We start from the raw sequence: 57,671 nt of genomic DNA, 5'->3' as shown, positions 1-57,671 counted from the left end.
CGCAACACGTCCAGTGCCTCGTCGAGTTGTTCCTCCGTCAGCAGCCCCCGCTCGACATAGCCGCCCTCGATGACCACCTCGCGGATCGTCTTCCGCTCCGCCAGCGACCGCTTGGCCACCTTCGCGGCCTCCTCGTACCCCAGGTACCTGTTCAGCGGCGTCACCACCGACGGCGACGACTCGGCGTACTCCCGGGCCCGTTCCACGTTCGCCGTGATGCCGTCCACCGTCCGGTCCGCCAGCAGCCGCGAGACGTTCGCGAGCAGCCGGATCGACTCCAGCACGTTCCGCGCGATGACCGGCAGCATCACGTTCAGCTCGAAGTTGCCGGCCGCCCCGGCCGCCGCCACCGTCGCGTCATTGCCGGTGACCTGCGCGGCGACCATCAGCACCGCCTCCGGAATAACGGGATTGACCTTCCCCGGCATGATCGACGACCCCGGCTGGAGGTCCGGCAGACCGATCTCCGCGAGCCCGGTGCGCGGCCCCGACGCCATCCACCGCAGATCGTTCGCGATCTTCGTCAGCCCGACCGCGATCGTCCGCAGTTGCCCGCTCGTCTCCACGATCCCGTCCCGCGCCCCCTGCGCCTCGAAGTGGTTGCGCGCCTCCGTCAGCGGCAGCCCCGTCGCCCGCGCCACCTCCGCGATCACCGCGGCCGAGAACCCCGGCGGAGTGTTGATCCCGGTCCCCACCGCCGTGCCCCCGAGCGGCAGTTCGGCCAGCCGCGGCAGCGACACTCGCAGCCGCTCGACGCCGTACCGCACCTGCGCGGCGTACCCCCCGAACTCCTGCCCCAGCGTCACCGGCGTCGCATCCATCAGATGCGTCCGCCCCGACTTCACCACCGCGGCGAACTCCTCCGCCTTCCGCTCCAGCGCCGCCGCCAGATGCTCCAGCCCCGGAATCAGATCGTTCAGCACCGCCGACGTCGCCGCGATGTGAATCGACGACGGGAACACGTCGTTCGACGACTGGCTCGCGTTGACATGGTCATTGGGGTGCACGTCCTTCCCCAGCCGCTCACTCGCCAGCGTCGCGATGACCTCATTGGCATTCATGTTCGACGACGTCCCCGACCCGGTCTGGAACACGTCGATCGGGAAGTCCTCGTCCCAGCGCCCCTCGGCCACCTCCGCTGCGGCCTCCGCGATCGCCCCCGCGACCTCCTTGCCCAGCACCCCCAGCTCGGCGTTGACGACCGCCGCCGCCCCCTTGATCCGCGCCAGCGCCTCGATGTGCGCCCGCTCCAGCCGCTGCCCGGAAATCGGGAAGTTCTCCACGGCACGCTGCGTCTGCGCCCGCCACTTGGCATGCGCGGGCACCCGCACCTCACCCATCGAGTCGTGCTCGATCCTGTACGCGCTGTTTTCACTCATGCCTATGACAGTGCCCGAGATCGCCGATCTGTTCCCGGGCCTGGTGCTTTGTCACCTGCCTGCGGGGTGCGGCCCGGGGGGCGTCAGCCCTTCAGGGTGCGTATGAAGGCGGTCCAGGAGCCGGTGGGGAAGATCAGGGCGGGACCCTGCGGGGCCTTCGAGTCACGGACGGGAACCATACCGGCGCTGCCGTCCGCCACCTCGACGCAGTTGCCACCGGCCTGATTGCTGTAGCTGGACCTGCGCCACGCGGCGGCGCTCAGATCGGGACGGGACGCGCTCACCACGATAGGTGCCCTCCATTGCGGATCGGATTACGTCGAGCGACATATTCGGCGGCAGGGCCAGTACTCCGAGTCGGTCGTAGGCCACACGGTACGTCTTCACTTCCTCTGGTTCCTCGATGAGTTGGCCGTAGTCGGCGCCTTCGAGATAGGCCGCATCGCAGCCGTCCGGCATGGACAGCACCGTGAGCGATCCGCCCATCGCCTCGTGCTTGCCGCTGCTGAACGGCAGGACCTGCACCGTGATGCACGGATTGTCCGCCGTCTCCAGCAGGCGCGCGAACTGCGCCCGCATCACGGCCGGCTTTCCGACCGGACGCACCAGCACGGCCTCGTCAAGGACGACCGAAAGCTCAGGGCAGTCGGGCGGTTCCAAACGAGCCTGTCTCCCTAGCCGAGCGGCTACTCGCTCCTCCAACTGCTCCTCCGAGGGAAGTGTGCGGTCGAGGCTCAGCAAGTCCCGTGCGTATTCCTCGGTCTGCAAGAGGCCGGGGACCACGGCAGCCGCGTACTCACGAATGACCACCGCCCGCTCCGCCAGCGCCATGAACTTCCGCGACCAGTCTGGAAACATCTCCCGGTACACATACGGCCACAGGTCGACGAGCAATCCATCCGCCCCCACCGCCGCATCCAGCGCCCGCGCCAGCTCCAGCGTCGGCTTGGCGCCCGTGCACCGCTCGACCTGATTGATGCGCGTGCTGTGCGTCCGCACCGCCTCGCCGAGCGCGGTCTGCGTCAGCCCGGCGGCGAGCCGCAGCTTCCGCAGCCGTGTCCCGAACAACGCGGCCATGGATGACGCCGGATCAATCTCCCTGCGCACGGCCTCACTTCCTTCCCCTTCCCGCGGCTTACGGCTGAAGGAATCAGTTCTCACTCCCTTCCCAAGGTTACGTCGCAGGGTGACGATGGGAACACGGAACGTAGCAATCCGCTGGAAGTTGAGGGGATCCCACGACGGATCCCGGCAGTCGCCCTCGTGACTACCGGGAGCGTCAACTCCCCACCGAGCACCACAGGAGCGTCTCTCATGGATTTGAGCGCCGGCCACACATCGCCCGGCCCGCGATCCCGGCATTCGCTGATGACCTTGCGCGTCTACAAGACGACCCGCGACGGCGTCGTCATCCAGGAACGCGCCCAGATCCACGTCGTGGCCAGCGACCGCCTCGACCTCTACGGCCTCTCCCACGCGTGGCCGCCGTGCGCTTGTCCTCGCCACAAGGGGTGTTAGAGCCGAGGTGGCGGAGCCGGCGGAGGCACCGGGAACCGGGCCGTCTGCTGCCGCCGGAAGTCCTCCAACAAGCGCAGATTCTTCTCGTGTACGCGTCGTGTGCAGCGGGGAGTGAGCGCGGCCATCGCCAGCCACAGGAGGCCGACGACAGAGGGGACGGCACTGCCCGCTGCCGTTCGAGCGCTCCCCGCCATCGCGAAGCACGCGAGGGCCACCAGGACGAACACCGCTGCTGCCAGGCCCGGGGACGCCGTTTCGCATGCCTTGGCGGTCCGTGCCGCCCGCGCCGCCCGCAACGGTGTCATCAGGGACGGGCTCAGGGGCTGCGCCGTCGGCCAGGGCTGCGCGGTCACGGCACCCCAACTGCCCGCGGCCCGCACCCGGTCCAGGGCTGCCTGGGCACGTTGACGGGCCGGCGGGCTGTCGTCGCGGACGTACCGCAGACGAATCTGTCCGCGCCCGTACGGTTCCTCCGCGCCGAGTGTGTAGCCCAGTTCCGTGGCGACCCAGGTGATGCGGTCGGCCCGGTGCGTTGTCAGACCGGTGAGGATGAACTCGACGGATGCCCGCCCGTCGAAACACGCTGCTGTCGCATCCGCGCCGTTCGGCGTCCTCACGTGGGAAGTTCCTTATCCGAACGCGGATGGGCCCTTGTGATTCTCATGTGCTGCATCGGCAGGGCTCCCCGCTCCTCCATCGTCTTCGCGAGCGCGAGCTCTGCCCTCCTGAGGGCACTTCCCCCGGGATCCGGAGAGCCGGCGTCTGCCCCTGGCTGGTTTTCCAGCCGTGCGGAAAGGTGCTTCATGGCGCGTATTCCAGCCCGCGGCAGGCAGGAAACCGAGTTCCGCGAGAATGTGACGAAACGTTGACGGCCGCCACCCGCGCGCTGCGGGTGGCGGCCGTGAACCGTACCGTCCGGAACGTTACTTGGGATTCCGGGAGGCTATGCCGGGGCCTTACGCGCCATGCCGTACCGGAATGCTGGTGAACGTCGGGGCCGGGGCCGGGTCCTGGAAGAAGTCGTGGCCCTTGTCGTCGACGACGATGAAGGCGGGGAAGTCTTCCACCTCGATCTTCCAGACGGCTTCCATGCCGAGTTCTTCGTATTCGAGGACCTCGACCTTCTTGATGCAGTCCTGGGCCAGGCGGGCCGCCGGGCCGCCGATGGAGCCGAGGTAGAAGCCGCCGTGCGCGGCGCAGGCGTCGGTGACCTGCTGGGAGCGGTTGCCCTTGGCGAGCATGATCTTGGAGCCGCCGGCGGCCTGGAACTGCTCGACGTACGCGTCCATCCGGCCGGCGGTGGTCGGGCCGAAGGAGCCGGAGGCGTAGCCCTCGGGGGTCTTGGCCGGGCCGGCGTAGTAGACCGGGTGGTCCTTGAGGTACTGCGGCATCTCCTCGCCCGCGTCCAGCCGTTCCTTGATCTTGGCGTGGGCGATGTCGCGGGCGACGACCAGGGTGCCGGTGAGGGAGAGGCGGGTCTTGACCGGGTGCCTGGTCAGCTCGGCGAGCATGTCGGCCATGGGCTGGTCGAGGTCGATGGCGACCGCGTCGAGGTCCGGGCCGGCGCCCTCGGTCAGCTCCTCCTCGGTGGTCTCGGGGAGGAAGCGCGCCGGGTCGGTCTCCAGCTGCTCCAGGAAGACGCCCTCGGCGGTGATCTTCGCGACGGCCTGGCGGTCGGCGGAGCAGGAGACCGCGATGGCGACCGGGCAGGACGCGCCGTGGCGCGGCAGCCGGACGACGCGGACGTCGTGGCAGAAGTACTTGCCGCCGAACTGGGCGCCGATGCCGATCTTCTGGGTCAGCTCGAAGACCTTCTCCTCCAGCTCCGTGTCGCGGAAGCCGTGGCCGGTCGGCGAGCCCTCGGTGGGCAGCTCGTCCAGGTAGTGCGCGGAGGCGTACTTGGCGGTCTTGAGGGCGTACTCGGCCGACGTGCCGCCGACGACGATCGCGAGGTGGTACGGCGGGCAGGCGGCCGTGCCGAGCGAACGGATCTTCTGCTCCAGGAACTTCATCATGGACGCCTCGTTGAGGACGGCCTTGGTCTCCTGGAAGAGGAAGGACTTGTTGGCCGAGCCGCCGCCCTTGGCCATGAAGAGGAACTTGTACGCGCCGCCGTCGGTCGCGTACAGCTCGATCTGCGCCGGCAGGTTGGTGCCGGTGTTCTTCTCGTCCCACATGGTCAGCGGGGCCATCTGGGAGTAACGCAGGTTCAGCTGGGTGTACGCGTCGTGGATGCCGCGGGAGAGCGCCTCCTCGTCGCCGCCCTCGGTCAGCACATTCTGGCCGCGCTTGCCCATGACGATCGCGGTGCCGGTGTCCTGGCACATGGGCAGCACGCCCGCGGCGGCGATGTTGGCGTTCTTGAGGAGGTCCAGGGCGACGAACCGGTCGTTGGCCGATGCCTCGGGGTCGTCCAGGATCTTGCGGAGCTGGGCGAGGTGGGCCGGGCGCAGGTAGTGCGCGATGTCGTGCATCGCCTCGGCCGCGAGCTTGCGCAACGCCTCCGGCTCGACCTTGAGGAACGTCCGGCCGTCGGCCTCGAAGGTGCTCACCCCCTCCGAGGTGACCAGGCGGTAGGGGGTGGTGTCCTCCCCGGTGGGGAGCAGGTCGGTGTAGGCAAATGCCGGGCGGGCCGGGTGGGAGGAGGCAGGCATTTGAGGGTGATTCCTAACTCGGAGGGGTGTGGCTGACGTCTACGGCAGCGCCAGAACAGCGTAGAACCCCGGCCGGCGGGCACTGCTGTGAGGTAGGGCTCAGTAGGTGGAGGTGCAGGGTCGCGAGTTCCTCTAGTCGCGATCTATCGCGTTTCGGTACGCTGTGGTCGTGGACGCTTCAGACAACGGGGGACGACCGGGCCCCGAGACCCCGCCCGGAACGCTTCAGAAGCAGCAGACGCAGGAGGAGCAGCCGGTGCGGCTGACCAAGGACGCCGCCCGGCCGCAGGACAAACCGGTCGCCGAGGCCGACCTGCGCGCCTCGGACGCCGACCGCGACCGGATCGCCGACATCCTGCGCGAGGCGCTCGCCGAGGGCCGGCTGGACGCCGAGGAGCACGCCGAGCGGATCGACGCGGTCTACCGCGCCAAGACCGTCGGCGAACTGGAGCCCGTCGTACGGGACTTGCCCGTGGCGGGCGAGCGCGGCCGGCAGTCCGGCCCGGCGTACGACACCGAGCCGGCCGGCCAGCTCCCCGACCAGAACCTCATCGCGATCTTCAGCGCCGCCGCCCGCAAGGGCCGCTGGCGGGTCCCGGCGCGGATCAACGCGGTCGCGGTCTTCGGCAGCGTGGAGATCGATCTGACCGAGGCGGTCTTCCCCCAGCAGCAGATCCAGATCAACGTCACCTCGATCTTCGGCAGCGTCGAGATCCGGGTGCCGGAGAACATCACGCTGCGCAGCAGTGGCTCCGGCATCCTGGGCAGCTTCGAGGTCGAGACGAACGACGCCGAGGACTCCGACGCCCCGGTCGTGCACGTCAACGGCTTCGCGCTGCTGGGCAGTGTGGAGGCCAGGCCGAAGCGCGGCGCCTGGATCCACGATCTGCACGACCGGCTGCGCGACCAGCACCGGGAGCGCCACGAGCGACTCGACCGGCTGCGCGCCGAGCGCCACGAGCGGATGGACCGCCGGCGGGCCGAGCGGCATGAGCTGATGGACCGGCGGCGGGCCGAGCGCCGGGAGTGGCGGGACCGCTACCGCGGCTGACCGGCCGGCCGCGCGGGCCGGCGGCTCCGCCGGCGATACGGCGGCTGAAGGGCGGCGATCCGGTCGGCTGACGGGGGAGCCGTCCGCCGCGCCCCGCGCTCCCGATCGCCACGGTGTGCATAAGCGTGCGTACAGCGGGTAGGGCTGGTGCATCGTCTCTCGTACGGCTGCGGGGTGCGAAAAAGGCCGTGCGCAGCGAGACGGGCAAGGGTGATTTCTCTCGCCGAAGCCGTCGTCAGGAGTAGACCGTGCTGCTACCGCATCAGCCCCTGCAGGATGCCGCTGTCGTACCGTCCGCGCGGGTGCCCGCTCGCGATGAGGCCGGCCCCTGGCATTCGGAGGCGGTGTGCCGCCGGGACGAAGCCGGGCTGTTCTTCGCCCCGTCCAAGGAGCCGACCGCCGCACGGCTGGCAAGGGAGGAGGCCGCGAAGCGGGTCTGTGCCCGCTGCCCCGTGATGGTCGAGTGCCGGGAGCACGCGCTGCTCCAGCCGGAGCCGTACGGCGTCTGGGGCGGCCTGACCGCGGCCGAGCGCCGGGTCGTGCTGACCCGGCGACGGCGCCGCGAGACGGAGCTCCAGCGCGCCGCCCATATGCCCGCGGCCGGCTGACCGCCGGATCGTCGGGCCGTATGGACCGTTTCGCCCCCGCCGGAGAGTCTCCGACGGGGGCGAAGTGTCTGTGCGGGGAGTGGAGTTGAGCGGTGTGCGCGGGCCTCAGCTCGGGCGCTCGAAGTCGACCGAGCTGTACGCGCGCAGCTTGGAGAGGCGGTGCTGGGAGTCGATCTGGCGGATGGTGCCCGACTTGGAGCGCATGACCAGGGACTGGGTGTAGGCCGTCTCGGCGCGGTAGCGGACGCCGCGCAGCAGGTCGCCGTCGGTGATGCCGGTGGCGACGAAGAAGACGTTGTCGCCGCTGACCAGGTCGTCGATCTGGAGGACCTTGTCCAGGTCGTGGCCTGCGTCGAGGGCGCGCTGGCGCTCCTCGTCGTCCTTGGGCCACAGCTTGCCCTGGAAGGTGCCGCCCAGGCACTTCAGCGCACAGGCCGCGATGATGCCCTCGGGCGTACCGCCAATGCCCAGCAGCAGGTCGACGCCGGTGCCCTCGCGGGCCGCCATGATGGCGCCGGCGACATCGCCGTCGGCGATGAACTTGATCCGGGCGCCGGCCTCCCGGACCTCCTTGACCAGGCCCTCGTGGCGCGGCCGGTCCAGGATGACGACGGTGACGTCCTCGACCGCGGACTTCTTCGCCTTGGCGATCCGCTTGATGTTCACCGCCACCGGGGCCGTGATGTCGACGAAGTCCGCCGCCTCCGGGCCGGTCGCCAGCTTGTCCATGTAGAAGACCGCGGACGGGTCGAACATCGAGCCGCGCTCGGCGACCGCCATCACGGACACCGCGTTGGCCATGCCCTTGGCCGTCAGCGTCGTGCCGTCCACCGGGTCCACGGCCACGTCGCACTCGGGGCCGGTGCCGTCGCCGACCCGCTCGCCGTTGTAGAGCATCGGGGCGTTGTCCTTCTCGCCCTCCCCGATGACCACGACGCCGTTCATCGAGACGGTGTGGATCAGGGCGCGCATGGCCCGGACCGCAGCGCCGTCCGCGCCGTTCTTGTCACCACGGCCCACCCAGCGGCCCGATGCCATGGCACCGGCCTCGGTCACCCGGACCAGTTCCAGGGCGAGGTTGCGGTCCGGCGCCTCCGGGCTGACTTCGAGTTGGGACGGGAGATGATGCTCGGTCATCGAGCGCACCTTTCTGTACGGCGACGGCCGGATTGACGAGGGTGAGCACGACTTTATCGGTAGGCCGCGAAAATGAGCAGGGGGGGCTTCGCATGAGCAAGCCATCGGCCAGGTGGCAGCGGGGCCGGCCGGATACCTGCCGGCGGGCCGTTTGCGCAGGTGAGTGACGTCCCAGGGGGGCGTGTCCGGGTCCCGGTGGGCATGGGGGACCATAGGGGACGTGGCTGGTATGCGAGGCAGGCAAAGGGTGCAGGACATGGTCCTGTCACTGGCGGTGATCGGCGTCCTGGTCGGGGCGATCTACTTCTTCATCCCGCACGACGACAGCGCGGGCGCCGAGAAGAACGCGGTCCAGACCGTCGACTACCGCGTCGAGATCACCACGGCCCGGCGCGCGGCCCCCTATCCGGTAGCCGGTCCCGAGGGCCTGCCCACGACCTGGCGGGCCACCTCCGTCTCGTACAAGGCGAGCGACGACGGCAAGGGCGGCGCCTGGCACCTGGGCATGCTCGACCCGGAGCAGGAGTACGCGGCCATCGAGCAGAGCGACGCGCCCGCGAAGAAGTTCATCCAGGACGTCACGCTGGGCGCCGCGAAGGTCGACGGCGAGCAGGCCGTCGGCAGCAAGAAGTGGGACCGCTACCAGGGCGACAAGTACAAGGCGCTGGTCCATGAGGAGCCCGGAGTGACCACGGTCGTGACCGGCACCGCCCCCTACGGGCGGCTTGCGGAGCTGGCCGCGGCCCTGGTGGCGAAGAAGGGCTGACGGGCGCGGGGTGCCGACGGCCGGGCTCACGCGGCTCCGGCCGGGGGACGTACGACGAGGCCGCCGCACCCGGGAAGGGTGCGGCGGCCTCGTCGTACGTCTCGTCCGTCCACCGGCCGTCCGCCGCGGAGCGGATCAGACGGTGGCGACGGCCTCGTCGAAGGCCAGGCGCGGGGAGCGCGGGAAGAAGGCGTCGGCGCCCGGCTTGCCGATGTTGATGACCAGGAAGGACTTCTGCTTGCCGTCGCCGAAGAACTCCTTGTCGACGGCGGTGAAGTTGAAGCCGGTCATCGGGCCGGCGGCCAGGCCGGCGGCGCGGATGCCGAGGATGAAGTAACCGGCCTGGAGGGTGGCGTTCTGCGTGCCGGCGGCCTCGCGGGCGGCGGCCTCGGAGAAGAAGGCGTCCTTGACGCCCGGGGCGTGCGGGAAGAGCTGCGGCAGCTTCTCGTGGAAGTCCAGGTCCACGGAGAGGATCACGGTCAGCGGCGCGGTCAGCGTCTTCGGGCCGTTGGCTCCCATGGCGTGCTCGACCAGGCGCTTACGGGCATCCTCGGAACGGACCATGGTGATCCGCAGCGGCGACTGGTTGAAGGCGGTCGGGGCGAACTTCACCAGGTCGTAGATGGCCTGGACCTGCGCGTCCGTCACCGGCTCGTCCGTGAACGTGTTGGCGGTCTGGGCCTCGCGGAACAGCAGGTCCTGAGCGGCGGCGTCAAGGGCGAGAGACATGGGGGCACCTCGGAGGTCGGGTGGGGTACGGATCTGTGGCGACTGCGGCGTCCACGAGAACCACTGTAGCCGAGATAGATTAAAGTTCAACTAACGGCTGACAGCTGTGAGTGGGCTCACAGGGGGCTCACAGGATGGCGGCGGTCTTTCGGATCCCGGAAGGTCGCGGTCTCTGTAGACCGGTGGACCCGTAGACCTCAAGACCCCTAGCTCGATGGCTCGGCGGCTCCGTCGGCCGGCCGGCCGTGCGCGCCGCGTCCTGGTCGTCCTCGTCGTCCTCTTTGCGCTACTCGTCCTCGTCGTCCCGGGCGTCCGCCTCGGACGGCTCCGCCAGTGCCGCGTCCAGCCGGGCCCGTGCGCCGTCCAGCCAACGGCGGCAGACCTTCGCCAACTCCTCGCCGCGCTCCCAGAGGGCGAGCGACTCCTCCAGCGTCGTGCCGCCGGCCTCCAGGCGGCGGACGACCTCGATCAGCTCGTCGCGCGCCTGCTCGTAGCCGAGCGTGGAGTCCACCGGCGCCACCCCGGCCGGGGCCTCCACCACGTCATCCGTCTTTGCCATGTCTTCCACCCTATGAGTGCCTGTGCGTCTGATCTGCGTGTGCCGGAGCCGGTCCGGCGGTCACGGCGCGGCGTCCGGGGAGCCGGCCACCCGCACCCGGAACTCGCCCTCGGCCACCCTGGCCCGCAACTCCTCGTCCGCGCCCACCTCTTGGGGCGAGCGCACCGCCGCCCCGTCCGGCTTCTGGAGCACCGCATAGCCGCGCTCCAGCGTCGCCTTGGGGGAGAGCGCGACCACCCGCGCCAAGGTGTGCACCAGCTCGGAGTCGGCGCGGTCCAGCAGATGCCCCAGCGTCCGCCGGCCGCGCTCCAGCAGGGCGGTGACCTGCTCCTCGCGGTCCGCCACCATGCGGTGCGGGTGCTGTATCGACGGGCGGTGCAGGGTGGCCGTGAGCCCCCGCACCTCGCGGTCCAGGAAGCCGCCGAGCGCGCGCCGGGCCCGCTCCCGCAGCTGCTCGACCCGGGCCAGCTCCTCGCCGACGTCCGGCACCACCTTCTTCGCCGCGTCCGTGGGCGTCGAGGCGCGCAGGTCGGCGACCAGATCGAGCAGCGGGCTGTCCGGTTCATGGCCGATGGCCGAGACCACCGGCGTACGGGCCGCGCCGACCGCCCGCACCAGCTGCTCGTCGGAGAACGGCAGCAGATCCTCCACGCTGCCGCCGCCGCGCGCCACGATGATCACGTCCACCTCGGGCAGCGCGTCCAGCTCCTGCACCGCCTCGATCACCCGGGGCACCGCGTGCACCCCCTGCACCGGCACGTTGCGCACCTCGAAGCGGACGGCCGGCCAGCGGTGCCGGGCGTTCTCCAGCACATCGCGCTCGGCGGCGCTGGCCCGGCCGCAGACCAGCCCGATCAGCTGCGGCAGGAACGGCAGCGGCCTCTTGCGGTCCGCCGCGAACAGCCCCTCCGCCGCCAGCGTCTTCTTCAACTGCTCCAGCCGCGCGAGGAGTTCACCGACCCCCACCGGCCGGATCTCGGCGGCCCGCAGCGACAGCTGGCCGCGCGGCGCGTACCACTCCGGCTTGGCGTGCACGACCACCCGGGCGCCCTCGCTCACCACCTCGGAGACCTTGTCGAAGACCTGGCGGTAGCACGTCACGCTCACCGAGATGTCGTACGACGGATCGCGCAGCGTCAGGAACACCACGCCCGCACCCGGCCGCCGGGAGAGCTGGGTGATCTGCCCCTCGACCCACACCGCGCCGAGCCGGTCGATCCACCCGCCGATGAGCCGGGACACCTCGCCGACCGGGATCGGCGCTTCCGGAGACGTAGAGACAGCCATACGAGCGAGAGTAGCGGCGGCCACTGACAGTGCCGGCCCGGCGGCGCTGCGGGACCGGCCGGCGGCGGCCGCCCCGGCAGCGGATGCCGGCGTCAGCCCCCCGCAGCGCCCGCCCGCGCCCGGCGCGCGTACTGCACCGCCAGCACCCCGAGCCCGACCGCCAGCCACACCGCGCCCACGGCCTGCGCGGTCCCCGACGCCTCGACGACCACCGCGACCACCACCGCCAGCCCCGCCAGCGGCACCACCACGTGCCGCAGCACGCCCGACGCCCCCTCCCGCCGGCGGATCCGGAACCACCCGATCACCGACGCGTGCAGCAGCGCGAAGGCGGTCAGCGCACCGACGTTCACGATCGACGACAGCCGGTCCAGCCCGTCGTCCCGGGTGGCCGCCCAGACCGCCGCCACCAGCGTCACCAGCGCCGCCCCCAGCAGCGCCCGGCGCGGCACCCCGCTGCCCGCGTCCACCTTGGCCATCGCCCCCGGCAGCCGCCGGTCCCGGGCCATCGCGAACAGCAGCCGGCCGGCCGCCGCCTGCCCGGCCAGCGCCGCGAACGCCGCCCCGATCGCCTTGCTCACCGCGACCAGGTCGTGCAGCCAGCCGCCCACCGCGGCGTCCACCGTCGTATAGAAGGCGGCCCCCTGCTCACCCGGTTTCGCGGCCAGCTCCGCGGCGCTCATGGGGGCCAGCAGAGCCGCAAGATACGTCTGCACGGCGAACAGCACCCCGGCCACCACCAGGCACGTCACCACGGCCCGCGCCACCCGCCGCGACCCTCCGGAAGCCTCCTCCGCGAACGACGCGATCGCGTCGAAGCCCAGATACGACAGCACCGCCACCGACACCGCCGCCAGCACCGCGTCGAGCGAGAAGCCGCCCTCCCCGGTCAGCGGCACCGCCCAGCCGCGCTGCGCCCCGTGCGCCACCAGCGCCCACACCGCCGCGACCACGAAGACCACCAGCACCGCGATCTCCAGCGCCAGCACCGCGACCCCGACCACCGCCGCGGTCCGCACCCCCCACAGGTTCAGCAGTGTCGTGACCACCACCGCGACCGCCGTCCACACCCACTGGTGCACCTGCGGCACCAGCGCGTGCAGCGCGATCCCGGAGAACAGATACGCCACCGCCGGGATCAGCAGGTAGTCCAGCATCGCCATCCATCCGGCGACGAACCCCGCGCCCTCGCCCAGGCCGGCCCGCGCGTACGCGTAGACCGACCCGGCCTTCGGGGCGACCCGCACCATCTGGGCGTACGAATACGCCGTGAACGCCATCGCGACCGTCGCGACCGCGTACACCGCCGTGATCGCACCGTGCGACGTGGCCTGGAGGGTGCCGAAGATCCCGACCGGCGCCATCGGGGCGATGAACAGCAGCCCGTAGACCACCAGGTCCCGGAACGACAGCGTCCGCCGCAGCGATCCGGCGCCGCCGGGCGCCTCGTCGTCCGTGGTCACGCCGACCGTGTCCGCCATCCCGCCTCCTTCGTCCGCACGTCGACAGTCTGCGGTAACCACCGGATCGGCCGCCCCCGGGCACGGCCTTACGATGGGACGCATGACTGCAACTCCCGGCCCGCAGCACACCCGCAAGGTCCTCCTCGCCGCGCCCCGCGGATACTGCGCGGGCGTGGACCGCGCCGTGATCGCCGTCGAGAAGGCCCTGGAGCAGTACGGCGCGCCCGTCTACGTACGCCACGAGATCGTCCACAACAAGTACGTCGTCAAGACCCTGGAGAAGAAGGGCGCCATCTTCGTCGACGAGACGGAGGAGGTGCCCGAGGGCAACATCGTCATCTTCTCCGCGCACGGCGTCGCCCCCGTCGTCCACGAAGAGGCCAAGCGCGGCAAGCTCGCCACCATCGACGCGACCTGCCCGCTGGTCACCAAGGTCCACAAGGAAGCCGTCCGGTTCGCCAAGGAGGACTACGACATCCTCCTGATCGGCCACGAGGGCCACGAAGAGGTCATCGGGACGAGCGGCGAGGCGCCCGAGCACATCACCCTGGTCGACGGTCCCGAGGACGTCGCCAACGTCGAGGTCCGCGACCCCGACAAGGTCGTCTGGCTCTCCCAGACCACGCTCTCGGTCGACGAGACCATGGAGACCGTCGACGCCCTCAAGGGCCGCTACCCCAACCTCCTCTCGCCGCCCAGCGACGACATCTGCTACGCCACCCAGAACCGCCAGATCGCGGTCAAGCAGATGGGCGCCGAGGCCGACCTGGTCATCGTCGTCGGCTCCAAGAACTCCTCGAACTCGGTCCGCCTGGTCGAGGTCGCGCTCGGCGCCGGCGCCCGCGACGCCCACCTGGTCGACTACGCCGAGGAGATCGACGAGAGCTGGCTCGCGGACGTGCGCACGGTCGGTGTCACCTCCGGCGCCTCGGTCCCGGAGATCCTGGTCGAGGGTGTCCTCGAATGGCTCGCCGCCCGCGGCTACGACGACGTCGAGACCGTCACCGCCGCCAAGGAGTCCATCGCCTTCTCGCTCCCCAAGGAGCTCCGCCGCGACCTGCGCGCCGAGGCCAGGGCGGCGACCGAGGACTGACCGCCGGCCGCTTCGGCCATCCCGGGGGCGGTCCGCCCGCTCCGCGCCTAGCCTTTTCCCATGAGGGTCTTCGGTGTGGACATCGGCGGAACGGGCATCAAAGGCGCCCCGGTGGATCTGGAGCGCGGCGACCTGGCGGACGAGCGCCACAAGGTCCTGACCCCGCATCCGGCCACCCCCGAGGGGGTCGCGGACTGCGTCAAGCAGGTCGTGGACCACTTCGGCTGGTCGGGCCCGGTCGGCGCGACCTTCCCCGGCGTGGTCACCGGCGGCACGACCCGTACGGCCGCCAATGTCGACAAGGGCTGGATCGACCTGGACGCCGCCGCGCTGCTCACCGAGCGGCTCGGCGGCGAGGCCGGCGGCAGTCCGGTCACGCTCCTCAACGACGCGGACGCGGCGGGCCTGGCCGAGATGCAGTTCGGCGCCGGCCGCGGGCGGGGCGGCACGGTCATCGTCCTCACGTTCGGCACCGGCATCGGCAGCGCCGTCTTCACCGACGGCCGCCTGGTCCCCAACACCGAACTCGGCCACCTGGAACTCCACGGCCACGACGCCGAGAAGCGCGCCTCCGGCAAGGTCAAGGAGGACGAGGAGCTGAGCTGGCAGCAGTGGGCGCACCGGGTCCAGAAGTACCTCGCGCATGTGGAGGCACTGTTCTCGCCCGGACTGTTCGTGATCGGCGGCGGGGTGAGCCGCAAGGCGGAGAAGTTTTTGCCGCTGATCGAGGGGATCAGGGCCGAGATCGTACCGGCGCAGCTTCAGAACAACGCGGGGATCGTGGGTGCCGCGATGGCGGCGCATGCCGCTCGGGCTGGCGGGCCACCTGCGAGGGGCGGTTCCCCGGCCGGTTCCGCGGCGCCGGCTCGTCCTGCCACGGGCCGTCCGGCCGCTGCCCGGTCCGCTGTCGCGTCACCGGTCGGCTGGCCCGACGCCGGGCGCTGAGCCGCGCCCTGCGGACGAGCACCACCAGCCCGCAGGCCAGGGTGCCCCCGTAGAGCCAGCCCGCGTTCAGCGCGAGGACGGTGAAGATGCCCATCAGCAGCCCGGGGAACCCCGCCGGGCCGTGCTGGATCGGCAGCGCGCCGGCCGTGAACGCGATCGGCAGCGCCACCGGCGCGGCGACCAGGTCGTACGGCCGCACCCACGCCCCCGCGCACACGCTCACCAGCAGGAAGAACACCCCGTACGCGGTCTGCGTCCCGTGGAAGAGCAGCTGGTCCAGGTACGCGAACGACAGCAGCGCGAGCGTGGCCAGCAGCCCGCAGCCGAGTCCGGTGAGCTTGGCGGCCGGCATCCGGCCCAGCAGACCGGTGACCGGGGCGGGGGCGGGCCGCTGCGGCCGGGCCTGGTAGACGGTCGCGGTCTCGTCGCCGTCCGTGGTGGACGGGCCCACCGGCTCGGGCAGCGGCGACGGGCGGACCGGGTTGCGGTACTCGTCGACCGTCGGCGCGTAGCCACGAGCCGTGACCGTGGTGCCCGAGGGGACCGACGCGTACCCGGAGGCCCGCATCGCGGAGAGGAAGTCGTCGTCGGGGTCGGGGACCACCGCCTCGGCAGGGCGCGGGAGCCGGGCATCCTGGCCCGTCGCCGGACCGCCGCTCAGCGGAGGGCTGTAAGGGGTCGTGTGCGCTTCGTGTTGCTCCACTCGCCAACGGTAGGCCGCTAAGTGGGATTAATAGGTCGCAGGACACGCACTTTGACCTGTCTTGGGGGCTTCGTTCGATGCAGTGCGCCCCCATGGGGGGCCGCGCCCCGGGCCCCCGGCCAGGTGCGCCGGGCCCAGTAGACTGGTGGATCGGCCGCCCCGGCCCCGCTCGGTCCCGACCGGCCGGGCCCCCGGAGCCGGCCGCCCGTCACCCACCTCCACGCCCCGGGAAGTCGCCACCGTGTCGCTCACGATCGGAATCGTCGGTCTGCCGAATGTCGGCAAGTCGACCATGTTCAACGCCCTGACCAAGAACGACGTGCTGGCGGCCAACTACCCGTTCGCCACCATCGAGCCGAACGTCGGCGTGGTCGGCGTCCCCGACCCCCGCCTGACCAAGCTCGCGGAGATCTTCTCCTCCCAGAAGATCCTCCCCGCCACGGTCGACTTCGTCGACATCGCGGGCATCGTCCGCGGCGCCTCCGAGGGCGAGGGCCTGGGCAACAAGTTCCTCGCGAACATCCGCGAGTCCGACGCGATCTGCCAGGTCATCCGCGCCTTCAAGGACGAGAACGTCGTCCACGTCGACGGCAAGGTCTCGCCCAAGGGCGACATCGAGACCATCAACACCGAGCTGATCCTCGCCGACCTCCAGACCATCGAGAAGGTGCTGCCGCGTCTCCAGAAGGAGTCGCGCATCAAGAAGGACGTCGCCCCGAAGGTCAAGGCCGTCGAGGAGGCCAAGGCCATCCTGGAGGAGGGCCGCACGCTCTTCGCCGCCGGCTATGTCCAGGGCACGGAGAAGACCGAGCTGCTGCACGACCTCCACCTCCTCACCACCAAGCCCTTCCTCTACGTCTTCAACGTCGACGAGGAAGAGCTCTCCGACGAGGACTTCAAGAACGAGCAGCGCGCCCTGGTCGCCCCCGCCGAGGCCATCTTCCTCAACGCCAAGCTGGAGGCCGACCTCGCCGAGCTCGACGACGACGAGGCTCTCGAACTCCTCCAGTCCGTCGGCCAGGAGGAGCCCGGCCTGGCCACCCTCGCCCACGTCGGCTTCGACACCCTCGGCCTGCAGACCTACCTGACGGCCGGCCCCAAGGAAACCCGCGCCTGGACCATCAAGAAGGGCGCCACCGCCCCCGAGGCCGCCGGTGTCATCCACACCGACTTCCAGAAGGGCTTCATCAAGGCCGAGGTCATCTCCTTCGCCGACCTCGTCGAAACCGGCTCCGTGGCCGAGGCCCGCGCCGCCGGCAAGGCCCGCATGGAGGGCAAGGACTACGTGATGCAGGACGGGGACGTGGTGGAGTTCCGGTTCAACGTGTGACGCCCGCCGTAGCATCGACCTAGCGATCCAGTAAACGCGCAGGCCAAACGGGGTCGGCTCCATCCGGGGCCGACCCCGTTGTCGTGCCGGTTGCTGGTTCCGTGCGGGATCTTCTGATGGGTCGTCACCTGTCGTCGTCCCTGGCCGTCCCTACCGTTGCCGGATCGGTGCTGAGCCGGGTTGCCACCCAGGTCGGGCGTCCCCGCGCGGGCGGGGCGTCCTGGGCGCAAGCCGCCCGGCCGGGGGCGGACTTCGGGGCTGTGGCCCTGGGCGCTGGTCCCCAGGAACAGGGCTCCAGGCCCTCGCGGCCCACGGCGCAGACCCTCGGTGGTCTGGTGGCCGCCGCAGCAGTCCGGCAGTTGGTCCTGAAGAACCTGCCGCTGCTCGATTGGCGGCGCCGGGCGGTGTTCCTGGCCGCGCGGTTCAGTGAGCGATGCGGTAGCGGTGTTCGGGACGGCCGTTGGTGCCATAGCGGAGTTCCAGGCGGACCATGCCTTCCTTGACGAGGTAGGAGAGGTAGCGCTGGGCCGTGGCGCGGGAGACGCCGGTCGCCTCGGCGGCTTCGGCGGCCGACAGGGCACTGCGGGCGGAGCGCAGGGCTTGGTGGATCGCGCTGAGCGTGGGCGCGGAGTGGCCCTTGGCGGGGATCCGGGGGACGGCGGGCGGGCGGGCCGCGCTGAACAGGGCGTCCACGTCGGCCTGGTCGGCCGTGGTGGTCCGGCTGAGCGCGTCCACGCGGTCGCGGAGCTGGTGGTAGGCGTCGAGCCGTTCGGCGAGGTCGGCGGAGCCGAACGGCTTGACCAGGTAGCCGACGGCGCCGAGTTTCATCGCGGCGCGGACGGAGGAGATGTCGTGGTCGGCGGTGATCACGAGGGCGTCGGGGCGCTTGTCGCCCTGGTCCTGGCTGAGCCGGCGCAGGACGTCGAGGCCGCTGCCGTCGGGCAGGAAGATGTCGAGCAGCAGCAGGTCCGGGTGCAAGGTACGGACCGCGGCCAACGTCTCGGCCACGGTCGCCGCCTCGCCGACCACTTCGAAGCCCGGGACCCGGCACACGTAGTCGCTGTGGATCTGCCCGACCCGGAAGTCGTCGTCCACCACGAGGGTCCGGATCATCACAGGTCACCTCCCATCGGCAACGCCGTCGTGAACAACGCATCCTGCTGTGCCGGTGTCGGCGCCGTGTCCGGCTGCGGCAGGACGACCGTGAACCACGCGCCCGGGCCTTCGCTGACCGTGATGGTGCCGCCGTGCCGCTGCACCAGCCGGTGCACCAGGGCCAGCCCCAGGCCGCGGTGAGCGGTGCCCCGTTCGGGGCGGGTGGACCAGCCGTCCTCGAAGATCGACCGGGAGGAGCCGGGGGCGATGCCCGGACCGCTGTCCGCCACCCGCACGAAGATCAACTCGTCGCTCTCGGCCAGCGTCAGCCGGATGCTGCGGCCGCCGTCGGCGGACGGTGCCTCGGCGGTCGCGTCGATGGCGTTGTCGAGCAGGTTGCCGACGATGGTCAGCAGTCGCCGCAGGTGCGGTGGGTCGTCGCCGAGCGCGGAGTCGTCGGTGAGGACGATCCGCACCCCGCGTTCGGCGGCGACGGTGGTCTTGGCCACGATGAGCCCGACCATCAGCGGGTTTCCGATGTGTCGGCGCACGGCCTCGGTCAGGGCCTGCCCGGAACGGGCCGTCTCGATGGCGTACTCGTACGCGGACTCGTGCTCGCCGATGTCCAGCAGACCGGCCAGGGTGTGCATCCGGTTGGTGAACTCGTGCTGCTGGGCCCGCAGGGCGTCGGTCAGTCCGCGTACGGAGTCCAGTTCGCGCAGCAGGCCGATCAGCTCGGTGCGGTCGCGTACGGTGACCACGGCGCCCAGTTCGCGGCCGTGCAGGGTGACCGGCATACGGTTCACGACGAGACAGTGGTCGTCCGTCAGGACGCTGACGTCGGTGCCGGCCAGGGTGCCGTCCAGCGCGCGGCGCAGCCGCCCGTCGGGCAGCACATCCTCCAGCCTGTGGCCGAGCGCGGTGCCGAGGCCGAGCAGCCGCCGGGCCTCGTCGTTCACGACGGTGATCCTTGCGTCGGGGTCGAAGGCGACCACGCCTTCCCGGATGCCGTGCAACATCGCCTCGCGGTCCTGCAGCAGACCGGCGATCTCCTCAAGTTCCAGGCCGAACGTGGTCCGCTTCAGCCGGCGTGCCAGCAGATAGGCCGCCGTCGCGCCGATCGCGGTGGCGATCGTGGCGTACAGCCCGAAGGTGGGCAGCTCGTGCCACAGCTCGCCGAGCACGTCGTGTTCCGGCATGCCCACCGACACCTCGCCGACCAGTGCGCCGGATGGCCCGTACAAGGGGGCCTTGGCGTTGGCGGACCGCCCGGTCGCGCCCTGGTCGGTGCCGACGTGCGCGCGGCCGTCCTTGGCCACGACCGGCTCGGCCACCGGCCCGCCGATCAGGGCCGGGAGGGGATGCGAGTGCCGGATGCCGTGCAGGTCGATCACGACCACGTACGACGCCCCGGAGGCCCGGCGGATCCGTTCGGCGACCGTCTGCACCACGTCGCCGCCGCCCCGATGCTCCATGACCTGCTTTATCTGCGGCTCCGCGGCCGTGGTCCGGGCGATCGCCAGGGCCCGCTGCTCGTAGGAGCGGTCGAGTTCGGCCCGCTGCGCGAACGCGAACAGGCCGAAGCCGATCAGGCCGGTGAGCGCGAGGATGACCAGCTGGTTGGCGAGGATCCGCGTGGAAAGCCTCCGCTTCCCGCCGCGGCCTGCCCGGAAACGGATGGGTGCCACGAGTGCCTCTTCGCTCCGGTGGTGCGATGTGCCGGGACGGCCTGTATGGGGTGCCCGGGTGGCGCGATTGTGCCCCAGAGCCGGGACGCTGCCCACCCTCCGTCCACTGAGCAAAACGAGCAGAAGCCCGCTTTACGCAGCTATCGCGAGATAGCTCGGAAACAGCGACGTCATACGCGGCTGCCTCTAGCGTCTGCCTTCCTCGGCCTGACAGGAACCCCCGAGGGATGCCACCAGGCAATCCCCGAGGGATGCCACCAGGCAATCCCCGAGGAATTCGACCAGGCAATCCCAGAGGAATTCCCGAGGAACTCCGAAAGAAGGAAGGAAGCGGTCCCATATGGCTTCGCGAAACGATGTCGCGACGAGCCCGGGCGCCGGTGCGGCGGACCTTGCGGACGCGCGCATCGAGATCTCCGGGCTCACCAAGCGATTCCTGACCCCTGCCGGTGAGGTGTTCACGGCGCTGCAAGGCGTTTCGTTCACCGTGGAGCCGGGCCAGTTCTGCGCCGTGGTGGGCCCCACGGGCTGCGGCAAGTCGACGACCCTGAGCATGGTGTCCGGGCTCGACCGGCCCAGCGAGGGCTCGGTCAAGGTCGGCGGCCGTGAGGTGGACGGCATCACCGACGGTGTCAGCTTCATGTTCCAGGCCGACGCCCTGTTGCCCTGGAAGACCGTTCTCGGCAACGTGCTGATGGGCCCCGTGTTCCGTGGGGTGCCCAAGCAGCAGGCCCAGACTTCGGCGCGTGACTGGCTGCGCCGAGTAGGTCTGTCCGGGTTCGAGGACCGCTATCCGCACCAGTTGTCCGGCGGCATGCGCAAGCGCGTGGCGATGGCCGCGGCGCTGATCAACGAACCCAAGATCCTGATCATGGACGAGCCGTTCGGCGCCCTGGACGTGCAGACCAAGGCGATCATGTCGACCGAACTGCTGACCCTCTGGGAGCAAATCCGCCCGTCCGTCATCTTCATCACCCACGACCTGGACGAAGCGGTCGCACTCGCCGACCGGGTGGTCGTGATGACGTCCAACCCCGGCTCGGTCAAGGCGGTCTTCGACATCGACCTGCCCCGTCCGCGCGGCTCGGTCCAGGAGATCCGCTTCCAGCCCCGCTTCATCGAACTCCAGCACCAGATCTGGGACACGCTGCGCGAAGAGGTGGAGCGCGCGTACGCACTCACCGCAGGAGGCAAGGAATGAGCACGACGTCCACCGTTTCCGCGCTCCCCGTCGCCGACGGCGGCAAGGGCCCGGCCGCGAGCGCCGCGCGACGTGCCGCCCGACGCCGTGTCGCCCGGGTGTGGGCGGGCCGTATCGGCCTCGCGGTCTTCGTGATCGGCGGCTGGCAGGCGTTCACCACCTGGGGCATCGTCGACCCGTTCTTCTTCGGGCAGCCGTCAGGCATCGGGCAGCGGCTGAGCGACCTCTTCCAGCACGGCACGCAGTTCGGCTCCTTCTACTCCAACATCTGGACAACCATCCAGGAGGCGCTCGTCGGCTTCGTCGTGGGCTCCCTCACCGGGATCGTCTTCGGCGTCGCGCTCGGGCAGAGCCGCTATCTGTCCGACGTGCTCGGTCCCTACATCAAGATGGTCAACGCGATCCCGCGCATCGTCCTCGGCTCGATCTTCATCGTCGCCTTCGGTATCGGTGTGACCCCGAAGATCCTGCTGGCCGCGGTGCTGGTGTTCTTCATCGTCTTCTTCAACGCTTTCCAGGGCGTGCGCGAGGTCGACCCCAATGTCCTCGCCAACGTCAGGGTGCTCGGCGCCTCCCGGATGCAGATCACCCGGCATGTCATCGTGCCCTCCGCGCTGACCTGGATCATCGCCAGCCTGCACAGCGCCTTCGGCTTCGCCATCGTCGGCGCGCTCGTCGGCGAGGTGCTCGGCGCGCAGAGCGGACTGGGTCTGGTCATCAAGACCGCGCAGAACAACTTCGACCCCAACGGCGTGTTCGCCACGATGCTCGTCATCGCGCTGATCGTCCTCGGCGCGGAGTGGCTGATCGGCAAGCTCGAACACCGGCTGCTCGCCTGGCGCCCGCCGGCTCCCTCCGAGGCGAACGCTCTCTGACTCCCGTTTCCCCTCTGTTCGTAGCCCTTCCCGGGCCCCCGCATCCCCGAAAGCACTCACTCCCCGCATTCCCGAAAGGTGTAGGCCCCGCCATGCTCAAGAGAACCCTCACCGCATCGATCATCACCGTCCTCGCCCTCGGCGCCGCCACCGCGTGTTCCAGCAACTCCGGCGGCTCCGCGTCGTCCGGCTCCGGCGGTACCCCGACCGTCAAGCTCATGGCCGGCGGCCTCGACAAGCAGATCTACCTGCCCTACCAGCTCGCCGAGAACCTCGGCTTCTACAAGAAGTACGGCGTCAAGGTCGAGCTGAGCACCGAACAGAACGGCGGCGTCGGCGCCGAGGACGCCATGGCCTCCGGCCAGGTGGACATGGCCGGCGCCTGGTACAACCACACGATCGAGTTCCAGGCGAAGGGGAAGGCGGTCGAGGACGTCGTCCAGTTGTCCGGCGCGCCCGGCGAGCGGGAGATGTGCACCAAGAAGAGCGGTGTGACATCGGCCGCCGACTTCAAGGGCAAAACACTCGGCGTCACCGACCTGGGCTCGGGCACCGACACCCTCACCCAGTTCATGGCGGCGAAGAAGGGCGTCAAGACCAACCAGTTCCACCGGCTCGCGGTCGGCGCGGGCTCCACCGCCGTCGCGGCGCTGCAGAACGGCAAGGCCGACTGCGTCATGACCACGCAGCCGACGGTCGCCGCGGTCGAGAAGAAGGGCGTCGGGACCTCCGCGGTCGACCTGGCCACCACCGACGGCGCCAAGGCGGCGCTGGGCGGCGCGTTCCCGGGTGCGAGCGTCCTCGCCCGCACCGACTGGGTCAACTCGCACAAGGACGCGGTGCAGAAGGTCGTCGACGCGCTCGTGGCCACCATGCACTGGATCAACACGCACAGCGCAGCCGACATAGCGAACAAGCTGCCGGCGTCGTTCGTGCAGAACCAGCTGGTCACCAAGACCGATTACATCAAGGCGCTGACCGAGGACAAGGGCCAGTTCCTGCCGGACGGAATCATGCCGGCCAGCGGTCCGAAGACCGCACTGGCCACCGAGCAGTCGGTCGGGAGCGTGACCTCGTCGGTGGACCTCGGCAAGACGTTCACCAATGAGTTCGCCCTCAACGCCAACAAGAAGGAAGGCTTCACCACCACCACAACACCGGCCGGTGCGGACGGCTGAGTCCCCTGCGCTCACGGGGCCGCCCGGGCGACCGTCGCCCGGGCGGCCCCGTGAGCGGTGGACACTCCGGACCACCCGGTCGACACCGCCTGGGGCAGGAACGGTGTGGGGCCGGTCCCGGAGGCCGTCGGTGGCGGGCTGGCCCGGCTGCTGGAGAAGCACCTGCATCCCGGTCAGTGGGCAGGCCATTACGGCCCGGAGCGCTGCGCGCGGTACGGACTTCCTTGGACCGCCGGGTCGGACTCACGGTCACTCATATCCTGGCGGCCGTGACGGACAGCACCAGGGGCAGGGCGAAAGAGACCATGCGCGACTTCACCGAGGCGAGTCTCAAGACGTTGGCCGGCGCCCGTTCCTTCGAGCGCGGGCGCGGATACCTGGATGCGGTGTCCGGGGTCGAGGTCGGTGACGGATGGATCACCGCGAGCGTCCACGGCACGGAACGGTACGAGGTGGAGCTGACCCTGGGCGGGCCCGGCGGGCTGTCCGGCGACTGTGACTGCCCGTACGGCCTTGAGGGCAACTTCTGCAAGCACCTGGTCGCCCTCGGTCTGACGGTGCTCGCCCGGCCCGAGAGCCTGCCGCGGCAGCGGAAGGCGGCGCGGGGCCGGGCGCAGGACCTCGACGGGTGGCTGTCCGCCCGGTCCAAGGACGAGTTGCTCACTCTGGTGCGGGAACTGATCGGCGAGGACCGGCAGTTGCGCCGCCGCCTGGAGCTGCGGGCCGCGAGCGCCCGCGGGGATCTGGCCGCGGTGCGGGCCCGTATCCGTGAACTGCTCGACATCGGCCCGTTCGCACAGTACGGGTACGTCGAGTACGCCGATGCCCGCGCCTATGCGGACCAGGCCGGGCAGGCGGTGTCCGCGATCGGTGCGCTCACCGGCTCCGGACGGGCAGCCGACGCGATCATCCTGGCGGCGGAGGCGATGAAGCTGCTGGCCCAGGCGGTGGAGAGCGTCGACGACTCCGACGGATGGCTCGGCCAGGTGGGCGCCGTCCTCGCCGACGCCCATCTCGACGCGTGCCGTGCGGCGCGTCCCGACCCGGGGGAGCTCGCGCGCTGGCTGGTCGGCCATGCGCTCGGCGAGGTGGACGACGGCCTCACCGACGTCGATCCGCTCGACTACGAGGATGTTCTCGGCGACGAGGGGATGGCCCTCCTGCGGAAGCTGGCGGTTGAGGCGTGGCAGGGCAACCGCCGCGGCTGGGCGGAGAAGGACCTGATGGAGCGTCTGGCCAAGGCGGGAGGCGACGTCGACGCGGTGATCGCCGTGCATGCGGCCGACCTTGCACCTGACGGCCACACGCACCTGGTCATCGCCCGCGAGTTGGACACCGCCCGGCGCCCCGACGAGGCGTTGAGCTGGGCGGAACGCGGTGTTCGGGAGGCCCGGGACCTCGCTGCCGTCGACACCGCCCTCGTCGACCACCTCTGCGACCGCTACGCGCAGGCGGATCGGCCCGCCGACGTCGTCGCCCTGCGCCGCGACCACTTCGGCGCCCGCCGCACCCTGCTCACGTACCAGCAACTGCGTGCCGCCGCCCGGGCCGCGGACTGCTGGCCGGCCGAGCGCGAGGGCGCGCTGGCCCTGCTGCGGGCCGACGCGGGTCAGCGGAAACAGGGTTGGTACGGCGGTCCCGTCCTGGTCGATGCCCTGCTCGACGACAAGGACGTCGACGCCGCCTGGCAGGCCGCCACCGAGACCGGTGCCCATGACCGGCAGTGGCTCACCCTCTCCGACCAGGCCCGCGCCACCCGCCCCGCCGACGCACTCGGCGTCTACCTGCGCCTGGTGGAGCCGCTGACCAAGCAGACCGGCAACGCGATCTACGAGCAGCTCGTCAGCCTGCTGCTGAGCATTCGCGACTGCCACCGCCGCCTGGGATCGCCGGAGGAGTTCACCGGGTATGTCACCGCCCTGCGTTCCGCCCAGCAACGCAAGCGGAACCTGATGCGCTTGATGGACGAGCACCGTCTGTGAGCCGGGCGACGCCTTGGGGCCCACTTTCCTGCACGGCTCTGCCGCCGGATGTCGCTCCGTGAGCGGCGCGACCGCGGCGATCGCCGACCGCTGGATACGTGCTGGATCGGGCGCTACGAGGGGACGTTCGCGCAGGTCACTGGCGAGGTGCCGGCATTTCAGTTCAATGTTTAATTGATAATTCAATTACCTTTACGGGATCTGGCGAACCGGTTCCCTCTACAGCTGGCGCTTCGAGAAGGCGTGCGTATCGGTCGGCCTGGTCGATGTGATTGGCTACGGAACGGCGTACCGCTCTGCGGCGCGTGGCCGACTCAGGGAGTCACATGGCCGCGACGCTCGAGGCCGTGCCAGTCAGGGCGCGGAGCCTTTGGCGTGTTTCCGCATCGGTCGAGTACACCATCGTGCCGATCATTCCTCGCGTCAGCAGCACCTTGTACGTGTTGCGTATCAGCCGGTCCACATCGGCGTCCGGGGTGGACTTCTTGAAGACCGGGTCCTTGGACGCTGAACGATCGGTGACCCAGCGGTTGCCGCGCCACACCAGGTCGGGACCTATGATGACGCCACTCCAGTCGTACTCGAAGCCCTGCGCCGTGTACACGCAGCCCACTTGCTCGAAACCGGCCGGATCGGTTGCCCACAGCGCGGCCGGAGGCGCGCCCCCGACGGAGCGGTCACCGAAGACGTTCCAGGGCCGTTCCCACTCCCCGATGACGACGTCCGCGGGCAGTACCTGCCCGGGTGGCACCTTCTTCGTCCACTTCCAGCAGTAACCCGCGGACATGCGTGCGCTGTACCCCTGCGAGCGGCGGACGTCGAGGAATGCCTCCAACTCCTGTGGGCTGTCCGCGACCATGAGTTGCATTGTGTCGGCGGGTTCCCACGCCACGGGTCCGCCCGGCTCAAGCTCCAACAGTCGCACCACCCACCGCAGATATGCATCGCTGCCACCACACCGGAACTGGCTGTCCAGCGGCACCACCCGACAGTGGAGCCCCTTCTTCGCGGCGGCTGCCTTGATCTCCGCAACCGTGCCCATTTCGCCGGGCCGGACGACCTGGTGCTCGTCGAGCAGGAAGACCGGGACGCGTGCCGCGTCGATGAGTTCCTCGATCTGGGCTTTGCCGGTGCGGTTGGACGCCGGCGTGTAGCGGTTGGCCGATGTCTCCCGGATGCGGTGAGCTTCGTCGCAGATCAGGACATCGAGACTGTTGTGCTCGGCGGTCATGAAGCTGTTGAAGTACTTGAAGAGGTCCTTTACCTCACGCTTCCGGGCGCCCGCGACCTTCCTCATGGTGGTCGTGAACGAGTTGGAGCCCGTCGCGTGCAGCGCGGTGGTGCCCTGTCGGTACAGTTCACCGAGGAGCGACAGCGCGATGACGCTCTTGCCGGTGCCGGGCCCGCCGCTGACGATCACGACCTCCTTGTGGTCGGATTCCTTGGCACGGCGGACGGCGTTCAAGACAGTGCGGTACGCGATCTGCTGCTCGTCCAGCAATACGAACTGCTCACGTTCACGCACCTCTTGGGCGGCCACGGCCATGAGTTGCTTGGACGGGCCGATCTTCCCGTTGACAAGCTCGTCCGCGGCCGAAGCGCCGGACGCCGGCCCCAGCTTCGTACGCAGAAAGCTGATGAACTCGCCGCGCTGCGCACCGATGAAGAGCTGGCCGTACTGGTCCTGCTCGGCCTCGAAGAGCCCGCTGACGCCGAACTCGGTGGCGTTGTGCAGATAAGCGGCGCCGGAGACGCGTTCCGGGTGTTCGGAGAGCGCTCCGTTGAAGGAGATGAGGTACTCGCAGTAGCCGCGCACCTGGTCGACGGGATTCAGCACTGCCCGGGCGTATGAGTCTATGCGGCACAGCGACGGATCGTCGCCGTCTGGCTCCGCGCTGCTCCACTGCTTCAGCTCCACGACGACGTACGACGGCAGTCCGGTCTCGGGGTGCACCCCGGCCAGCACGGCATCGGCCCGCTTGCTGTTCAGCGGCAGACCGTATTCCAGGAGCACCTCCACCTGCGCGAGTCCCGCATCGTTGAGCGCGCTGGCGAGCGCTGGGATGCTCCGCTCCCATGAACGGACCTCGGACGGACCGGGCTTGTGACCGTGCACGTGCACGAACTGCTCCGTCAAACGGAGGAGCAGAGCACCGGAGAGGCGCTCGGCGGCGACCGCTTCGGCGGAGTCGCGGAACAGCAAGACATGCCCCCAGGCAGCACGAAGAAACCCGTGCGGGTGGGGGCGTCTCCTTCGTGACTCCGCCAGGCGGAGCGGAAGCCCGGCGGGCCGCAGCTACGTCGGGATCAAGGTTACCTGTGCCGTCTGCGGTGGGCGGGTGGCAGCTGTGGTGCTTCAGCGGTGAGCTTCGGCTGGGCGCCGTCGTAGTGTTGCATGCCGATGGCCCCTGTGATGAGTCTGCGTAGTTCGTTGTGGGTCGCTGGGTCAACCGCATAGACCAAGGTGCCGACGACGCCGCGGGTAAGGAGCACATGGTAGGCGTTGAGGACGCACCGGGTGACAATCGCGTCGTCTATCGGGCCGCGGAAGGCGGGATCGCAGGAAGCGCTCCGGTCCACCTTGAACTTCCCGTCACGAAACAACAGATCGGGTCCGATGATGACACCGTTCCAGTCGTACTCGAAGGTCTGTGCCGTGTAGACGCAGCCGATCTGGTCGACACCGCGGCGATCGGTCGACCACAGGTCCGACCTCGGCGCGTCCGGGACGCTGTGCTCCGGCTTCACGTTCCACGGCTGGCGCCAGTCACTGATGCGTACGTCGTCGACGAGCTGTTCTCCGTCCGGGTTGCTCCACGGCCAACAGAAGCCCGCGGTGATGCGGGCCGTGGCTCCTTCGAGGTGGCGGTCCCGGATGAACTGCTCCATCTGCTTGGGGGAGTCGGCGACGGTCAGTGTCATCCTCCCGTCCGGTCGCCAGGCCACCGGATCGGAAGCGCCAAGGCCCAACAGCTGTTGGGCCCATCGCTGGTAGCGCTTGCTGCCGCCCGCTCGGAACGTGCCCTCCAGATCGGTCACTTCGACCACGCAGCCCATGCTCTCGGCGAGCTCTCTGAGATACGTGGCAGTGCCCACCTCGTCAGGGCGGATCGACTGGTGATCGTCGAGCAGGAAGATCGGCACTTTGGCGGCCCTTATCACCTCAGTTGCCTGCGGCCGGTCGTCGTCCCGCAGAGCCTTCGGCATCCAGCGGTATGTCGAGCTGCGTCGCATTCGGTGCGCCTCGTCGCAGATGAGGACGTCGATGCTGTCCGGTGGGGTCTCACTGAAGCTGTTGAAGTAGCGGTACAAGCTGTTGGCCGCGCGGCGCTTGTCCGCTGTCTGGCCTCGACGGGCCGTGCCGAGCATGATCTCGCGCAGAGTCTCCGTGTACGCGTGCGAGCCACTGGCCAGGACGGCTTCGCGGCCCTTGAGCCCGAGGGCGCGCTGCAACTCCAGAGCCACTGCGCTCTTCCCGCTGCCAGGGCCGCCCCGCAGGATGTAGACGCGCTTGACGCCCGGATCGGGGGCGGGGCTGTGGGCGGCATCGGCGTCGTAGAACAATCCGACGTCGAAGCCGGTGAAGCGCGCGGTCTTCTCCAGGTGCCGGGTGATCCGGTCGACCGCGACGTACTGCTCGTCGAGGAGCGTGAGACCTCCACCGACGACAGACCGCTGACGAGCCACATCGGTGACCTTGAGCAAGGGGGCCTTGCGGGCCTGCTCCAGTGCACATGCGGCCCGCTTGCCGGACGCGGCAGCGAATCTTGAAGTAAGCACTCGCTGGAATCGGTTCAGATCATCAAGTGTGTAGAGGAAGCCATGGTCGGTCTCTGGCAGCCCGAACAGCGCCTCCACATCCGCGTCACGCGCGTTGTGGAGCAGTGCCACACCCATCAACTGGTTTTCGTTCTCCCGAAGATGGGGCAGGTAACGCAGCATGTACTCGCAGTAGCGCTGGACCTGCCGCACCGGATGCAGCTTGTTCTTCCCGTCGCCGAACCCGAGATCGACGGCTATCGGGCACAGAGGGTCCACCGTGGCGTGCCGCACCTGCTTCAGCTCAACCGCAAGGTATGAATTCGTCCCCGTACCGGGATGCCGGCCGCACAGCACCAGATCGACCGCGGAGTTGGTGTGCGGCAGGTCGACCTCGACCTGTACCTCGACTTCGTCGAGGCCGCAGTCCAGCAGAGCCCTGACCACTACGGGGACGCTGTTGTTCCAGGAAGCGACATCACCCGGACCGGCCGCTCCTCCCTTGATCCGGGAATGCTCGTGGATCAGTTGCTCAGTGAGCGGAAGGTGCGCCGATCCGGCCCGGGCAACGATGAGTCGGCCGAGCTCGGCTGCGGACAGTTGTAGGAGCACGAAGGTTCCCCAGGCACGAGGTGACTCGTGCGGGTGGGGGCATGTCCTTCGTGACTTCGCCGAAGCGGAGCGGAAGCCCGTCGGGCCGCAATGACATTCCGTAGATTACCCGGCCGCGGAGGGGTGAGGGCGGGCCCCTGGAGGCCCGCCCGCCGCCTGGCTCAGCCGAGGCGGTGCACCATGGCCTGCGCCAGAGCCCACATCAGGTTTGAGCCGAGGCTCGCCGCGATGCCAACCAGGACATCACGGACCCAGGTGCGGCGCTTGGGCATGTACTCGACGGTAGCCATAGGAACGCGTCCCCTTCGGTGTGACTGGTGACGGTGCCGGATGGCTCCCGCCGGGAGCGCACCATGGGTCCGCGTCACCAAACCAAAGGGCCTACGTCTCCGCAGGTCACGTCGCGTACACCTCCGAGGAAGGGACGCGGTGCAGAACAACGTTAGCTCACGACTGGGCAGCGCGGACAAGGAATTGACACACAGAGGCATCGACAAGCCGATGGGTCGAGAGGGGCATGGGGGGATAGGGGATGAGCTGCATGGTGCTCGGGCGAAGCTCCCGTGTTGGGATGCCCCCTTCAGAACTGCGTTTCCGCAGTCGGTAGTTCTGTACCAAGGATTCCGGTTCAACGTGTGACGCGCGCCGTACCGTCGGCCTAGCGACCCGCCAAACACGCAGCTCGAACGGGGTCGGTCCCATCCGGGACCGACCCCGTTGCCGTGCCGCTTGCCGGATCGCTGCGGGATGCTCCGACGGTTCGTCGCCTGCTGCTGCCTGAGTGCGCGTCATGCGATGTGCGGCTCTCGACAATTGCTTCGGATTCGGGTCTTCGTCGCCTTCGGTGACATGTGCGGCAACCGCACCGGCCGTGGCTCCGTAAACCTCCCATTTGGTCAGTGATGTCCATCTCGCATTCTGGGATGAGCCCTTGATGCACTACCCGCAGGCTGCATTAATACCGGTAAGGATCTTGCTGTTCGGGGGGCCGGGCGCATCCGCCGGCGCATGATGTCCTGGTCATGGCTCACCTCGCTGCCACGACGTTCTTGCCGTGACGTCGCTGCCGCCGAGGGAGTGCCGCGCGCCCCTGCCGTGAACGCTGGTTCAGCAGGCGCGCGGGGGCGTGGGACCGCGCCGATGAGAAGTGCTCATAAGGGGGATTTTCCGTGGCCGTATCGACGAGCAGCCTCTTGGAGTGCCGGTTACTGGGGCCGCTGGATATCGAAGTGGGCAGCCGGCGGCTTCAGATGACGGCCCCGCGACTGCAGTCCGTACTGGGTACGCTGCTGTTGCGTGCGGGCGAGACGGTTCCGGTCCAGCGTCTGGTGGACTGTATATGGGAGGACCGGCCACCCGCCGACCCCAGCAACCAGGTCGCCGTGTGTGTCTCCCTCCTGCGGCGCAAGCTGGCACAGGCCGGCGCGGCGCGCGACCTGATCGTCACCGAGGCGCCGGGGTACCGCCTGCAGACCCACGCCGTCCGGCTCGATACGCGCCGGGTGGCGCAGCTGGGGAAGGAGGCCGCCGGGCGTCGCGCCGCCGGTGAGAACGAAGCAGCGGTCGGACTTCTCGGGGAGGCCCTTTCGCTGTGGCGAGGCCCGCTGCTCGCGGGCATCTCACGCCAGTTATGGCAATCGGATGTCCACGCGTGGGAAGAGAAGCGGGTCGCGCTGCGGGACATGTGCACCCAGATCCAGCTGGAGCTGGGGCAGTACGAGCACCTCGTCTCCGAACTGTCCAGCTTCGTTCAGGAGCACCCCCTGTTCGAACGCCCCCGGGCCCAGCTGATGACCGCGCTCTACCACTCCGGGCGGCAGGCCGACGCGCTGCGCGTCTTCCGGGAGACCAGCGACCTGCTGAAGGGCGAACTCGCGGTGGCCCCGGGAGCCGAACTCCGGCAGCTGCACCACGACATCCTGCACGGCGCCCTCCCGCCGGTGCGCCCGAACGCCGCCCGACAGGAGGGCGCGGCGACGCCGCAGCGGTCCGCCGTGCCGACGCCCTGCTCCTTGTCCGGTCCGGCCGTCCCGGTCGCTCCGGTCGCTCGGACCGCTCCGGGCGCGGCGGCCGCCCCGGCACCCGCCGCGGAGGTTTCCACCGCGCCGACCGCCGCCACGCCGCCGGCCGGCCCCTGCCTACTCCCCGGCGACACCGGGGAGTTCGTCGGAAGGGACGCCGAAATCGCCGCCATTCAGGGCACCTTGGCGCCGGGTGCCGGCCCGGTGCCGGTCGTCGGCGTGGTGGGCGCCGGAGGGACCGGCAAGTCGACACTGGCCGTCCACGTGGCGCACCGGCTGCGCCCGGCCTTCACCGGCGGCCAGCTCTACATCAATCTGCGGGGAACGACCGCCCGCCCCGTACCGCCCGGGGAGGCGCTGGCGCGGCTGCTGCGCGAACTGGGCCTGCCCGCCTCGTCGATCCCCGACGGGGTGGAGCAGCGCGCCGAGCGTTACCGCGCGTTACTGGCGGACCGCCGCGTACTGATCGTTCTCGACGACGCCGCGAGCACCGAGCAGATCCGTCCGCTGCTGCCCGGGACTGGCAGTTGCGGGGTGCTGATCACCAGCCGCGCCAGGGTCGGTGTGGTGCCCACGGCGAACGTCGTCGAACTCGGCATGTTCTCCGAGGGGCAGGCGGTCGAACTGCTCATACGCAGTGCGGGCGCCGGACGGACCCGGGCCGAGCCGGAAGCCGCGAAGGAGTTGGTCGGGCGCTGCGGCCGACTGCCGCTGGCGGTCGGCATCGTCGGTGCCAAGCTCGCGGCCAAGCCGCACTGGTCGCTGGCCCGTGCGGTGGCGCGGCTGGCCGACGAGCGGCGGCGGCTGGATGAGCTGTCCCACGACAAGCTCGCCGTCCGCGCCAGCCTCAGGCCGTCGTACGAGGGCGTCGGCCCCGCCGCCCGGCTGCTGCTGCGCGAGCTGGCCCTGCTGGCCCTGTCCGAATCCGCGGGGTGGGTGGCCGCACCCATCCTCGGCCTGCCCTCCGCCAGGACGGAGAGCCTGCTGGAGGAGCTGGTGGACGCCCGGCTCATCGAGGTGATGGACACCGGCCGGTTCGGTCAACTTCGTTACCGTATGCATGATTTGGTCCGTCTGTACGCGGTGGAGCAGGGCCGGGTGGCGGGGGCCGGGTCCGGAGCCGCGGGGGCTGCCACGGGTGCCGTGGGGTCCGCCCACGGCGCATTCCACAGTGCGGGCCACCCCCCGGGCGAGCGCCGAGCGTTCGCAGCCGCCGTCGCCCGCGCGCCCCTGACGTCTGCCGTGCGCGCGTATCACGCCGCGTGCCGTGGCGAGTTCACCGCCGTCCGCGGTGGCTCCGGCCTGTCACGCGGCACCGGGCTGGCCGCGGTGGCGAACGGCGCACCGTCGCCGCGCCGGTACGAGACGGAGCGCGCGAGGCCGACCGCTCGGTCCGTACCGTCCGCCGAGTGCGGCGTGGGCACCGCCGCCCCGGAGCCGGTCGCCGCCTGCCCGTGCCTGTTCGGCGTGCGCGGCCACCCCGACCACGGCGACTGAGAGCCGGCCGGTGCGGGTGTTCCGGCGGCGTTCCGCACACCGCAGGAGTACGGCCGTGGCATGCCTGTTCTGCGATGACATCGGCATAACAGGGTTTTGAAATGGGCTTCATCTAGCCTTTCGAACGACTAGCCGCCGCCAATTACGGAAATTCAGGTAGAGGGGCCCAGACATGCTGATGGAGCGAGACGCATTCCGCGAAGAGCTTGAGCGTACCCTGCACCAGAAACTCACGCTCTCCCACCCCATGTTCGACATTCTCTTCGACCCGGAGAATCCGGACCGGCACACGCTGCAGAAGGTGGCGCTGCAGGGCTACCAGCTGACGAAGCACTTCCTGGACTACATAGAGACGCTTTTCTACTACTGCCCCAAGGGGGACGGAAAGCACAAGCGCCGGCTCCTCTTCAACCTCTACGAGGAGGAGACCGGGCGTATCTCCAAGACCAAGAACCACGTGCAGCTGATGGAGGACTTCCTGCGTGCCATCGGCATCGACGACGCCACGCGGGACGCGGAGACGGCGCTGCCGGCCACCCAGGAACTCATCGACTACCGCATGACCGCCGTGAAGAACCCCGAGACCTACCACATCGGGGCGGCGGCGGTGATGATCGCGAGCGAGGGCCAGAACCTGGAGACCCGCGGCGCGGACGCCCGCGATGTCCTCTTCAAGCGGGTCTACGGCCTCAACGACGACGACCTGCTGTTCTTCTCGGTGCACCAGGAGGAGGACGTCCACCACGTCCGGCACGGCCTGGACCTGGTCGCGGACATCTGCACCACCGAAGAGCAGCAGTCCGAGGCGCTCTACGCGGTCGGGCACACCTGCGACCTCTTCTACAACATGTACGAGGGCATCTACCAGGAGTACAAGGCCGGCCGGCTCTGAGGCCCGCCCGCCCGGTCCATGGAAACGGGGCCCGTGCGGTGCCCCGTTTCCCTGCCCTGTTCCGTGGCCATGGCGTCCCGCACCACGTTTCTCCGTGCTACGGGACGCCCATGGAAACAACCACTGAGTTTTCTCCGGAGGCGACCCGATGAGGTGGCCCGCTGCAACAGCCTGCTGACATTCGCGTCGATTCCCTGCGCGCCGGTGTGAGTGGCGCACACCGACGCCGCTGTCCGGTCTCCGGCGCACCGACGCAGCTGGACGGATCAAGGAGCGCAATTCACCGTGACCCAGCCCCTCACATCCGACTCCTTCGCCACCCGCGCCATACGGGCAGGCCAGTACCAGGACCTCTCGGACTCCCACAGCGAGGGCCTGGCCCTCACCGCGAGCTATGTCTTCGACGATTCCGAGGACGCCGCGGAGAAGTTCGCCGGGCGGCGTCCCGGAAACGTGTATGTGCGCTTCAGCAACCCCACCGTGGCCGCCTTCGAGCAGCGCATGGCGGCGCTGGAGCAGGCGGAGTCCGCCGTCGCCGTGGCGTCCGGCATGGCCGCGTATCTGGGAATCGCCCTCGGCCTGCTGAAGGCCGGTGACCATGTGGTGCTGGCCGACGGGATGTTCGGCACCACCACACGGCTCTTCCAGACGTATCTGAAGAAGTTCCAGGTGGCCTCCAGCATCGCCGACGTGCGGGACGTGGGGGAGTGGCGCCGCCAGGTCCGGCCGAACACCGTGATGTTCGTCCTGGAGACCCCGACCAACCCCCTGATGCACGTGGCGGATCTGCGCGGGCTGTCCGCCCTCGCCGCCGAGCACGGAATTCTGACGGTGGTCGACAACACCCTGTGCACGCCCGCTCTGCAGAATCCCGTTCCGCTCGGCGCCGACCTCGTCGTCCACTCGGCGGCCAAGTACATCGACGGACAGGGCAGGTGCGGGGGCGGCGTCGTGGTGGGCCGCGACGACCTCGTCCAGGAGATAGTCGGCGTGCTGCGTACCGCGGGCCCCGGCCTGAGCCCGTTCAACGCCTGGGTTTTCCTGAAGAGTCTGGAGACTCTGGAGATCCGTATGCGGGAGCACTCCCGCAACGGCCAGATCCTGGCGGAGTGGCTGGAGCGGCATCCGGCCGTGGAAGAGGTCTTCTTCACCGGTCTGCGGTCGCACCCGCAGCGCGAGCTGATCGACAGTCAGCAGTCCAGCCCGGGCGGCCTGTTGAGTTTCACGATCCGCGGCGACCAGGAAGCCGCCTGGCGGGTCGCCGACAACCTCTCACTGATCTCCCTGACGACCAACATCGGCGACACGAAGTCCATGGTCACGCATCCCGCGTCGACCACCCACGGCCGGCTGTCCCCCGAGGCCCGGAAGCGCTGCGGAATCACCGGGAACATGCTGCGGATCTCCATCGGCCTGGAGCACGTCGACGACATCATCACGGACCTGGACAAGGCGCTCGACCACGTGACCTTTTCGCCCGAGTGAACGGATACGGTATGTCGCACACCCGCCACGGCGCCGAACGAGGAGCGCTGCGGATCGGGTTGGTCGACCTCATGTCGGCCGTCCCGAACAGACCGGCACAGAAGATGTTCCGCTCCGCGGTCGAGTCCGCGGCCGCAGAAGCCGGACTGCCCGTCGCCTTCGACCACCACGCCGTCGACCCGTTCTGCTCGCCCGAGCACTGCGGCATCGACTGGCGGCTACTCGGCGCGGCGGACGCCCTGATCGTCACCGGCAGCGAACCGACCCGGCTGGACATCGAGTCGGAGCCGGCGCTGGCCGTGGTGCGCCGCATCATCGAGGAAACCGCGGACCGGGTGCCGTCCACCCTCTTCTCCTGCCAGTCGGCCCACGCCGCGCTGTACGTGCGGTACGGACTGCGGCGCCGACGGCTGCCCGACAAGTACACGGGAGTGGCCGAACACCGCGTGAGCGTCCCGGGCCACGCGCTCACCGCCGGAATGACAGACGGCGTGCCCGTACCGCACTCCCGGTGGAACAGCGTGCCGACGGCGGAACTCCACCGGGCGGGGGTCGTCCCCCTCCTGGAGGCCGACGGCGGCGACTGGCATCTCGCGGCGAGTGCCGACGGACTGCGTCAGCTCTTCTGCCAGGGGCACCCCGAATACCGTCGGGACACCCTGCTGCGCGAATACCAGCGCGATCTGCGACGGCACCTGGCCGGGGAGACCGACGACTTCCCGGAACTTCCGGAACCCTATCTGGACGGGGCGGCGAGGGAACTGGTCCTCCGCTACGCCGAGAAGTTGCGGGAGCAGCGGGACACCGCCCTGCTGTCGAGTTTCCCGGCCGAGTCGGCGGCGGCGGGAATCCTGGCCGACTGGCAGCCGGACACCCGCGGCTTCTTCGGAAACTGGCTGCGCGCCGTCGCACGGTCCTCGGCACGGCCGACGCCGTGAAAACGGCACGCGCAAGGCCGTGAACAGGGCACCCGCAGCGCCGTGCACACGGCACGTGCCGCACACCTCCACGAGAAGAGACCCGGGTAAGTGAACGCGATGACCACTGAACTGCACTGGCACTGGGCCGCCGACCTGCACGACCACTCCAAGGACGTGGCCGGAATGCTGGCCGCGAGCGTCGCCGACGAAGGCATCCTCGGCTACGCGGCCCAGCCGACCGAGGACCAACTCACCGGATTCGTCGACGGACTGAAGGAACTGCAGGCGAAGGGAACGGGCCATGTCCTGGTCGGCGAGGACGCCGAAGGTACCGTGGCCATGTGTGTGATCAAGACCCGGTCGATGCCCAACTCCCGCCACATAGCCGAGGTTGAGAAGGCGTACCTCTCGCCGCGGGTACGCGGCACCACCGCGGTCTACCAACTCGCCCGGCACGTCTGCCTGAAGGCGGCCGAACTCGGTACCGAACTGCTGCTCATCGACGTCCGGGAGGGTTCCAAGGCCCACAGGGTGTGGACCCGCCTCGGATTCACCACGTACGGAGTCCTGGACGACTATGTCCGCGTCGACGGGCAGCGGCACCGCGGGCACTACATGCGGCACCAGGTGGCGGATCTGGCCGCCACGGTCTCCGGCCGACTCGCGGAGCTGGGCGAGCGCGCGGGCCCGACGCCGGGAATCTGAGCCCCGAGCGCCGGGGCGCATCGGTCCGAACCGCTCCGGGCCGCTGCGCACCGACCGACAACCAAGGCAAGGCAAGCGACAGAGGAAGACATGCCGACCAACGAGACAGAGCCCGACACGCAGGCGCGGACCGGCCCGGACTCCCCGCCGACGGCGAAAGGGGCACGCCCGAAAACCGTCATCGTGGCGGCAGTTGCCCTGGGTTTCGTCATCGCCCTGATGTCGTCGTCCATCAAGAACACGGTCAGCGTGTTCTACGTGCCGATGTCGCATGACTTCTCGGTCAGCCGTGGCACCTTCGCCCTCGCCCCGTCGGTGTTCATGCTGACCTACGCGATAGCCTCCCCCGTCCTGGGTTTCGCCGCCGACCGGATAGGTGCCCGCCGCTCACTGGCCGGCGGGCTGGTACTGGGCGGCGCGATGTTCCTGGCCGGCGGCGTCGTCAGCTCCTTCGCGCTGTTCTCGGTGGTGTACGGAGTAGGGCTGGCCATCGCGTACACCGCGGTCTCCTACGTTCCGCTGGGCGTACTGGTCGACGAGCTGTTCCCGCCCCACCGCCGCGGCCTGACCTACGCCATCCTCATGAACGGCACGGCCGTCGGCTTCATCGCGCTGGTCCCCCTGTGGATCTACGTCGAGCACAGCACCTCCTGGCGCACGGTGTTCATCGTTCTGGGCGTCGTCATGGTCGCCCTCATGCTGCTGTCCCTCATCTTCCTGCCGGGAGAGAACAGGGCGCCGGAAGAGACGGCGCAGACAGCGGAACAGGCGGGGCGGGCAACGGGGGAGGAGCGGACGACCGGCGGGGCCGCCGCCCCGGCCCGGGGCGGTATGTTCGGCGCCGTACTGCGCTCCTCGGTGTTCTGGACCGTCAGCCTCGCCTTCGTCGGCTGCGGCGTGACCATGTCCTTCGTCGACGTACACCTCGTGGCGAGCCTCGACAGTCACGGTCTGGGCGGCGGCACCGCGAGCACCACCATGGCGATCCTGGGTGCCGCGGAAATCGTCGGTTCGCTCATCGCCGGGTATCTGTGCGACCGCGGCCACGGCTTGAAGGTGCTGGCGGGCTGCTATCTGATCCGGGCCCTGTCACTGGTGGTGATGGCGGTGGCCCCCACCGTCCTGACGGCCTGGGTGTTCGGTCTGCTCTTCGGCATCAGCTACATGGGCACGGTGGTGGCGGGGTCGATGTACCTGCTCAACTCGCTGGACCCGCGCGCCAAGGGCCTCGCCCTGGGAATGATGTGGTGTCTCCACCAGATCGGCGCCTTCGTGGCCAGCGAGGCCGGCGGCCTCAGCTTCGACGCCCTGCACTCCTACGACCCCGTCGTCATCGGAGCGGCCGCCTGCGCCGGCCTCTCCTTCCTGATCGTCGTCACCGCCCTGCCCAAGGCCCTGCGAAAGGCGAACCCCACCCATGCCTGACGCCCCGCGCACCGACCTGCTCGACCGCGCCGCACGGCAGCTCCCCCAACTCGTACGCTGGCGCCGCGACCTGCACGCCCACCCGGAGACGGGAGTCGACAACCCGCGCACCCAGCAGGCCGTCCTCCAGGCCCTCGAAGGGCTGGATCTGGAACTCACCCGGGGCCGCACCTGCAGCTCCGTGACCGCGACCCTGCGCGGCAGCCGCCCCGGCCCCACCGTGCTGCTGCGGGCCGACACCGACGCGCTGCCCATGGCGGAGGACACCGGCCTGGAGTTCGCCAGCGAGAACCCCGGTGCCGCCCACGCCTGCGGCCACGACGTGCACACCGCGATGCTGCTGGGCGCCGCCTCCCTCCTGGCCACCGACCTGCGCGAGGAGGTCGCCGGCACCGTGAAGTTCGTCTTCCAGCCCGGCGAGGAGGGCTGCGGAGGCGCGGAACGGATGCTGGCGGACGGCCTCCTGGACGAACCGGTGGACGCCGCGTTCGCCCTGCACGTCAACCCCAACCTCCCCTCCGGCGTCATCGCCACCAAGCCCGGTTCCTTCTTCGCCTCCTGCGACGAGTTCGAGATCACCCTCACCGGCCGCGGCGGCCACGCGTCCATGCCGCACACCTGCAACGACCCCGTCCCGGCCCTGCTGGCCCTGGGCACGAGCCTGCTGACCACGGTCTCCAGGAGCTTCGACCCGGCCGACCCGGTCCTGGTGGGCCTCGGCTCGGTGACCGCCGGCACCACCTCCAGCGTCACCCCGGAATCCGGCTGCCTCAAAGGCACACTGCGCGCCTACACCTCCGCATCACGGGCCCAGGCATGGGCCCGCATCACCCGGCTCGCCGAATCCACTGCCGAGGCTCACGGCCTCACCTGTCACCTCACCCACCGCTACGGCTGCGCCCCCACCGTCAACACCCCGGAAAAGGCCCACCAGATCCTCCACCTGGCCGCCGAACTCCTCGGCCCGGAACGCTCCGTCGAACTGGCCTCTCCCGTCATGGCCGCCGAGGACTTCGGCTACGTCCTGGAACGCGCCCCCGGCGCCCTCGTCCTCCTGGGCGCCTGCCCACCCGGTACTCCCCCCACCGAAGCCGCCCCCTGCCATTCCAACCGCATGACCCTCGACGAACAGGCCATGATCACCGGCACCGCCCTCCACCTGGCCATCGCCCTGACCCCGCTCCACCCCACCCCCTGACCCCGGCCCGGCCACCCGGCTCCGGAGCCCGGACCGTTCCTGGGCTCTTGCAGGTCGGACGGGTGCCCGAGGGGCGCTCGCCCTGCGCCGAGCCGGTGGTCGCCGGGCGCGGCGGGCGTTGCCGGGGGCCGTGCCGGAGGGGAGGGTTTCCGGGGTGGTGGGTGGGCTGCTGGAGGGGCTGAGCTGGGGGTAATTACTTTGAGTGAATCTCTGGTGTGAGCTTGCGATCGGCAACGCGCGGTTGTCACGCTGTTGCTGACTGTCAAGCTGTTGGGAGGGGCCTGTGCCTTTCGGTGAGCAGCCCGCGTACCTCCGCGTCGCCGGTGACCTGCGTCAGAAGATCGTCGACGGGGTGTTGGCCCCGCACACCCGTCTCCCTTCCCAGGCTCGTATCCGGGAGCAGTACGGCGTCTCGGACACCGTCGCGCTGGAGGCGCGCAAGGTCCTGATGGCCGAGGGCCTGGTGGAGGGCCGCTCGGGGTCGGGGACGTATGTGCGCGAGCAGCCCGTGCCGCGCCGTATCGCCCGCGCCGGCTATCACTCCGGGGGCTGCACGCCGTTCCGGCAGGAGCAGACGGACGAGCGGGTGCGCGGCACCTGGGAGTCCAACAGCGAGCAGGAGGCGGCCAGTTCGGTGGTGGCGGCGCGGCTGCGGATCCCGGTGGGGGCCAGGGTGATGCGGACGCGCTACGTGTTCCGCGCGGAGGGTGAGCCGTCGATGCTCTCGACCTCCTGGGAGCCGCTGGCCGTCACCGGGCGGACGCCGGTGATGCTGCCGGAGGAGGGCCCGCTGGCCGGGCGCGGGGTGGTCGAGCGGATGGCCGCGATCGACGTGGTGGTGGACAACGTCATCGAGGAGGTCGGGGCGCGGCCGGGGCTGGCGGAGGAGGCGATGGCGCTGGGCGGCGTGCCGGGGCACGCGGTGCTGGTGATCTCGCGGACGTACTTCGCGGGCGGCCGGCCGGTCGAGACCGCCGATGTGATCACGCTCGCGGCCCGCCATCGCGTCGCGTACCACCTGCCCGTGAAGTAGCGGGCGCGGGCGCGGTAGTGGGCCGGGCACGCAGGGTCTCCGGTCGCCGGTTCGGCGTGCCGGACGGTTCGCGGGGCCCGCCGCGCCCCCCGGTGGACTCCTGGTCGACTCCCTGTGTTTGCCAAGTAGACGCCCAGTGCGGGAATCGCAGGTCCGCTGACCGCGATTTTCAGCCGAGTTTGGTGTCCCTTTTGTGGTCATTTACACCCCGGTGTCGTCCGTTTACCGGTGTTGGAAACCTCACAGAGGCTCAACTGGGCGGGATTTTTTGCTCGGTGTGGGAACCGGATCTACGGATTCGCTCATACGATGGCGAAGTTTGTGCACGGCACGGGGGAAGACCAGGAGACCAGCACGTGAGCGACACGAAGACAACGAGCGCGGAGCAGGGCTCGCACTCGAATTACCGTCGGTCCCTCGGGACCATTGCCCTGACCGCCACTGGTCTCGGGTCGATCATCGGTTCCGGTTGGCTCTTCGGAGCCGCGCGGGCCTCTGCCATCGCCGGACCGGCCGCCATCCTGGCCTGGATCATCGGCGCGGTCGTCGCGCTCACCATCGCGCTCACGTACACCGAACTCGGCTCGATGTTCCCGAAGGCCGGCGGCATGGTCCGCTACGGCCAGTACTCGCACGGCTCGCTGGCCGGGTACCTCGCGGCCTGGGCGAACTGGATCGCCATCGTCTCGGTGATCCCGGGTGAGGCCACCGCCTCCGTCCAGTACATGAGCAGCTGGAAGTTCGGCTGGGCGCAGGCGCTGTACGACGGCAAGGAGTTGACCGGCACCGGCGTCGGGCTGGCCAGCATCCTGCTGATCTTCTACTTCTTCCTCAACTGGTTCGCGATCACGCTGTTCGCGAAGACCAACACCGCGATCACGGTCTTCAAGGTCGTCGTCCCGGTGCTGACCGCGAGCGCGCTGATGATCGCGCACTTCGACACCAGCAACATCACCCACCACGGCGGGTTCACCCCCAACGGCTGGAGCTCGGTCTTCACCGCGGTCGCCGTCTCCGGCATCGTCTGGGCGTACAACGGCTTCCAGTCCCCGCTGAACATGGCCGGGGAGGCCCGCAACCCGGGCAAGTCGCTGCCCAAGGCCGTGATCTCGTCGATCCTGATCGCCCTGGTCATCTACGTGGCCCTCCAGATCGCGTTCCTGATGGGCGTGCCCGGCGACAAGCTCGCCGCGGGCGGCTGGGCCTCGCTCGGCTACAACTCCCCGCTCGCCGACCTCGCGGTGGCCTGGGGCCTGAACTGGCTCGCGATGCTGCTGTACGCCGACGCGTTCATCTCGCCGTCCGGCACGGGCATGATCTACGCCGCCACCACCTCGCGCATGATCCACGGTGTGCAGGAGAACGGCCATCTGCCCGGCGTCTTCGGCAAGGTGGACAAGAAGACCGGTGTGCCGCGGCCGGCGCTGCTGCTCAACCTCGCGATCGCCTTCCTGTTCCTCGCGGTGTTCCGCGGCTGGGGCTCGCTCGCCGAGATCGTCTCGGTCGCCACGGTCATCTCGTACATCACCGGACCGGTCGCGGTGATGTCGCTGCGCCGGATCTCGCCGGACCTCAAGCGCCCGGTGCGGCTGCGGATCATGCCGGTGATCGCGCCGGTCGCGATGATCTTCGGTTCGCTGGTGCTGTACTGGGGCCGCTGGCCGCTCACCGGCAAGGTCATCCTGATCATGGCCGTCGGTCTGCCGGTCTGGGCCTGGTACGAGATCGGCAAGCCGCTGACCCAGGGCCGCAAGCCGTGGGCCGAGCTGATGCCGCACCTCAAGGCGGGCGCCTGGATGGTGGCGTACCTGCTCGTCATGGCCGCCATCTCGTACATGGGCGGCAAGGAGTTCGGGGGTAAGGGCTATCTGCCGGTCGGCTGGGACGTGGTCCTGGTCGCGCTGGTCGCCCTGGCCTTCTACTTCTGGGGCGTGCGCAGCGCCTGGCGCAACCCCTCGCTGGTGCAGGCCGAGGCCGAGATGAACGCGGCCGAGACCGTCGCCACCGAGGAGGTGAAGGCCCCGGCCGGGGCCTGATCCTGTTCTTCCCTGCCCGGGAAACGGGCAGAACCGGCCACTCGCAGGCCGCTCTTGGCGATCCAGAGCCCGCGGCTGGCCGGTTCGGTATCTCTTTGTGTAAATCCATATCCGGTGAGTAAAGGTCGGGCGTAGGCTCGGGCATATGCGGATTGCGATTTCGGCATCAGCGCAGGAGGGGCGCGTCATGGCGCGCTGCCGGGCGGACGGAGGGGCGCAGTGACTGACAATGGGGCCGTGCTGCCCTGGCTCGTCATCCGCCAGGACGAAGGCGGCAACCGCTACCGCGTCGGCCGCTATGCCACCCGAGCGGAGGCGGAGCGGGTGGCGGACCGCCTCGACACCCCCCGCGGCAGCCGCCAGCTCTACGTGGTCGAGCAGGTGGGGCGCGGGACGGCGTGAGGGGAACGGGGCGGGGAGCGGGACGCGGGCGGGGGACGTAGGCTGCCGCGCATGACGACCGTGCGCGTAGTGGTCGGCGGAGCGGTGTGCGCGCGAGGGCGGCTGCTGGCCGCCCGGCGCAGCGCGCCGCCCGCGCTGGCCGGCCGCTGGGAGCTGCCCGGCGGCAAGGTGGAGGACGGCGAGTCACCCGAGCAGGCGCTGGTGCGGGAGCTGCGCGAGGAGCTGGGTGTGGAGGCCGCGGCCGAGGAGCGGATCCCCGGTGAGTGGGTGCTGCGGCCCGGCTATGTGCTCCAGGTGTGGACGGCCCGGCTGGTGTCCGGTCAGCCGCGTCCGCTGGAGGATCATGACGAGCTGCGCTGGCTGCTGCCCGGTGAGGAGCAGCAGGTCGACTGGCTGGACCAGGACCGCCCGGCCGTCGCCGAGGCGATGCGAAGGCTGGCGGCGCGGGCCGCGACGGGGATTCCCGGCGCGCGGCTTTAGGGGGCCGGCGGTCGCCGCCTGCCGCGGTTCGCCGGCCCGCGGGTGCGCTCGGTGCGCTCGCGCGCGGACACCGCCTGTGATGGCTCCGGTGTCCGCCCGCTCGCCGGGTGTGCGCCACGGTGCCGTTTCACCGCGGGATGTTCCATTTGTGCAACAGTGCGCGATCGCAGGCGATATTTGGGGTTCGATATCGGGTATGTCCTGATTGACCCCTTTCGGTGCGCGTGATGCGCCAGGGGAACCCTCGGTCTGGGAAGTGATCGGCGTGAGCGACGGCGCAGCGGCAGAGGTCCCGGAGCCCGTCTCCGTCGATGGCCGCAAGCGCGGCAGGGTTTCCGGCGCACCGAGCGCCGAATGGAGCTTCCCGGCCGACCCCGGCGCGGTCCGCACCGCGCGCACCATGGTCCGTCAGGTGCTCGACGACTGGGGGCTGAACGGCGCCGCCGATGTCGCGGTGCTGCTGGTCAGCGAACTCGTCACCAACTCCCTGCGCTACGCCAGCGGGCCCATCGGTGTACGGATGGTGCTGCTCGGCGCCGGGGGGCTGCTCGTCGAGGTCTCCGATCCGCTGCCCGATCCGCCGCGGGAGCGCACCACCACCCCGGATGACGAGGGGGGACGCGGTCTCCAACTGGTGGCGTGCAGTTCACGGCGCTGGGGGACCCGGCGGGGAAAGACCGGTAAGACAGTGTGGTTCGAGCTGTCGGTGGCTGGTTAGGAGTCAGGAGGGGGCCTGATCGTTGCCATTTCATCGACATTTTGTAGATGGGCTGCGATCGAGACTGTGCTGTGATCGTGAAGACCGTGTTCCGGATAGCCGAGGTGCTGGAATACTCGGCAGGTCCGGTCCGGGCACGATGAGCTGGAGGGGACGGGGCTCGTGAGCGAGAAGTCTTCTGGCGGGGCGGTACCCGCGCAGACCGATGGTCGGGGCGGTGCGGACGTCCCGGGTGACCCAGGCGGCCGTCGCCGTGCGCGGGAGCCGCAGGGCCCGCCCGTATGGCAGAGCAGCCGGCCCGGATCGATCTACGACTACATCAGAGTCGCCTCCTTCTCACTGGGCCCCGACGGGCGCATCGACCAGTGGAGCGAGCGGGCCGCGCAGATGCTGGGCATCCCCGCCCGGTACGCCATCGGCAAGGACCCCGTAGCGGCTTTCGTAGCCGGTGAGTTGCGGGAGACCGGACGCCGCAAGGTGTCCGAGATCCTCGACGGGCGGGAGTGGACCGGCCTGGTTCCCTATCGCAGGGACGCCGACGGCGACGGGGACGCCGACGGGCTCGCCGAGATCTATGTGATGCCCGCCGAGAACGAGCACGGGGAGCGCGGCGCGGTCTGCCTGGTCGTCGACGTACGGGCGCTGCGCGGCATCGAGACCGACCTGGCCGCCGCGCAGGCGGTGTTCGGTCAATCCCCCATGGGCTTCACCCTGTTCGGCACGGACCTGAAGCTGCTGCGGGTCAACGAGCGCTTCGCCACCGTCTTCGGCGGCCCGGCCGCCAGGTACCGCGGCTGCACCCCGCACGACTTCCTGCCGCGCCCCGAGGCCGAGCGGATGACCGCGGCGCTGCGCCGCGTCCTGGAGACCGGGGAGCCGGTCACCGAGATGCAACTGGTGGGCATGGTGCCCGGAGAGCCGGGAGAGGACGCCCGCCGCCGCTGGTCGGTGTCGCTCTACCGGCTGCACGGCGCCAGCGGCCGCCCCATCGGCGTCGCCGGGCTCGCCTCCGACGTCACCGGCCGCCGCCGCGCCGAACGCGAGGCCGCCAACGCCCGCCGCAACCTCGCCCTGCTCAACGAAGCCGGCGCCCGGATAGGCAACTCGCTCGACCTGGAGACCACCGCCCGCACCCTGCTGGACGTCGCCGTACCGCAGTTCTGCGATCTGGCGTCGGTGGACCTCTACCAGGGGCTGCTGGCCGGCGACGAGGCGCCGCCCGGGATGAGCGACGGCAGCGCGGAGCTGCGCCGGGTCGCCTTCGCCAGCGCGGTGTCCGACGCCCCGCTCGCCTCCACCACCTGCTGCGTCCCCGAGGACGGGCCCGGACCGGTCGCCGTCGGCGCGGTCCACCGCTACCCCTTCAACTCGCCCTGCGCGGGCGCCCTGCGGACCGCCCAGGCGCAGATCATCCCCGGCCGGGAGAGCGACGACGGCCCGGAGCTCGGCGCGGTGGTGCACTCCACCCTCGCCGTCCCGATGGTCGCCCGGGACACCATCGTCGGGCTGGTGCAGTTCTCCCGTACGAAGGGCAGCGAGCCGTTCGGCGAGCGCGACACCGCGCTGGCCGTCGAACTGGCCGCGCGCGCCGCGGTCTGCATCGACAACGCCCGCCTCTACCGCCGCGAACACGAGCGCGCGCTGATCCTCCAGCGCAGCCTGCTGCCGCCCGGCGACCCGGAGGCGGCCGGCCTCGACATCGCCTGCCGCTACCTCCCCGGCACCACCGCCACCGAGGTCGGCGGCGACTGGTTCGACGTCATCGAACTCCCCGGCCACCGCACGGCGCTGGTCGTCGGCGACGTGATGGGCCGGGGGCTGCGCGCCGCCGTCGCGATGGGCGAACTCCGCACGGCCGTCCGGACGCTGGCGCTGCTGGACCTGGAGCCGGCCGAGGTGCTGGGGGCGCTGGACGAGATCGCCAGGGGGCTCGGCGGCAGCGGCGACGGGCGGTCCACGCCGTCGGCCCGCGGCCGCTCGGGTGCCGCGCCCGGCGGGGGCGGCCCCGGCCGCTCGGCCGCCACCGCCGACCTCTCCGAGGTCTACCTCGCCACCTGCGTCTATGCCGTCTACGACCCGATCACCCGGACCTGCACCTTCGCCAATGCCGGGCATCTGCCGCCCGTACTGGTCGAGGAGGGCGAGGACGCGCTGCTGCTCGACGTACCGCCGGGGATGCCCCTCGGCGTCGGCGGCGAGCCGTTCGAGGAGATCGAGGTCGAAGTCCCGGACGGCGCGCTGCTCGCGCTGTACACGGACGGTTTGGTGGAGTCCCGGGACCACCCGCTGGACGAGGGGCTGCAGGCGTTCCGGACGGCGCTCTCGGAGTCCGGCCGCCCACTGGAGGACGTCTGCGACCACGTGCTGAGCGCACTGGACACCCAGCACGGCGAGGACGACATCGCGCTGCTGATGGCCCGGGTGCACGGGCTGCCGAAGGACGCGGTGGGCGACTGGAGCCTGGCGCCGGAGGCCCGTTCGGTCGCCCGGGCCCGTGAGCTGGCCCGCGACCAGCTCACGGACTGGGGGCTCGACGCCCTGGTGGACACCACGGAACTGCTGGTCAGCGAGCTGGTGACCAACGCCCTGCGGCACGGCCACGGTGAGATCCGGCTGCGGCTGCTGCTGGACCGCACCCTGGTCTGCGAGGTGTGGGACGCGGATCTCGCCCAGCCGCGCCGCCGCCGGGCTCGGGACACCGACGAGGGCGGTCGCGGCCTCCAGCTCGTCGGCCTGCTGAGCGAGCGCTGGGGCAGCCGCCGCACCCCGCGCGGCAAGACCGTGTGGTTCGAACTGGCCCTGCCGGACGGCGAGTCGAAACCGGTGGATCCGGCGGAGGCGCTGCTGAGCCTGTTCTGATCCCGGACGGTTCGGGGTCGAGCCGGTGGTGATCCGGGGCGGTGGGACCTGCCGGGCGCGCGGGCGTTCGGCGGTCAGCGGGTGCGGAGGTGGGACGCCGCCAACTCCGCCTCGTGGACGACGCGTTCGGTGTCGACGTGGACCAGCACGCCGCGGTGCTTGCGCAGGTGGCCGTCGACGAAGACCTCGCTGACGTTCGGCGGCTGGCCGTTGAGGACGATCTGGCCGGTCCAGTCGTAGCGCGGGGCGAAGTTGAGCGTGCCGGGGTCGAGGACGACGACATCGGCGCGTTTGCCCGGTGTCAGCGACCCGATCCGGTCCGCCATGCCGATGCACTCCGCGCCGCCCAGGGTCGCCATCCGCAGCACGGCCGGGATGGTGGGGTGGATCCCGGCGTCCTCGTGGCGGGCCCGCTGGAGGCCGACCGCCGCCTTCATGAGGTTGAACATGTCCGAGGTGTCATTGGTCCCGCCGTCGTGGCCCAGCCCGGCCCGTACCCGGTGCGCGTGCAGCGCGGGCAGCGGGCAGATGCCGGACGCGAGCCGCATGTTGCTCAGCGGGCAGTGGGCGACCCGGACGTCGTGCTCGCCGGTCAGCGCGATCTCCGCGTCGGTGAGGTGGATCGCGTGGTTCATCAGCAGGTCCGGACCGAAGGCGCCGATCTCGCGGAGCGCGCGGATCGGGTCGTCCCGGCGGTCGTCGCGGTTCTCCAGGACGTGGGAGTTGAGCATCACGCCGAGCTCGCGGGCGAGTTCGTGGAGCGTCCGCAGGTCGGTGAGCTGCGACATCCCGGCGTGCGCCGCCACCTGGACGGAGGCCAGCGGCAGCCGGTCCAGGAAGTCCTTCTTGATCCTGGGGATGAGGTGGGCGTCGGCGGCGCGCTGCGTCGAGGCGTAGACGAAGCGCAGCCCGGCGTCGTCCAGCGCCCGGATGTAGCGCCCGCTGGTGTCGTACGGGATCGGGTGCACCCAGTCGACGACCGTGGTGACGCCCGCCTGGAGGGCGTCGAGGGCGGCCAGGTGGACGAACCGGTACATGTCCTGGGGGTCGATCTTCGGCAGGGCGGTGCGGTTGCAGTCGGACATCCAGCCGTAGAGGTCCTCGTTGGAGCAGCCGCCGCGGATGCTGGACTGCCACAGGTGGTTGTGCAGATCGACGAAGCCCGGCAGGACGATCCTGCCGCGGGCGTTTAGGACGCGGGCGCCGTCCGGGGCGCCGAGCCGCCGGCCGACGGCCGCGATGACGCCGTCCCGCAGCAGCAGGTCGACATCGTTGTCCAGCTGGCCGAGGGGGCCGGTGCCCAGCTTCGGGTCCATGGTGAGCACGAGGTCGGCGCCGCGCAGCAGGGTGGTCCGGCTGCGCCCGGGGGCTTCCACCGGTCTCGGGGAGGGGGCCCGGTCGAGATCGGGGAAGCCGGCCGCGGCGGCCAGCGGGACGGTGCCGAGGCCGGCCAGCACCCGTCGCCGGCTCATTTCCGGAAGATTCATTTCGTTTTTATACCGCGCCTGCTCGAACTCGCCGTAAGAACGTTTCCGGCCATGTGACGCGACATCAGAAATGCTGCATCCGGGGGCACTTGGGTGCCCGTCGGTCATTCCGTCCGGCGGCGGATCTTGTTCCCGAGCCACACCAGAGGGTCGTACTTACGGCCGGCGGCACGCTCCTTCAGCGGGATCAGCGCATTGTCGGTGATCTTGATGTTCTCCGGGCAGACCTCGGTGCAGCACTTGGTGATGTTGCAGTAGCCCAGCCCGTGCTCGTCCTGTGCGGTGCTCTTGCGGTCCAGCCCGGCCGCCGGCGCCCCGTCCAGCGGGTGCATGTCGAGCTCGGCGATCCGCATCAGGAAGCGCGGCCCGGCGAAGACGGTCTTGTTCTCCTCGTGGTCGCGCACGACATGGCAGGTGTTCTGGCACAGGAAGCACTCGATGCACTTCCGGAACTCCTGCGACCGGTTCACGTCCTCCTGCTGCATCCGGTACTCGCCGGGCCCCAGGTCCGCCGGCGGGACGAACGCCGGGATCTCCCGCGCCTTGGTGTAGTTGAACGAGACGTCGGTGACCAGGTCGCGCAGGACCGGGAAGGTCCGCATCGGGGTGACGGTCACGGTCTCCGTACGGGAGAAGACCGACATCCGGGTCATGCACATCAGCCGAGGGCGCCCGTTGATCTCCGCGCTGCACGAACCGCACTTGCCCGCCTTGCAGTTCCAGCGGACGGCGAGATCGGGCGCCTGGGTCGCCTGGAGGCGGTGGATGATGTCCAGCACCACCTCGCCTTCGTGCACCTCCACCTCGTAGTCCGTCAGCCCGCCGCCGTCCGCGTCGCCCCGCCACACCCGGAAGTGCGCCGGGTACACGCCGGCCCGCTGGTTCGCCTGCCGCTCGCTCACCGGCTCAGCTCCTCGTCCGTCAGGTACTTCACCAGCTCGTCCTTGTCGAAGAGTTCGAGGAGATCGCGGCGGATCGGCGGGGTCTCCCGGCGGGAGAGCCCGATCTGGCCGAGCGCCGGGTCCGCCTCCCCCGACTCGGCCCGGGTGTCGGCGAGTTCGCAGACCAGGTTGACGTTGCGCCAGCGCCGGTCCATCTCCGGATGGTCGTCCCGGGTGTGCCCGCCGCGGCTCTCCGTACGCTCCAGCGCCGCCCGCGCCACGCACTCGCTGACCAGCAGCATGTTCCGCAGGTCGATGGCCAGGTGCCAGCCAGGGTTGTACTGCCGGTGCCCCTCGACGCCGGCCCGCCGGGCGCGCACCCGCAGCTCGGCCAGCCGCTCCAGCGCCTCGGCCATCTCGCCCTCCCGGCGGATGATGCCGACCAGGTCGTTCATCGACTGCTGGAGCTCCTGGTGCACGGTGTACGGGTTCTCCGCCGGGCCCCGGTCGGCCTGCCGCGCACCGCCCTCGGCGCTGAAGGGGCGCAGCGCCTCCGCCTCGGCGGCGTCGACGTCCCGCGGGTCGGCCTCCGGCCGGTCGCTCAGCGCCGCCGCGTACTCGGCCGCGTGGAGCCCCGCCCGGCGGCCGAAGACCAGCAGGTCGGACAGGGAGTTGCCGCCCAGCCGGTTGGAGCCGTGCATCCCGCCGGCCACCTCGCCGGCCGCGAACAGCCCCGGCACCCCGGTCGCCGCCGCGGTGTCCGGGTCCACCTCCACCCCGCCCATCACGTAGTGGCAGGTCGGGCCGACCTCCATCGGCTCGGCGGTGATGTCCACGTCCGCCAGCTCCTTGAACTGGTGGTGCATGGATGGCAGTCGGCGCTTGATCACCTCGGCCGGCATACGCGTCGAGACGTCCAGGAAGACCCCGCCGTGCGGGGAGCCGCGGCCCGCCTTGACCTCGGCGTTGATGGCGCGCGCCACCTCGTCCCGGGGCAGCAGTTCGGGCGGCCGGCGATTGTGGTCGGGGTCCTCGTACCAGCGGTCGCCCTCGGCCTCGGTCTGCGCGTACTTCTCCTTGAAGACGTCCGGGATGTAGTCGAACATGAAGCGGTTGCCGTCGCTGTTGCGCAGCACGCCGCCGTCACCGCGGACGGACTCGGTGACGAGGATGCCCTTGACGGACGGCGGCCAGACCATCCCGGTCGGATGGAACTGCACGAACTCCATGTTGATCAGCGGGGCGCCGGCCAGCAGCGCCAGCGCGTGCCCGTCCCCGGTGTACTCCCAGGAGTTCGACGTCACCTTGAAGGACTTGCCGATGCCGCCGGTGGCCAGCACCACCGCCGGTGCCTCCAGGACGAAGAAGCGGCCGGACTCCCGCTGGTAGCAGAAGACGCCCGAGACCCTGCCGTCGCTCTTGAGGACCCGGGTGACGGTGCACTCCTGGAAGACCTTCAGCCCGGCGTCGTACGAGCCGGAGGCGCGCTCGTCCTCCTGCTGGAGCGCGACGATCTTCTGCTGGAGGGTGCGGATCAGCTCCAGGCCGGTGCGGTCGCCGACGTGTGCCAGCCGCGGGTACTCGTGGCCGCCGAAGTTGCGCTGCGAGATCCGGCCGTCCGCCGTGCGGTCGAAGAGCGCGCCCCAGGTCTCCAACTCCCATACCCGGTCCGGGGCTTCCCGGGCGTGCAGCTCGGCCATCCGCCAGTGGTTGAGGAACTTCCCGCCGCGCATGGTGTCCCGGAAGTGGACCTGCCAGTTGTCGTTCTCGTTGGCGTTGCCCATGCTGGCCGCGATTCCGCCCTCGGCCATCACTGTATGGGCCTTGCCGAACAGGGACTTGCAGATCACCGCCGTCCGCAGTCCGGCCTCGCGGGCCTCGATGGCGGCGCGCAGTCCGGCGCCGCCCGCGCCCACCACGACCACGTCCCAGGTCTGCCGGTCCACATGCGCCATCAGCGGGCACACCTTTCCTTGGGGTTCTTGGAGTTGTTTTCCGTCGTCCGCGGAGCGTGCCTCAGAAGAAGCGCGGATCCTCGAACGCGCCGCTGGCCAGCAGGAAGACGTAGAAGTCCGCCACCGCCACGCTGATCAGCGAGGACCAGGCGAGCAGCATGTGGCGCTCGTTGAGCTTGCTCACCCAGCCCCACAGCCGGTAGCGCACCGGGTGCTTGGAGAAGTGCCGCAGCCGGCCGCCGACGATGTGCCGGCACGAGTGGCAGGAGAGGGTGTACGCCCAGATCAGCACGATGTTGGCGAGGAAGACCAGTGAGCCCAGGCCCATGTGGCCCCAGGCGTAGTGCGCGTCGCGGAAGGTGAGCGCCGTGTCGTAGGTGAGCACACCGGCGACCAGCACCGCGAAGTAGAAGAAGTAGCGGTGGATGTTCTGGAGGATCAGCGGGAAGCGGGTCTCACCGGTGTACTTGGCGTGCGGCTCGGCGACCGCGCAGGCCGGCGGCGAGGCCCAGAAGCCGCGGTAGTACGCCTTGCGGTAGTAGTAGCAGGTCAGCCGGAAGCCCAGCGGGAAGATCAGGATCAGCAGCGCCGGTGACAGGCTCCACCAGCTGCCGAAGATCTCCCAGTTGGGGCCGCCGCGCATGGTGTGGCAGTTCTGCGCCAGGCACGGCGAGTAGAACGGCGAGACGTACGGGGCGTGGTAGTAGTCGGCGTTCGCGAAGGCCCGCCAGGTCGAGTAGACGACGAACGCGAGCAGTCCGGCGGCGGTGCCGGCCGGTGCCAGCCACCAGCGGTCGGTGCGCAGATGGCGGGCGGGGATGGCGGCGCGCGAGGCGGCGCGCACGCCGATCGCGTCCGTTTGCGGTGGGGGTTCGATATCAGTGGCCAATGTCGGTCTCCGTCCTCAGGGCGCGTGCCGGTCCTTGGCGCCCAGGCCCTCGTCCTCGGCGTCCTTCCACAGCGCGGAGTTGTAGGGGGTGTCGGAGACCGGCACCATCTCCTCCTCGGCCTTGTCGGGGCGCCCCGGGGGTCCGGCGGCCACGCCCTGCCGCAACAGCGCCAGGCTCTCGCGCAGATGGTCCGTGTCGCTGCGCACCCGGCGGATGTCCAGCCCGCCGCCGATCCGCGTCTCCAGCTTTCCGACCGCCTGGACGAGTCCGTCCAGGCTGCGTTCAACCGCCGTCAGGTCGTCCTGAAGGGACATATCGTGCCCTCACTGTTGCAGGTGTGGTGGGCGATCTCATGCGCCCGAGAGTGTCGCGCGTCACAGTAGGGCTTGGGAAGGGGTCTGGCGCGACTACGACTCGAACCGGTGCGTTTCGGCGAACACGCGCCGTATTGACTGTCGAACTCCCGTACGGACGTGCGGGTGTGACGGTGCGTCCGATGGGCTGCATGGGCCCCCTTCCGGCACCTGGCGGAGCCCGTGTTGGGCCGGGCGGGTGGCCTTGCGGGCGGCCGTCGCCGTGTCGGGCGCTGGGGGGCGTGCCGTTCACCTTCAGTAGGGGGCCTATAGATGTGATGAGCCGCAAAGTCGGCCGGACGTGTTGCTGCGGCTCGGCTCGGCGCGGCGCGGGCGAGCCCGGAGGTAACAGTCATGACCGACCACGTCAGCTCAGGCCGTGCGGCGTGCCGGCGGCGCCGCTGTGCCGCGCTCCTCGCGGCGGGAGTGCTGCTGCCGATGCCGGCGCTGGCCGGTTGCAGCGAGAAGGACACCGCGGCGTCCGTCGCCGAGTCCCAGGACATCGCGCCGGCCCCGCGCGGGACGCTGAAGGACGGCGGCACCGTGCGCTGGGCGATCGACGCGGTGCCCGGCACCTTCAACGCCTTCCAGAGCGACGCCGACGCCACCACCGCCCGCATCACCGGCGCCGTCCTGCCCAGCCTGTTCACCGTCGACGCCAACGGCCGGCCGCAGCGCAACGCCGACTACCTCGACGCCGCGGACGTCAGTGCCCGCGAGCCCAAGCAGGTCGTCACCTACCAGCTCAACCCCAAGGCGCGGTGGAGCGACGGGCGGCCCGTCGAGGCCGCCGACTTCCTCGCCCAGTGGAACGCGCTGCGCGGCAAGGACAACGCGTACTGGACCGCCCGCAACGCGGGCTACGACCGGATCGCCAAGGTCGAGGCGGGCGCCGAGCCGCACCAGGTCAAGGTCACCTTCGCCCGGCCGTACGCCGACTGGCAGTCGCTCTTCACGCCGCTCTACCCGAAGGGCGTGATGGGCAGCCCGCACGCCTTCAACGACAAGACACGGGGCCAACTCGCCGTCGGCGCAGGTCCGTTCATCGTCCAGCAGCGGGACGCCGACCGCGGCACCGTCACGCTCGTACGGAACCCGAAGTGGTGGGGCGACGCGGCCAGGCTCGACCGTCTGGTGCTCGCGGCGCTGCCCCGCGACAAGCGGGTGGCGGCGCTGTCCGCCGGGACCGTCGACGTCGCCGCGGTCGACCCGGCCGGCGCCCGGCGGATCACCGAGGCCGGCGGCAGCGGTGACGCCAAGGCGCCCGACGGCAAGGCCGCGGCCCCGGACCGGGCCGCCGGGCTGCGCGGCTACACCGTCCGCAAGGCCCTGGAGCCCGCCTACACCCAGCTCGCCCTCAACGGCGGCGCCGGACCGCTCTCCGACGACCGGGTACGCCGCGCGGTGGCCCGCGCCCTCGACCGGCAGGCGCTCGCCGACACCGTCCTCAAGCCGCTGGACCTGCCGTCCCGGCCGCTCGGCAGCCATCTGCTGATGGCCGGGCAGCACGGCTACGAGGACCACAGCGACGCGCTCGGCGACGCGGACCCGGAGGCGGCCAGGAAGCTGCTCGCCGACGCCGGCTGGAAGCCGGCGGGCGGCAGCGGTTCGCGGGAGGCGGGGGAGAAGGCCGGCGCCGGGCGGGCGGTGCCGCCGGACGTGGCGGACGACCAGGGCGACGAGGGCTACCGCAAGGAGTCCAGGATGGACCGGCCCGGCAACGGGACCTCCGCCGACCAGCCCGGCGACGCCGGGTCGGACGGCCGCAACCCGGCGCACGCCGCCCGCGCCGGCCACCTCGGCACCGCCGCCGGGCACGACGACCAGGAGGACGGCACCCGCCCGGCCCCCGCCGACGCCCCGCTGTCCTTCGCCGGGGCGGTCGGCTCCGAGGTCCAGCAGGCCGCGCTGCTGCGGCAGAGCGCCGTGTTCTACAAGGCGGGGGCGGCCGAGGAGAAGGCGGCGGCGGCCGGGGACACCGGCTCCGCGGCGTACGCCAAGTACCGGCGGTACAAGAAGCGGGCCGCGCAGGCGCTGGGCGCCGCCGAGCTGATCGAGACCGGGCAGGCGCCGCACCTGCCGGGCTCCGCCGACCACGCGGTGGCCCGGCAGATGCGCGCCGAGCGGTCCCCGGAGGCGGCGGCAGCGGACCGGCCGGGCCGGGCGCCGGTGCTGCGCAAGGACGGCAAGCCGCTCGCGCTGCGCTTCGTGCTGCCCGACGGGGCCGGGTCCGAGCAGCTGCGCGCGGTGGGCCGGCGGATCACCGGGATGCTCAACAAGATCGGCGTGCGGACCTCGATCCAGCGGGTTCCGGACGCCAGCTACTTCCAGGACCACATCGCCTCCGGCGACTACGACCTGGCGCTCTACTCCTGGCCCGGCACCGCCTTCCCGGCGACCGACGCCCGGCCGATCTTCGCCAAGCCGCAGCCGGCGCCGGACGGCTCGCTGACCGTCGAGCAGAACTACACCCGGGTCGGCACCGACCACATCGACCAGCTCTTCGACCAGGCCGCCTCCGAGCTGGACCCGGACGCCGCGCGCACCCTGGTCGAGCAGGCGGACGCCCGGATCTGGGCCGCCGCCGGATCGATCCCGCTGTACCAGCGGCCGGAACTGGTGGCCACCAGGAAGTCGCTCGCCAACATCGGCGCGTACGGCTTCGCCTCCCCCCGCTTCCAGGACATCGGCTACAAGAAGTAAGGGCCACACCAGAGGTAATAATCGGTAAGAAATCGCAGGTCAGAGGTGCTGTGTACGGGCTGGGGCGGCCCTTTTCGCCGCAGCCCCGTACCATGGGAGAGGCCGTGGCGTCGATATGCCCGGCGGGCGCGCGTACCGGACCGTACGCGCCGCCACCCACGATTCCGGGAGAAGCGCCGCACTATGGCCGTGTCCGCAACACGTCACGACATCCGTAACGTCGCCATCGTCGCTCACGTCGACCATGGCAAGACGACCATCGTCGACGCCATGCTCAAGCAGGCCGGCGCCTTCGCCGCGCACCAGCTCGAATCCGTCGACGACCGCGTCATGGACTCGAACGACCTGGAGCGTGAGAAGGGCATCACGATCCTCGCCAAGAACACCGCGGTGAAGTATCACCCGAAGGACGGCGGGGACCCCATCACGATCAACATCATCGACACCCCCGGCCACGCCGACTTCGGCGGCGAGGTCGAGCGCGGTCTGTCGATGGTCGACGGCGTCGTCCTCCTCGTGGACGCCTCCGAGGGCCCGCTGCCGCAGACCCGCTTCGTGCTCCGCAAGGCCCTCGCCGCCCGGATGCCGGTCATCCTGTGCATCAACAAGACCGACCGCCCGGACTCCCGGATCGACGAGGTCGTCAACGAGACCTACGACCTCTTCCTCGACCTCGACGCCGACGAGGACCAGATCGAGTTCCCGATCGTCTACGCCTGCGGCCGTGACGGCATCGCCTCGCTGACCAAGCCGGACGACGGCACCGTCCCGGCCGACTCCACCAGCCTGGAGCCGTTCTTCTCCACGATCCTGGAGCACATCCCGGCCCCCACCTACGACGAGGAGGCCCCGCTCCAGGCGCACGTCACCAACCTGGACGCGGACAACTTCCTCGGCCGTATCGCGCTGCTCCGCGTCGAGCAGGGCGAGCTGCGCAAGGGCCAGACGGTCGTGTGGATGAAGCGCGACGGCTCCGTGCAGAACGTCCGCATCACCGAGCTGATGATGACCGAGGCGCTCACCCGCAAGCCCGCCGAGGTCGCCGGGCCCGGCGACATCTGCGCCGTCGCCGGCATCCCCGAGATCATGATCGGTGAGACGCTCGCCGACCCGGAGAACCCGGTCGCGCTCCCCCTGATCACGGTCGACGAGCCCGCCATCTCCATGACGATCGGTACGAACACCTCGCCGCTCGTCGGCCGCGGCGGCACCGGCAAGGGCGCCGACGCCAAGGGCGCCGTCAAGGACCGCAAGGTCACCGCGCGCCAGGTCAAGGACCGGCTGGAGCGCGAGCTGATCGGTAACGTCTCGCTCCGCGTCCTGGACACCGAGCGCCCCGACGCCTGGGAGGTGCAGGGCCGCGGTGAGCTGGCGCTCGCGATCCTCGTCGAGCAGATGCGCCGTGAGGGCTTCGAGATGACCATCGGCAAGCCGCAGGTGGTCACCAAGGACGTCGACGGCAAGACGTACGAGCCCGTCGAGCGCATGACGATCGACGTGCCCGAGGAGCACATGGGCGCGGTCACGCAGCTCATGGGCGTCCGCAAGGGCCGCATGGACAACATGTCGAACCACGGCTCGGGCTGGGTCCGCATGGAGTTCGTCGTCCCGTCGCGCGGCCTGATCGGCTTCCGTACGGAGTTCCTGACCAACACCCGCGGCACGGGCATCGCGCACTCCATCCACGAGGGCCACGAGCCGTGGTTCGGCCAGCTGCAGACGCGCAACAACGGCTCGCTCGTCGCCGACCGCTCCGGTGCCGTCACCGCCTTCGCGATGACCAACCTCCAGGAGCGCGGCGTGCTGTTCACCGACCCCGGCACCGAGGTGTACGAGGGCATGATCGTCGGCGAGAACTCGCGTTCCGACGACATGGACGTGAACATCACCAAGGAGAAGAAGCTCACGAACATGCGCTCCGCCTCTGCCGACTCCTTCGAGGCGATCGTCCCGCCGCGCAAGCTCTCCCTGGAGCAGTCGCTGGAGTTCTGCCGCGACGACGAGTGCGTCGAGGTCACCCCGGAGGCGGTCCGCATCCGCAAGGTCGTCCTCGACCAGAAGGAGCGCGGCCGCGCGGCGTCCCGCGCCAAGCGGTAACCGCCACTGACGCGTTGAAGCG

The 57,671-nt window shown here is 70.3% G+C and carries 46 protein-coding genes and 2 pseudogenes (1 of these 48 cut by a window edge); 27 read left to right on the top strand and 21 right to left on the bottom strand.

What is annotated here, in order from left to right; all coding sequences use genetic code 11:
* The 3 genes from ACO1BR_RS16445 to ACO1BR_RS16435 all read right to left on the bottom strand — a co-directional run.
* On the bottom strand, positions 1-1,379 hold the 5' portion of the coding sequence (locus ACO1BR_RS16445) for a class II fumarate hydratase (protein ID WP_426795803.1). The gene continues 16 nt to the left of window position 1, outside the view; only the first 1,379 of its 1,395 coding nucleotides appear in the window; it begins with the start codon at positions 1,377-1,379; its stop codon lies beyond the left edge, outside the window.
* An 83-nt stretch (positions 1,380-1,462) separates the two neighbouring features.
* Positions 1,463-1,579, bottom strand: coding sequence for a DUF397 domain-containing protein (locus ACO1BR_RS16440; RefSeq protein WP_426795802.1), 117 nt, complete (start codon positions 1,577-1,579; stop codon positions 1,463-1,465).
* Positions 1,542-2,456 carry a helix-turn-helix domain-containing protein gene (locus ACO1BR_RS16435; RefSeq protein ID WP_426795869.1) on the bottom strand — a complete coding sequence of 305 codons (915 nt, stop codon included), beginning with the start codon at positions 2,454-2,456 and terminating at the stop codon, positions 1,542-1,544. Before ACO1BR_RS16435 ends, ACO1BR_RS16440 begins: the two co-directional genes overlap by 38 nt.
* 291 nt (positions 2,457-2,747) lie before the next feature.
* Here ACO1BR_RS16435 and ACO1BR_RS16430 point away from each other — a divergent pair, with 291 nt between their 5' ends.
* Positions 2,748-2,897: a hypothetical protein gene (locus tag ACO1BR_RS16430; protein ID WP_426795801.1), complete on the top strand. Its 150-nt coding sequence runs from the start codon at positions 2,748-2,750 to the stop codon at positions 2,895-2,897.
* Here the strand turns inward: ACO1BR_RS16430 and ACO1BR_RS16425 are convergent.
* Positions 2,894-3,514 (bottom strand): hypothetical protein, encoded by a 621-nt coding sequence (locus tag ACO1BR_RS16425; protein ID WP_426795800.1) that lies wholly within the window; start codon positions 3,512-3,514, stop codon positions 2,894-2,896. The two genes, ACO1BR_RS16430 and ACO1BR_RS16425, sit on opposite strands and share 4 nt — an antisense overlap.
* Before the next feature lie 339 nt (positions 3,515-3,853).
* Complete coding sequence (locus ACO1BR_RS16420) at positions 3,854-5,551, bottom strand: fumarate hydratase (RefSeq protein ID WP_426795799.1); 1,698 nt, start codon at positions 5,549-5,551, stop codon at positions 3,854-3,856.
* A gap of 256 nt (positions 5,552-5,807) precedes the next feature.
* On the opposite strand from ACO1BR_RS16420, the pseudogene ACO1BR_RS16415 reads away from it, so the two are divergent.
* Both ACO1BR_RS16415 and ACO1BR_RS16410 read left to right on the top strand, forming a co-directional pair.
* Positions 5,808-6,455: pseudogene (locus ACO1BR_RS16415) on the top strand (DUF1707 SHOCT-like domain-containing protein); the annotation flags it as partial.
* Positions 6,456-6,850: 395 nt separating this feature from the next.
* The gene (locus ACO1BR_RS16410; protein WP_426795798.1) at positions 6,851-7,210 is read left to right on the top strand and encodes a WhiB family transcriptional regulator; all 360 of its coding nucleotides are present in this window, start codon (positions 6,851-6,853) and stop codon (positions 7,208-7,210) included.
* A 105-nt stretch (positions 7,211-7,315) separates the two neighbouring features.
* On the opposite strand, the gene glpX is transcribed toward ACO1BR_RS16410, so the two are convergent.
* Entirely contained in the window at positions 7,316-8,347 is a 1,032-nt protein-coding gene (gene glpX / locus ACO1BR_RS16405) for a class II fructose-bisphosphatase (protein ID WP_426795797.1), read from the bottom strand.
* Between the two features lie 229 nt (positions 8,348-8,576).
* Between glpX and ACO1BR_RS16400 the strand changes: the two genes are divergently transcribed.
* Positions 8,577-9,113 (top strand): DUF4245 domain-containing protein, encoded by a 537-nt coding sequence (locus ACO1BR_RS16400; RefSeq protein ID WP_426795868.1) that lies wholly within the window; start codon positions 8,577-8,579, stop codon positions 9,111-9,113.
* A 135-nt stretch (positions 9,114-9,248) separates the two neighbouring features.
* On the opposite strand, the gene ACO1BR_RS16395 is transcribed toward ACO1BR_RS16400, so the two are convergent.
* The 4 genes from ACO1BR_RS16395 to ACO1BR_RS16380 form a co-directional block, all read right to left on the bottom strand.
* On the bottom strand, positions 9,249-9,842 hold the full coding sequence (locus ACO1BR_RS16395; protein ID WP_426795796.1) for a malonic semialdehyde reductase: 594 nt from the start codon (positions 9,840-9,842) through the stop codon (positions 9,249-9,251).
* A gap of 286 nt (positions 9,843-10,128) precedes the next feature.
* Positions 10,129-10,401: an exodeoxyribonuclease VII small subunit gene (locus tag ACO1BR_RS16390; RefSeq protein WP_426795795.1), complete on the bottom strand. Its 273-nt coding sequence runs from the start codon at positions 10,399-10,401 to the stop codon at positions 10,129-10,131.
* Positions 10,402-10,461: 60 nt separating this feature from the next.
* On the bottom strand, positions 10,462-11,688 hold the full coding sequence (gene xseA, locus ACO1BR_RS16385; RefSeq protein WP_426795794.1) for an exodeoxyribonuclease VII large subunit: 1,227 nt from the start codon (positions 11,686-11,688) through the stop codon (positions 10,462-10,464).
* A gap of 92 nt (positions 11,689-11,780) precedes the next feature.
* Complete coding sequence (locus ACO1BR_RS16380) at positions 11,781-13,169, bottom strand: APC family permease (protein WP_426795793.1); 1,389 nt, start codon at positions 13,167-13,169, stop codon at positions 11,781-11,783.
* An 82-nt stretch (positions 13,170-13,251) separates the two neighbouring features.
* On the opposite strand from ACO1BR_RS16380, the gene ACO1BR_RS16375 reads away from it, so the two are divergent.
* Both ACO1BR_RS16375 and ppgK read left to right on the top strand, forming a co-directional pair.
* Positions 13,252-14,244, top strand: a complete 993-nt coding sequence (locus ACO1BR_RS16375) for a 4-hydroxy-3-methylbut-2-enyl diphosphate reductase (RefSeq protein WP_426795792.1) — start codon at positions 13,252-13,254, stop codon at positions 14,242-14,244.
* Between the two features lie 60 nt (positions 14,245-14,304).
* Positions 14,305-15,189, top strand: a complete 885-nt coding sequence (gene ppgK, locus ACO1BR_RS16370) for a polyphosphate--glucose phosphotransferase (protein ID WP_426795791.1) — start codon at positions 14,305-14,307, stop codon at positions 15,187-15,189.
* A gap of 13 nt (positions 15,190-15,202) precedes the next feature.
* Here ppgK and ACO1BR_RS16365 read toward each other — a convergent pair.
* A pseudogene (locus tag ACO1BR_RS16365) lies at positions 15,203-15,541 on the bottom strand (DUF6542 domain-containing protein); the annotation flags it as partial.
* A 592-nt stretch (positions 15,542-16,133) separates the two neighbouring features.
* On the opposite strand from ACO1BR_RS16365, the gene ychF reads away from it, so the two are divergent.
* Positions 16,134-17,222 carry a redox-regulated ATPase YchF gene (gene ychF, locus ACO1BR_RS16360; RefSeq protein ID WP_426795790.1) on the top strand — a complete coding sequence of 363 codons (1,089 nt, stop codon included), beginning with the start codon at positions 16,134-16,136 and terminating at the stop codon, positions 17,220-17,222.
* A gap of 423 nt (positions 17,223-17,645) precedes the next feature.
* Here ychF and ACO1BR_RS16355 read toward each other — a convergent pair whose 3' ends face one another.
* Positions 17,646-18,335 (bottom strand): response regulator, encoded by a 690-nt coding sequence (locus ACO1BR_RS16355; protein ID WP_426795789.1) that lies wholly within the window; start codon positions 18,333-18,335, stop codon positions 17,646-17,648.
* Entirely contained in the window at positions 18,335-20,005 is a 1,671-nt protein-coding gene (locus ACO1BR_RS16350; protein ID WP_426795788.1) for an ATP-binding protein, read from the bottom strand. Before ACO1BR_RS16350 ends, ACO1BR_RS16355 begins: the two co-directional genes overlap by 1 nt.
* A 340-nt stretch (positions 20,006-20,345) precedes the next feature.
* Here ACO1BR_RS16350 and ACO1BR_RS16345 point away from each other — a divergent pair, with 340 nt between their 5' ends.
* From ACO1BR_RS16345 to ACO1BR_RS16330, 4 genes are all read left to right on the top strand, one after another.
* Entirely contained in the window at positions 20,346-21,206 is an 861-nt protein-coding gene (locus ACO1BR_RS16345; RefSeq protein WP_426795787.1) for an ABC transporter ATP-binding protein, read from the top strand.
* Complete coding sequence (locus tag ACO1BR_RS16340) at positions 21,203-22,081, top strand: ABC transporter permease (RefSeq protein ID WP_426795786.1); 879 nt, start codon at positions 21,203-21,205, stop codon at positions 22,079-22,081. Before ACO1BR_RS16345 ends, ACO1BR_RS16340 begins: the two co-directional genes overlap by 4 nt.
* Positions 22,082-22,173: 92 nt before the next feature.
* Entirely contained in the window at positions 22,174-23,259 is a 1,086-nt protein-coding gene (locus ACO1BR_RS16335) for an ABC transporter substrate-binding protein (protein ID WP_426795785.1), read from the top strand.
* A gap of 305 nt (positions 23,260-23,564) precedes the next feature.
* Positions 23,565-25,241, top strand: a complete 1,677-nt coding sequence (locus ACO1BR_RS16330; RefSeq protein WP_426795867.1) for an SWIM zinc finger family protein — start codon at positions 23,565-23,567, stop codon at positions 25,239-25,241.
* Positions 25,242-25,563: 322 nt separating this feature from the next.
* Here the strand turns inward: ACO1BR_RS16330 and ACO1BR_RS16325 are convergent, their stop codons facing one another.
* Positions 25,564-27,444 (bottom strand): DNA/RNA helicase domain-containing protein, encoded by a 1,881-nt coding sequence (locus ACO1BR_RS16325; protein ID WP_426795784.1) that lies wholly within the window; start codon positions 27,442-27,444, stop codon positions 25,564-25,566.
* A gap of 110 nt (positions 27,445-27,554) precedes the next feature.
* Positions 27,555-29,294: a DNA/RNA helicase domain-containing protein gene (locus tag ACO1BR_RS16320; protein ID WP_426795783.1), complete on the bottom strand. Its 1,740-nt coding sequence runs from the start codon at positions 29,292-29,294 to the stop codon at positions 27,555-27,557.
* Positions 29,295-29,339: 45 nt separating this feature from the next.
* Between ACO1BR_RS16320 and ACO1BR_RS16315 the strand changes: the two genes are divergently transcribed.
* Positions 29,340-29,606 (top strand): hypothetical protein, encoded by a 267-nt coding sequence (locus ACO1BR_RS16315; protein WP_426795782.1) that lies wholly within the window; start codon positions 29,340-29,342, stop codon positions 29,604-29,606.
* A 167-nt stretch (positions 29,607-29,773) separates the two neighbouring features.
* Here the strand turns inward: ACO1BR_RS16315 and ACO1BR_RS16310 are convergent, their stop codons facing one another.
* Entirely contained in the window at positions 29,774-29,902 is a 129-nt protein-coding gene (locus ACO1BR_RS16310) for a DUF6408 family protein (RefSeq protein WP_405805352.1), read from the bottom strand.
* 879 nt (positions 29,903-30,781) lie between these two features.
* On the opposite strand from ACO1BR_RS16310, the gene ACO1BR_RS16305 reads away from it, so the two are divergent.
* From ACO1BR_RS16305 to ACO1BR_RS16245, 13 genes are all read left to right on the top strand, one after another.
* Positions 30,782-33,130, top strand: coding sequence for a BTAD domain-containing putative transcriptional regulator (locus tag ACO1BR_RS16305; protein WP_426795781.1), 2,349 nt, complete (start codon positions 30,782-30,784; stop codon positions 33,128-33,130).
* A 172-nt stretch (positions 33,131-33,302) separates the two neighbouring features.
* Complete coding sequence (locus tag ACO1BR_RS16300; protein ID WP_426795780.1) at positions 33,303-34,022, top strand: TenA family transcriptional regulator; 720 nt, start codon at positions 33,303-33,305, stop codon at positions 34,020-34,022.
* Positions 34,023-34,307: 285 nt separating this feature from the next.
* On the top strand, positions 34,308-35,507 hold the full coding sequence (locus ACO1BR_RS16295; RefSeq protein WP_426795779.1) for an O-succinylhomoserine sulfhydrylase: 1,200 nt from the start codon (positions 34,308-34,310) through the stop codon (positions 35,505-35,507).
* A gap of 11 nt (positions 35,508-35,518) precedes the next feature.
* Positions 35,519-36,445 (top strand): homoserine O-acetyltransferase/O-succinyltransferase family protein, encoded by a 927-nt coding sequence (locus ACO1BR_RS16290; RefSeq protein ID WP_426795778.1) that lies wholly within the window; start codon positions 35,519-35,521, stop codon positions 36,443-36,445.
* A 99-nt stretch (positions 36,446-36,544) separates the two neighbouring features.
* Entirely contained in the window at positions 36,545-37,132 is a 588-nt protein-coding gene (locus ACO1BR_RS16285) for a hypothetical protein (protein WP_426795777.1), read from the top strand.
* Between the two features lie 90 nt (positions 37,133-37,222).
* Positions 37,223-38,557 carry an MFS transporter gene (locus ACO1BR_RS16280; RefSeq protein WP_426795776.1) on the top strand — a complete coding sequence of 445 codons (1,335 nt, stop codon included), beginning with the start codon at positions 37,223-37,225 and terminating at the stop codon, positions 38,555-38,557.
* Complete coding sequence (locus tag ACO1BR_RS16275; RefSeq protein ID WP_426795775.1) at positions 38,550-39,755, top strand: M20 metallopeptidase family protein; 1,206 nt, start codon at positions 38,550-38,552, stop codon at positions 39,753-39,755. Before ACO1BR_RS16280 ends, ACO1BR_RS16275 begins: the two co-directional genes overlap by 8 nt.
* Before the next feature lie 283 nt (positions 39,756-40,038).
* Complete coding sequence (locus ACO1BR_RS16270) at positions 40,039-40,788, top strand: GntR family transcriptional regulator (protein ID WP_159508232.1); 750 nt, start codon at positions 40,039-40,041, stop codon at positions 40,786-40,788.
* A gap of 356 nt (positions 40,789-41,144) precedes the next feature.
* Positions 41,145-42,824, top strand: a complete 1,680-nt coding sequence (locus ACO1BR_RS16265) for an APC family permease (protein ID WP_426795774.1) — start codon at positions 41,145-41,147, stop codon at positions 42,822-42,824.
* Positions 42,825-43,043: 219 nt separating this feature from the next.
* Entirely contained in the window at positions 43,044-43,226 is a 183-nt protein-coding gene (locus tag ACO1BR_RS16260; protein ID WP_426795773.1) for an SPOR domain-containing protein, read from the top strand.
* A gap of 51 nt (positions 43,227-43,277) precedes the next feature.
* A complete protein-coding gene (locus ACO1BR_RS16255; RefSeq protein WP_426795772.1) occupies positions 43,278-43,706 on the top strand; it encodes a (deoxy)nucleoside triphosphate pyrophosphohydrolase in 429 nt (142 codons plus the stop codon).
* A 256-nt stretch (positions 43,707-43,962) separates the two neighbouring features.
* The gene (locus ACO1BR_RS16250; RefSeq protein ID WP_426795771.1) at positions 43,963-44,424 is read left to right on the top strand and encodes an ATP-binding protein; all 462 of its coding nucleotides are present in this window, start codon (positions 43,963-43,965) and stop codon (positions 44,422-44,424) included.
* A 162-nt stretch (positions 44,425-44,586) separates the two neighbouring features.
* Complete coding sequence (locus tag ACO1BR_RS16245) at positions 44,587-47,283, top strand: SpoIIE family protein phosphatase (RefSeq protein WP_426795770.1); 2,697 nt, start codon at positions 44,587-44,589, stop codon at positions 47,281-47,283.
* Positions 47,284-47,357: 74 nt separating this feature from the next.
* On the opposite strand, the gene ACO1BR_RS16240 is transcribed toward ACO1BR_RS16245, so the two are convergent.
* From ACO1BR_RS16240 to ACO1BR_RS16220, 5 genes are all read right to left on the bottom strand, one after another.
* Positions 47,358-48,770: an amidohydrolase family protein gene (locus ACO1BR_RS16240; RefSeq protein WP_426795769.1), complete on the bottom strand. Its 1,413-nt coding sequence runs from the start codon at positions 48,768-48,770 to the stop codon at positions 47,358-47,360.
* Positions 48,771-48,874: 104 nt separating this feature from the next.
* Complete coding sequence (locus tag ACO1BR_RS16235) at positions 48,875-49,672, bottom strand: succinate dehydrogenase/fumarate reductase iron-sulfur subunit (protein WP_426795768.1); 798 nt, start codon at positions 49,670-49,672, stop codon at positions 48,875-48,877.
* Complete coding sequence (locus tag ACO1BR_RS16230) at positions 49,669-51,606, bottom strand: fumarate reductase/succinate dehydrogenase flavoprotein subunit (protein WP_426795767.1); 1,938 nt, start codon at positions 51,604-51,606, stop codon at positions 49,669-49,671. Before ACO1BR_RS16230 ends, ACO1BR_RS16235 begins: the two co-directional genes overlap by 4 nt.
* A 61-nt stretch (positions 51,607-51,667) precedes the next feature.
* Complete coding sequence (locus tag ACO1BR_RS16225) at positions 51,668-52,495, bottom strand: hypothetical protein (protein ID WP_426795766.1); 828 nt, start codon at positions 52,493-52,495, stop codon at positions 51,668-51,670.
* Positions 52,496-52,510: 15 nt separating this feature from the next.
* Entirely contained in the window at positions 52,511-52,810 is a 300-nt protein-coding gene (locus tag ACO1BR_RS16220) for a hypothetical protein (RefSeq protein WP_426795765.1), read from the bottom strand.
* Between the two features lie 393 nt (positions 52,811-53,203).
* Between ACO1BR_RS16220 and ACO1BR_RS16215 the strand changes: the two genes are divergently transcribed.
* Both ACO1BR_RS16215 and typA read left to right on the top strand, forming a co-directional pair.
* Positions 53,204-55,552 (top strand): ABC transporter family substrate-binding protein, encoded by a 2,349-nt coding sequence (locus tag ACO1BR_RS16215; protein WP_426795764.1) that lies wholly within the window; start codon positions 53,204-53,206, stop codon positions 55,550-55,552.
* Between the two features lie 183 nt (positions 55,553-55,735).
* Entirely contained in the window at positions 55,736-57,649 is a 1,914-nt protein-coding gene (gene typA, locus ACO1BR_RS16210; RefSeq protein WP_426795763.1) for a translational GTPase TypA, read from the top strand.
* Positions 57,650-57,671 lie beyond the last annotated feature (22 nt).

Origin of the sequence: Streptomyces sp. YGL11-2 (genome assembly GCF_050054615.1) — a bacterium.
GTDB lineage: Bacteria > Actinomycetota > Actinomycetes > Streptomycetales > Streptomycetaceae > Streptomyces.
Note: the sequence above shows the minus strand (reverse complement) of the source record. Positions and strands in the feature narration are given on the sequence as shown.

Excerpts from the sequence above, each read along its gene's own strand:
- ACO1BR_RS16435 (WP_426795869.1), bottom strand. The coding sequence starts at position 2,456 with ATGGCCGCGTTGTTCGGGACACGGCTGCGGAAGCTGCGGCTCGCCGCC.
- ACO1BR_RS16430 (WP_426795801.1), top strand. The coding sequence starts at position 2,748 with ATGACCTTGCGCGTCTACAAGACGACCCGCGACGGCGTCGTCATCCAG.
- ACO1BR_RS16420 (WP_426795799.1), bottom strand. The coding sequence starts at position 5,551 with ATGCCTGCCTCCTCCCACCCGGCCCGCCCGGCATTTGCCTACACCGAC.
- glpX (WP_426795797.1), bottom strand. The coding sequence starts at position 8,347 with ATGACCGAGCATCATCTCCCGTCCCAACTCGAAGTCAGCCCGGAGGCG.
- ACO1BR_RS16400 (WP_426795868.1), top strand. The coding sequence starts at position 8,577 with ATGCGAGGCAGGCAAAGGGTGCAGGACATGGTCCTGTCACTGGCGGTG.
- ACO1BR_RS16395 (WP_426795796.1), bottom strand. The coding sequence starts at position 9,842 with ATGTCTCTCGCCCTTGACGCCGCCGCTCAGGACCTGCTGTTCCGCGAG.
- ACO1BR_RS16390 (WP_426795795.1), bottom strand. The coding sequence starts at position 10,401 with ATGGCAAAGACGGATGACGTGGTGGAGGCCCCGGCCGGGGTGGCGCCG.
- xseA (WP_426795794.1), bottom strand. The coding sequence starts at position 11,688 with ATGGCTGTCTCTACGTCTCCGGAAGCGCCGATCCCGGTCGGCGAGGTG.
- ACO1BR_RS16380 (WP_426795793.1), bottom strand. The coding sequence starts at position 13,169 with ATGGCGGACACGGTCGGCGTGACCACGGACGACGAGGCGCCCGGCGGC.
- ACO1BR_RS16375 (WP_426795792.1), top strand. The coding sequence starts at position 13,252 with ATGACTGCAACTCCCGGCCCGCAGCACACCCGCAAGGTCCTCCTCGCC.
- ppgK (WP_426795791.1), top strand. The coding sequence starts at position 14,305 with ATGAGGGTCTTCGGTGTGGACATCGGCGGAACGGGCATCAAAGGCGCC.
- ACO1BR_RS16355 (WP_426795789.1), bottom strand. The coding sequence starts at position 18,335 with ATGATCCGGACCCTCGTGGTGGACGACGACTTCCGGGTCGGGCAGATC.
- ACO1BR_RS16345 (WP_426795787.1), top strand. The coding sequence starts at position 20,346 with ATGGCTTCGCGAAACGATGTCGCGACGAGCCCGGGCGCCGGTGCGGCG.
- ACO1BR_RS16340 (WP_426795786.1), top strand. The coding sequence starts at position 21,203 with ATGAGCACGACGTCCACCGTTTCCGCGCTCCCCGTCGCCGACGGCGGC.
- ACO1BR_RS16335 (WP_426795785.1), top strand. The coding sequence starts at position 22,174 with ATGCTCAAGAGAACCCTCACCGCATCGATCATCACCGTCCTCGCCCTC.
- ACO1BR_RS16330 (WP_426795867.1), top strand. The coding sequence starts at position 23,565 with ATGCGCGACTTCACCGAGGCGAGTCTCAAGACGTTGGCCGGCGCCCGT.
- ACO1BR_RS16315 (WP_426795782.1), top strand. The coding sequence starts at position 29,340 with ATGCCGGCCGCACAGCACCAGATCGACCGCGGAGTTGGTGTGCGGCAG.
- ACO1BR_RS16310 (WP_405805352.1), bottom strand. The coding sequence starts at position 29,902 with ATGGCTACCGTCGAGTACATGCCCAAGCGCCGCACCTGGGTCCGTGAT.
- ACO1BR_RS16300 (WP_426795780.1), top strand. The coding sequence starts at position 33,303 with ATGCTGATGGAGCGAGACGCATTCCGCGAAGAGCTTGAGCGTACCCTG.
- ACO1BR_RS16290 (WP_426795778.1), top strand. The coding sequence starts at position 35,519 with ATGTCGCACACCCGCCACGGCGCCGAACGAGGAGCGCTGCGGATCGGG.
- ACO1BR_RS16285 (WP_426795777.1), top strand. The coding sequence starts at position 36,545 with ATGACCACTGAACTGCACTGGCACTGGGCCGCCGACCTGCACGACCAC.
- ACO1BR_RS16280 (WP_426795776.1), top strand. The coding sequence starts at position 37,223 with ATGCCGACCAACGAGACAGAGCCCGACACGCAGGCGCGGACCGGCCCG.
- ACO1BR_RS16275 (WP_426795775.1), top strand. The coding sequence starts at position 38,550 with ATGCCTGACGCCCCGCGCACCGACCTGCTCGACCGCGCCGCACGGCAG.
- ACO1BR_RS16255 (WP_426795772.1), top strand. The coding sequence starts at position 43,278 with ATGACGACCGTGCGCGTAGTGGTCGGCGGAGCGGTGTGCGCGCGAGGG.
- ACO1BR_RS16240 (WP_426795769.1), bottom strand. The coding sequence starts at position 48,770 with ATGAATCTTCCGGAAATGAGCCGGCGACGGGTGCTGGCCGGCCTCGGC.
- ACO1BR_RS16230 (WP_426795767.1), bottom strand. The coding sequence starts at position 51,606 with ATGGCGCATGTGGACCGGCAGACCTGGGACGTGGTCGTGGTGGGCGCG.
- ACO1BR_RS16220 (WP_426795765.1), bottom strand. The coding sequence starts at position 52,810 with ATGTCCCTTCAGGACGACCTGACGGCGGTTGAACGCAGCCTGGACGGA.
- ACO1BR_RS16215 (WP_426795764.1), top strand. The coding sequence starts at position 53,204 with ATGACCGACCACGTCAGCTCAGGCCGTGCGGCGTGCCGGCGGCGCCGC.
- typA (WP_426795763.1), top strand. The coding sequence starts at position 55,736 with ATGGCCGTGTCCGCAACACGTCACGACATCCGTAACGTCGCCATCGTC.